Annotated in this window: 41 protein-coding genes and 1 other RNA gene (1 of these 42 cut by a window edge); 21 read left to right on the plus strand and 21 right to left on the minus strand. The window is 63.3% G+C overall.

Features of this window, described 5'->3' with window-relative positions:
• Window positions 1–616, minus strand: partial view of a molecular chaperone DnaK gene (dnaK, locus tag QWY79_RS01550; RefSeq protein ID WP_290269224.1) — the 5' end (the start) only. It extends 1,319 nt beyond the left edge of the window; the window shows 616 of its 1,935 coding nt (coding positions 1–616); its start codon is at window positions 614–616; the stop codon falls past the left edge of the window.
• 124 nt (window positions 617–740) lie between these two features.
• The gene (gene grpE, locus QWY79_RS01555) at window positions 741–1,382 is read right to left on the minus strand and encodes a nucleotide exchange factor GrpE (RefSeq protein WP_290269225.1); all 642 of its coding nucleotides are present in this window, start codon (window positions 1,380–1,382) and stop codon (window positions 741–743) included.
• Window positions 1,383–1,600: 218 nt separating this feature from the next.
• Here grpE and recN point away from each other — a divergent pair, with 218 nt between their 5' ends.
• On the plus strand, window positions 1,601–3,274 hold the full coding sequence (gene recN, locus QWY79_RS01560; protein WP_290269227.1) for a DNA repair protein RecN: 1,674 nt from the start codon (window positions 1,601–1,603) through the stop codon (window positions 3,272–3,274).
• A 137-nt stretch (window positions 3,275–3,411) separates the two neighbouring features.
• Here recN and fur read toward each other — a convergent pair whose 3' ends face one another.
• Complete coding sequence (gene fur, locus QWY79_RS01565) at window positions 3,412–3,831, minus strand: ferric iron uptake transcriptional regulator (RefSeq protein ID WP_141320535.1); 420 nt, start codon at window positions 3,829–3,831, stop codon at window positions 3,412–3,414.
• A 72-nt stretch (window positions 3,832–3,903) separates the two neighbouring features.
• Between fur and QWY79_RS01570 the strand changes: the two genes are divergently transcribed.
• Complete coding sequence (locus tag QWY79_RS01570) at window positions 3,904–4,338, plus strand: outer membrane protein assembly factor BamE (RefSeq protein WP_290269230.1); 435 nt, start codon at window positions 3,904–3,906, stop codon at window positions 4,336–4,338.
• A gap of 7 nt (window positions 4,339–4,345) precedes the next feature.
• Here QWY79_RS01570 and QWY79_RS01575 read toward each other — a convergent pair whose 3' ends face one another.
• The gene (locus QWY79_RS01575; protein ID WP_290269232.1) at window positions 4,346–4,660 is read right to left on the minus strand and encodes an RnfH family protein; all 315 of its coding nucleotides are present in this window, start codon (window positions 4,658–4,660) and stop codon (window positions 4,346–4,348) included.
• Window positions 4,650–5,084 carry a type II toxin-antitoxin system RatA family toxin gene (locus QWY79_RS01580; RefSeq protein WP_290269233.1) on the minus strand — a complete coding sequence of 145 codons (435 nt, stop codon included), beginning with the start codon at window positions 5,082–5,084 and terminating at the stop codon, window positions 4,650–4,652. The genes QWY79_RS01575 and QWY79_RS01580 overlap by 11 nt, the downstream gene beginning before the upstream one ends.
• A 129-nt stretch (window positions 5,085–5,213) precedes the next feature.
• Between QWY79_RS01580 and smpB the strand changes: the two genes are divergently transcribed.
• Window positions 5,214–5,705, plus strand: coding sequence for an SsrA-binding protein SmpB (smpB, locus tag QWY79_RS01585; protein ID WP_141320543.1), 492 nt, complete (start codon window positions 5,214–5,216; stop codon window positions 5,703–5,705).
• Between the two features lie 43 nt (window positions 5,706–5,748).
• Window positions 5,749–6,128, plus strand: a transfer-messenger RNA (tmRNA) gene (ssrA, locus tag QWY79_RS01590).
• 469 nt (window positions 6,129–6,597) lie between these two features.
• On the opposite strand, the gene QWY79_RS01595 is transcribed toward ssrA, so the two are convergent.
• Window positions 6,598–6,846: a hypothetical protein gene (locus QWY79_RS01595; protein ID WP_353960352.1), complete on the minus strand. Its 249-nt coding sequence runs from the start codon at window positions 6,844–6,846 to the stop codon at window positions 6,598–6,600.
• A gap of 483 nt (window positions 6,847–7,329) precedes the next feature.
• Window positions 7,330–7,653, minus strand: coding sequence for a DUF952 domain-containing protein (locus QWY79_RS01600; RefSeq protein ID WP_290269237.1), 324 nt, complete (start codon window positions 7,651–7,653; stop codon window positions 7,330–7,332).
• Window positions 7,654–7,731: 78 nt separating this feature from the next.
• Here QWY79_RS01600 and QWY79_RS01605 point away from each other — a divergent pair, with 78 nt between their 5' ends.
• The 5 genes from QWY79_RS01605 to QWY79_RS01625 all read left to right on the plus strand — a co-directional run bounded on the left by QWY79_RS01605 (window position 7,732) and on the right by QWY79_RS01625 (window position 12,413).
• Window positions 7,732–8,658, plus strand: a complete 927-nt coding sequence (locus QWY79_RS01605) for a LysR family transcriptional regulator (protein ID WP_290269238.1) — start codon at window positions 7,732–7,734, stop codon at window positions 8,656–8,658.
• 120 nt (window positions 8,659–8,778) lie between these two features.
• Window positions 8,779–9,822, plus strand: coding sequence for a TRAP transporter substrate-binding protein (locus QWY79_RS01610; RefSeq protein WP_290269239.1), 1,044 nt, complete (start codon window positions 8,779–8,781; stop codon window positions 9,820–9,822).
• A 125-nt stretch (window positions 9,823–9,947) separates the two neighbouring features.
• Complete coding sequence (locus tag QWY79_RS01615) at window positions 9,948–10,367, plus strand: TRAP transporter small permease (protein ID WP_290269240.1); 420 nt, start codon at window positions 9,948–9,950, stop codon at window positions 10,365–10,367.
• Complete coding sequence (locus QWY79_RS01620; RefSeq protein ID WP_290269300.1) at window positions 10,367–11,644, plus strand: TRAP transporter large permease; 1,278 nt, start codon at window positions 10,367–10,369, stop codon at window positions 11,642–11,644. Before QWY79_RS01615 ends, QWY79_RS01620 begins: the two co-directional genes overlap by 1 nt.
• 4 nt (window positions 11,645–11,648) lie before the next feature.
• The gene (locus QWY79_RS01625) at window positions 11,649–12,413 is read left to right on the plus strand and encodes a M15 family metallopeptidase (RefSeq protein ID WP_290269242.1); all 765 of its coding nucleotides are present in this window, start codon (window positions 11,649–11,651) and stop codon (window positions 12,411–12,413) included.
• A 22-nt stretch (window positions 12,414–12,435) separates the two neighbouring features.
• Here QWY79_RS01625 and QWY79_RS01630 read toward each other — a convergent pair whose 3' ends face one another.
• Window positions 12,436–14,193 (minus strand): formate--tetrahydrofolate ligase, encoded by a 1,758-nt coding sequence (locus QWY79_RS01630; RefSeq protein WP_290269244.1) that lies wholly within the window; start codon window positions 14,191–14,193, stop codon window positions 12,436–12,438.
• Window positions 14,194–14,550: 357 nt separating this feature from the next.
• On the opposite strand from QWY79_RS01630, the gene QWY79_RS01635 reads away from it, so the two are divergent.
• A complete protein-coding gene (locus QWY79_RS01635; RefSeq protein WP_290269245.1) occupies window positions 14,551–15,255 on the plus strand; it encodes an extensin-like domain-containing protein in 705 nt (234 codons plus the stop codon).
• A gap of 24 nt (window positions 15,256–15,279) precedes the next feature.
• Here QWY79_RS01635 and QWY79_RS01640 read toward each other — a convergent pair whose 3' ends face one another.
• Both QWY79_RS01640 and gap read right to left on the minus strand, forming a co-directional pair.
• A complete protein-coding gene (locus tag QWY79_RS01640) occupies window positions 15,280–16,020 on the minus strand; it encodes a sulfite exporter TauE/SafE family protein (RefSeq protein WP_290269246.1) in 741 nt (246 codons plus the stop codon).
• A gap of 79 nt (window positions 16,021–16,099) precedes the next feature.
• Window positions 16,100–17,110, minus strand: a complete 1,011-nt coding sequence (gene gap / locus QWY79_RS01645) for a type I glyceraldehyde-3-phosphate dehydrogenase (RefSeq protein ID WP_290269247.1) — start codon at window positions 17,108–17,110, stop codon at window positions 16,100–16,102.
• 391 nt (window positions 17,111–17,501) lie between these two features.
• On the opposite strand from gap, the gene pyk reads away from it, so the two are divergent.
• The 3 genes from pyk to pgi are packed head-to-tail and all read left to right on the plus strand — an operon-like array spanning window position 17,502 to window position 21,078.
• Window positions 17,502–18,968, plus strand: coding sequence for a pyruvate kinase (pyk, locus tag QWY79_RS01650; protein WP_290269248.1), 1,467 nt, complete (start codon window positions 17,502–17,504; stop codon window positions 18,966–18,968).
• Window positions 18,961–19,437 carry a methylglyoxal synthase gene (locus QWY79_RS01655; RefSeq protein WP_290269249.1) on the plus strand — a complete coding sequence of 159 codons (477 nt, stop codon included), beginning with the start codon at window positions 18,961–18,963 and terminating at the stop codon, window positions 19,435–19,437. The genes pyk and QWY79_RS01655 overlap by 8 nt, the downstream gene beginning before the upstream one ends.
• A gap of 33 nt (window positions 19,438–19,470) precedes the next feature.
• On the plus strand, window positions 19,471–21,078 hold the full coding sequence (gene pgi / locus QWY79_RS01660) for a glucose-6-phosphate isomerase (RefSeq protein ID WP_290269250.1): 1,608 nt from the start codon (window positions 19,471–19,473) through the stop codon (window positions 21,076–21,078).
• 17 nt (window positions 21,079–21,095) lie between these two features.
• On the opposite strand, the gene QWY79_RS01665 is transcribed toward pgi, so the two are convergent.
• Window positions 21,096–21,485 carry a fluoride efflux transporter FluC gene (locus QWY79_RS01665; RefSeq protein WP_290269251.1) on the minus strand — a complete coding sequence of 130 codons (390 nt, stop codon included), beginning with the start codon at window positions 21,483–21,485 and terminating at the stop codon, window positions 21,096–21,098.
• Window positions 21,482–21,868 (minus strand): fluoride efflux transporter CrcB, encoded by a 387-nt coding sequence (crcB, locus tag QWY79_RS01670; protein WP_290269254.1) that lies wholly within the window; start codon window positions 21,866–21,868, stop codon window positions 21,482–21,484. The genes QWY79_RS01665 and crcB overlap by 4 nt, the downstream gene beginning before the upstream one ends.
• Window positions 21,869–22,076: 208 nt before the next feature.
• Here crcB and QWY79_RS01675 point away from each other — a divergent pair, with 208 nt between their 5' ends.
• On the plus strand, window positions 22,077–24,443 hold the full coding sequence (locus tag QWY79_RS01675; protein WP_435389748.1) for a mechanosensitive ion channel domain-containing protein: 2,367 nt from the start codon (window positions 22,077–22,079) through the stop codon (window positions 24,441–24,443).
• Between the two features lie 244 nt (window positions 24,444–24,687).
• Here QWY79_RS01675 and QWY79_RS01680 read toward each other — a convergent pair whose 3' ends face one another.
• From QWY79_RS01680 to hemC, 4 genes are read right to left on the minus strand one after another with little or no spacing between them, the layout of a single operon-like run.
• Complete coding sequence (locus tag QWY79_RS01680; RefSeq protein WP_290269256.1) at window positions 24,688–25,941, minus strand: heme biosynthesis HemY N-terminal domain-containing protein; 1,254 nt, start codon at window positions 25,939–25,941, stop codon at window positions 24,688–24,690.
• Window positions 25,938–27,542 carry a uroporphyrinogen-III C-methyltransferase gene (locus tag QWY79_RS01685; protein WP_290269258.1) on the minus strand — a complete coding sequence of 535 codons (1,605 nt, stop codon included), beginning with the start codon at window positions 27,540–27,542 and terminating at the stop codon, window positions 25,938–25,940. The genes QWY79_RS01680 and QWY79_RS01685 overlap by 4 nt, the downstream gene beginning before the upstream one ends.
• A 6-nt stretch (window positions 27,543–27,548) precedes the next feature.
• Window positions 27,549–28,340: a uroporphyrinogen-III synthase gene (locus QWY79_RS01690; RefSeq protein WP_141321559.1), complete on the minus strand. Its 792-nt coding sequence runs from the start codon at window positions 28,338–28,340 to the stop codon at window positions 27,549–27,551.
• Window positions 28,340–29,272 (minus strand): hydroxymethylbilane synthase, encoded by a 933-nt coding sequence (gene hemC, locus QWY79_RS01695; RefSeq protein ID WP_373862946.1) that lies wholly within the window; start codon window positions 29,270–29,272, stop codon window positions 28,340–28,342. The genes QWY79_RS01690 and hemC overlap by 1 nt, the downstream gene beginning before the upstream one ends.
• Before the next feature lie 268 nt (window positions 29,273–29,540).
• Here hemC and argH point away from each other — a divergent pair, with 268 nt between their 5' ends.
• Genes argH through QWY79_RS01730 form a run of 7 tightly spaced genes read left to right on the plus strand, consistent with a single transcriptional unit; the run spans window position 29,541 to window position 35,664 of the window.
• Entirely contained in the window at window positions 29,541–30,944 is a 1,404-nt protein-coding gene (gene argH, locus QWY79_RS01700; RefSeq protein ID WP_290269269.1) for an argininosuccinate lyase, read from the plus strand.
• Entirely contained in the window at window positions 30,944–31,111 is a 168-nt protein-coding gene (gene lptM, locus QWY79_RS15850; RefSeq protein WP_290269271.1) for an LPS translocon maturation chaperone LptM, read from the plus strand. The genes argH and lptM overlap by 1 nt, the downstream gene beginning before the upstream one ends.
• Before the next feature lie 2 nt (window positions 31,112–31,113).
• Window positions 31,114–32,394, plus strand: coding sequence for a diaminopimelate decarboxylase (lysA, locus tag QWY79_RS01710; RefSeq protein ID WP_290269273.1), 1,281 nt, complete (start codon window positions 31,114–31,116; stop codon window positions 32,392–32,394).
• Entirely contained in the window at window positions 32,394–33,227 is an 834-nt protein-coding gene (gene dapF, locus QWY79_RS01715) for a diaminopimelate epimerase (RefSeq protein WP_290269275.1), read from the plus strand. Before lysA ends, dapF begins: the two co-directional genes overlap by 1 nt.
• 37 nt (window positions 33,228–33,264) lie before the next feature.
• Window positions 33,265–33,981: a DUF484 family protein gene (locus QWY79_RS01720; RefSeq protein ID WP_290269277.1), complete on the plus strand. Its 717-nt coding sequence runs from the start codon at window positions 33,265–33,267 to the stop codon at window positions 33,979–33,981.
• A 4-nt stretch (window positions 33,982–33,985) separates the two neighbouring features.
• Window positions 33,986–34,900 carry a tyrosine recombinase XerC gene (locus tag QWY79_RS01725; RefSeq protein WP_290269279.1) on the plus strand — a complete coding sequence of 305 codons (915 nt, stop codon included), beginning with the start codon at window positions 33,986–33,988 and terminating at the stop codon, window positions 34,898–34,900.
• Window positions 34,897–35,664 carry an HAD family hydrolase gene (locus tag QWY79_RS01730; protein WP_290269282.1) on the plus strand — a complete coding sequence of 256 codons (768 nt, stop codon included), beginning with the start codon at window positions 34,897–34,899 and terminating at the stop codon, window positions 35,662–35,664. The genes QWY79_RS01725 and QWY79_RS01730 overlap by 4 nt, the downstream gene beginning before the upstream one ends.
• 21 nt (window positions 35,665–35,685) lie before the next feature.
• Here the strand turns inward: QWY79_RS01730 and QWY79_RS01735 are convergent, their stop codons facing one another.
• The 5 genes from QWY79_RS01735 to QWY79_RS01755 form a co-directional block, all read right to left on the minus strand.
• Entirely contained in the window at window positions 35,686–36,651 is a 966-nt protein-coding gene (locus tag QWY79_RS01735; RefSeq protein ID WP_290269284.1) for a M48 family metallopeptidase, read from the minus strand.
• Window positions 36,652–36,818: 167 nt separating this feature from the next.
• Window positions 36,819–38,018: a DUF898 family protein gene (locus QWY79_RS01740; RefSeq protein ID WP_290269286.1), complete on the minus strand. Its 1,200-nt coding sequence runs from the start codon at window positions 38,016–38,018 to the stop codon at window positions 36,819–36,821.
• Between the two features lie 990 nt (window positions 38,019–39,008).
• Window positions 39,009–39,278: a hypothetical protein gene (locus QWY79_RS01745; protein WP_290269288.1), complete on the minus strand. Its 270-nt coding sequence runs from the start codon at window positions 39,276–39,278 to the stop codon at window positions 39,009–39,011.
• A 305-nt stretch (window positions 39,279–39,583) separates the two neighbouring features.
• Complete coding sequence (locus tag QWY79_RS01750; protein WP_290269290.1) at window positions 39,584–39,919, minus strand: hypothetical protein; 336 nt, start codon at window positions 39,917–39,919, stop codon at window positions 39,584–39,586.
• A gap of 453 nt (window positions 39,920–40,372) precedes the next feature.
• On the minus strand, window positions 40,373–41,376 hold a 1,004-nt coding region (locus QWY79_RS01755; protein WP_290269291.1), incomplete at its 5' end, for an RHS repeat-associated core domain-containing protein.

The following is a 41,376-nucleotide window of genomic DNA, read 5'->3' on the forward strand; positions in this document are numbered from 1 at the left end:
CGATGATGGAGATATCGAAGGTACCGCCACCCAGGTCATAGACCGCGATGGTCTTGTCGCCACGCGCCTTGTCCATGCCGTAGGCCAGTGCGGCGGCCGTCGGCTCGTTGATGATGCGCTTGACCTCGAGGCCGGCGATGCGACCCGCGTCCTTGGTGGCCTGACGCTGGCTGTCGTTGAAGTAGGCCGGCACGGTGATGACCGCTTCAGTGACCGTCTCGCCCAGGTAGTCCTCGGCGGTCTTCTTCATCTTCTGCAGCACTTCGGCACTGACCTGGGGCGGCGCCAGCTTGTTGCCCTTGACCTCGACCCAGGCATCGCCGTTGTCGGCTTCCGTGATGGTGTAAGGCACCATCTTGATGTCCTTCTGCACGACATCGTCTTCGAAACGACGGCCAATCAAGCGCTTGATGGCATACAGAGTGTTCTGCGGGTTGGTCACCGCCTGGCGCTTGGCCGCCTGACCGACGAGTGTCTCGCCGTCGTCGGTGTAGCCAATGATGGACGGGGTAGTACGAGCGCCTTCGGCGTTCTCGATCACCTTGGCCTGGTCGCCGTCGAGCACGGCAACGCAGGAATTGGTGGTCCCCAGGTCAATACCGATGATGCGTCCCATTAGGAAATCCTCGAAATATCGCTGTTACAAATTCGTTCGTGTGAGGCGGTTACCGCCTTGATGCCATGTATCTGGGGGCCCTCAGCACCTTTTCAAGGGCCCGAAGCGCTTTTTCCGCGCAAAATCATTCGGCGGCCTGACTGACCACGACCATCGCCGGGCGTACCAGGCGGCCGTTGAGCAGATAGCCCTTCTGGATCACTTCCATGACGCTGTTGGGATCCATTTCCGCGTTGGGCACCATGGTCACGGCCTCGTGGTACTGCGGATCGAAGGGTTCACCGGCCGGGTCGACCACCTCGACGCCAAACTTGCCGAGCACATCCAGCTGCAGCTTGAGGGTCATGGAAACCCCCTCGCGATGCACTTCGGTGGCATCCTCGCCCATGGCGTCCAGCGCCTTTTCCAGGCTGTCGACCACCGGCAGCAGTTCCTTGACGAACTTCTCGAGCGCAAACTTGCGTGCCTTCTCGGTCTCCTGCTCGGCACGACGGCGAATGTTCTGCGCCTCGGCCGCCTCGCGCATGGCCTTGTCGTTGGCCTCGGCCAGGCTCTTCTCGAGCTCCTCTACCTTGGCCGCCAGCATCTCGGCCTCGGGGTTGTCGCTGGACTCACCCTCGACCTTCTCCTGTTCAGCGTTCTCGATTGCATCCTCGATGGTATCCTCGAGCTCGCCGTCGACGATTTCCGGCTCCACCTGGGCGTCGGTTTCCGCCTGCTGGCGGGAAAGCTCATCGTCCTGAGGTGTCTGCGGATCTTTGGCCATGTGTGCCTCCTGAATGACAGCTGGCGGGCGGTGCCGCCTGAAGACATGTTGTCGGGTTGAAACGTCGTTGCCAGGTATATGGGGCTGACAGCGCAGAACTCAAGGCACCCCTGCCAACCGATTCGCGGTACGCGTTGTTCGCCGACATGAACTACTGTATAAACACACAAGGCAATGGATGAATAACCAGTGAATTCCAGCGGCACCGGGGAGGCATCATGCTGACAGAGCTTGCCATCAGCGACTTCGCTATCGTCGACCAACTGTCACTCGAATGGGACAGCGGCATGACCGCCATTACCGGCGAGACAGGGGCCGGCAAGTCCATCCTGCTGGGGGCGCTCGGCCTGTGCCTCGGTGAACGAGCGGATACCGGCAGCGTGCGCCATGGCTGCGAACGCGCCGACCTCACCGCCCGCTTCGATGTCTCGGCACTGCCCGGCGCCCGCGCCTGGCTCGAAGCCCGCGAAATGCCCAGTGAGGACTGCCTGCTGCGGCGCGTGGTGACCCGCTCGGGGCGCTCCAAGGCGTGGATCAACGGCCTGCCGGCCACGGTCAGCGACCTCAAGGCACTGGGCAGCCACCTCATCGAGATTCACGGCCAGCATGCCCACCAGGGCCTGATGCGCGAAGACACCCACCTGCAACTGCTCGACGACTTCGCCGGTCACCATGCAGCCATCGCGACACTGGCCGAGACCTATCGCGCCTGGCGTGACGCCCAGCAACGACTCAAGCGCCTCTCGGAGGATGACGACGAGATTCGCGCCCGGCTGCAGCTGTTGCGTTACCAGGTCGAGGAGCTCGACCAGTTGAGCCTGGCCGAGGGCGAGCTGTACGAGCTGGAAACCGAGCAGGAAAACCTGGCCCATGCCGAGGAGCGCCTGCAGGAAGCCCAGTTCGCTGCGCAGTGTTGTGATGGCGACGAGGGCGGCGCTCTGCCGTTGCTGCATCAGGCGGTCAACCGGCTCTCCGCCCTGCCCGGCAGCGAACGCGGCGCCCTGGCCGATGCCCTGAGCATGCTGGGCGACGCCTGCATCCAGGTGGAGGAAGCCGGCCGCGAACTCAACCACTTCGCCTCCAGCGTGGAGCTGGACCCGGAACGCCTGGCCCAGGTCGAACAACGCCTCAGCGAAGTGCACCGCATCGCCCGCAAGCACCAGGTGCCCCCGGAAGAGTTGGTCGCCCTGCACCAGCGTCTATCCGACGAGCTGGCCGAACTCGACGGCGGCGACAACGACCTGGATAGCCTGAGCGCCGAGGTCGAGCGGCTCAAGCAAACCTGGCGGGAGCAGGCCGAAGCCGTCAGCAAGACCCGTCGGAAAGCGGCCAAGCGCTTCGGCAAGGAAGTGCAGGATCAGCTGGCGTTTCTGGCCATGGACAAGGCCAGCTTCGAAGTCGAGCTGACGCCACGTGACACGCCCTCCGCGGAAGGGCTGGAGCGGGCCCGGCTGTTGATCAGTGCCAACCCGGGCCAGCCCGCACGTCCGCTCACCAAGGTGGCCTCGGGCGGCGAGCTGTCACGCATCAGCCTGGCCATTCAGGTGGTGGCCGCGCAGCACTCGACCATTCCCAGCCTGGTCTTCGACGAGGTCGACGTCGGCGTTTCCGGCGCCACCGCGGAAGTCGTCGGCCAGCTGCTGCGGCGGCTGGGCAGCAACGGCCAAGTGATGACCGTCACCCACCTGCCACAGGTCGCCGCCCAGGCTCACCAGCACCTGCATATCGCCAAGCAGGCCGAAGACGACACCACGCTGACGCAGATGGCAGTACTGGATGAAGCCGGCCGCGTCGGCGAACTGGCCCGGATGCTCGGCGGCATGAAGCTCACCGACCAGACCCTGGCCCACGCCCGCGAGATGCTCGACGCCAGCCAGCGCGCGCACCACTGATCCGCCGCGGCCTGCACTCAGGCCCGACTCGACGGCGCTGCCACCAACACGCAGACGCTCCTCAACCCCGGGGATGAGGAGCGTCTCGAGATTACCTGGTGGCTGACGTCGCCCGACGCGGCGGCTGTGTCAGCCGTTCAGCTCTTCGCGTTCTTCGGACGCACGTAAAGCACCAGGGCATGGTCCACCAGCTCGTAGCCATGCTCTTCGGCAATTTCCTGCTGGCGGCGCTCGATGGTGTCATCGAAGAACTCGATGATCTCGCCACTGTCCAGGCACACCATATGATCGTGGTGCTCCTCCTGGGTCAGCTCGAAGACGGCATGCCCGCCATCGAAGTTGTGGCGCGTCACCAGCCCGGCTGTCTCGAACTGCGTCAGCACACGATAGACGGTGGCAAGGCCCACGTCTTCGCCCGCTTCCAGCAGTGTCTTGTAGACATCCTCGGCGCTCAGGTGGTGTTGTCCCGTGGCGTTCTCGAGAATATGTAGTATCTTGACGCGCGGCAGGGTCACTTTCAGACCGGCCTTGCGTAACTCATGGTTTTGGTCGGCCATGTTTGCTCTTCGCAGTATCAGGTAGGGTCGGGTATGATCGACCAAAACCACGATAGTGAAGAACAGGCGCAAATGCAAAAGCTGACCCGAACCGTCACCCTCACCGCCACCCTGACCGTCGCCCTGACATTGATCAGTGGCTGCAGCTACTTTGGCGTGTACAAAAGGGATCTCGCCCAGGGCAACCTGGTGACCTCCGACATGGCCGAGCAATTGCAGCCCGGCATGACGCGCCAGCAGGTGCTCAACGTCATGGGCAGCCCACTGCTCGAAGCTCCGTTCGATGCTCGCCAGTGGGACTACATCTACTACCTGGACAAGGCCTACAGCGGCACCGAGCAACGCCGCCTGACGTTGACCTTCCAGGGCAACCGCGTCGCCGATATCGAACGGCATGGCGACTTCTCCAAGCCACCCTCGGTGGCCGACGAACGCGGCATCGGGCCCACCGAGTCATCCGGTGAGCAAACCGGCAACCTGCTGAACGTGCGCCCCGAGGACAGCTGAGCCAAGTTCAGTCACGCTTGGCGGCGGCGCGGGCAATGCGTGCCGCCTTGGGGTCGAGCTGCAGGGGGCGATAGACCTCCACGCGATCGCCGTCCCGCAGCGCATGCTGCTGCGGGTCTCGCAGGGCCTTGCCAAAGATGCCGAGCGGGGCCTCGTCGAAGGTGGCCGGTGCCACCTCCGGAAAGTGGTGGGGCAGGTCGGCCTGCTGCACCGCTTCACGGGCCGTCGTGCCCTCCGGCAGGCTAAGCTGGATGATGCGTTGCCGGCTCGGCAGTGCAAAGGCGACTTCGACCTGCAGCATGCCCGGGGCCTCAGCGTCCATAGAGCTCATCGGCACGGCGAGTGAAGGCATCGACCAGCTGGCCGGCCACCTGCTGGAACAGCTTGCCGAAGGCCATGCCCAGCAAGCGGTTGGCGAACTCGAATTCCATCTCCAGGCTGACCTTGCAGGTGTCCTCGCCCATCGGCGTGAACAGCCAGCGCCCTGTCAGGCGCTTGAAGGGACCGCTGACCAGCGACAGGTCGATGCGCTCCGGCTCCTGTAGATCATTGCGCGTGGTGAAACTCTGTTCGATGCCGGCACGCCCCAGCGTCATTTCGCCAACCAGGTGTGCCTCATCATGCTCCAGCAGGCGGGCATCGCGACACCCCGGCAGAAACTCCGGGTAACGCTCGAAATCGTTGACCAGGTCGAACATTTGCTTGGGGGTGTGCCGCACCAGGGCGGACCGATTGACCGTTGGCATTGACCTCTCCGCTGACTTCAAAGGGCCCAAGGCGTATCATGAGCAGTGATTTCAAGCCTTGAATGGTATCATGCTTCCCCCCATATCGAAGGGGCAGGCCATTTTCGGCAAGACAGAATATGAGGTTCCATGGCCAACAAGAAAGGCAAGAGCAAGGGTCCAGGCGGTAACACCATCGCCCTGAACAAGAAGGCACGCTTCGAGTATCACATCAACGAAACCTTCGAGGCCGGCCTGTCGCTGGCAGGGTGGGAAGTGAAGAGTCTGCGTGCCGGGAAGGGACAGCTGACCGACACCTACATCCTGATCAAGAACGGCGAAGCCTGGCTGCTGGGCAGCAACATCACGCCGCTCAACACCGCCAGCACGCACGACGTGACCGACCCGTCGCGCACGCGCAAGCTGTTGTTGCACCGCAAGGAGATCGCCCGCATCTTCTCGCGCACCCAGGACAAGGGGCATACCTGCGTCCCGCTCAAGCTGTACTGGAAAGGCAGCAAGGTGAAGTGCGAACTGGCCCTGGTGACAGGCAAGAAGATTCACGACAAGCGAGAGACCGAGAAGGACCGCGACTGGCAGCGGCAGAAGGGCCGGATCATGCGCGAGCAGAACAAGACATAACCCTGTCGCACTGACAGCGATGCTGTTAGAATAGGGACGCAACGGGGGCGACATGGCTTCGACGCCGGCGACAACCCCTGAGGTGCATGCCGAGAGTGTGATGTATCTCGTAAATACAACATCACGACTAAATAGTCGCAAACGACGACAACTACGCTCAGGGCGCGCTGGCAGCGTAACAACTGCTAGCTTCTAGTCCGACCCGGAAGTGATGTGCCCATTCATCACGGAAGGGAACGAGCTCATAGATGATGGGATCGCGATTGGCCCTGTCCTCGTGTCAATCGTTAAACCTAAGAGGAATCGCACTTCTGGATCCTGATCGTCGGAGCCAGCGGTGTTAAACCAAAAGACGGAACTAAGCATGTAGAGCCGATGGGCGAGTGTCGGCGGACGCGGGTTCGATTCCCGCCGCCTCCACCAACACCAGAAGAAAGCCACCTCCACGGGTGGCTTTTTTCATTTGGGTGCCTGCCCGCCGACAACGTGTCGGCGCTCTCTCGAACGACAGGGGCTCGATTCCCGCCACCCCACCAACACCGGAAGAAAGCCACCTCCACGGGTGGCTTTTTCGTTTGGGGGCCTGCCCGCCGACAGCATGTCGGCACTCTCTCGAGCGCAAGGGGGCACATATGGGGGCACCTCGTGGGGCCCGAAGCCCCAATGCCCCCTAGCACCACCTAGAACCACACTTGATGGCGATAGATTGTTGCCGTCCCTTGCTCGACCGACTACCCAGAACGGGTTGCGACGCTTGCGCAACTCCACCTGCCACGGACCCCGGGCAGGCAGGTACCTGAAGCCAAAAGAGCCGAGGCATCAACAGCCTCGGCTCTACGCTTGTCCTGATCCGGTCTCACGGACCGAACGTCCCTGACTCGGCGTGCGACTCTCAATCTTCCTGGACCATGGCCTGCTTCTCTCCTGCCAGAACCTCATCCCAGGCCCAGTCGAGCGTATATCCCTGGCAGGCGTCGATGGTGTCGAGTACCGCGACGGCGTGCTGCAGGGAGTTACCATTGGCGCGCAACGCTACCACTACCTTGGCCAGGTCCTGCTTGCTGAATGTACTGGCGATCTGATCGGCTTGCTCGGCTAACTGGATACCGTTCATGGTGTCATCCTCATGCAAAGTCATCATTATCCCGGGACATCTTCACCCGGGCCGCCATCCGCGATGGCGTTCTGGTGCCTTAGCTACGCATGCCGGGCCTGGTAAGTACCCTGGGCGTACTGCGGGAGGTCGATAGTCTTGCAGAACCTCACTCCTGGCGCCTGGATCGGAAACAACAGGGCACTCAGGTGGTAGCCTTGCGTCAGCGCGATGAATCCAGGTAGCGATTTACCGTCTGACGCCGTGATTTCAATATGGGTCAGCTTGCGGCACCGCACAAAGCATCATTAGGCGTATGCGGTGTTGTTTTTTGACGACTCTGAGCATCTGCAGCATGGATTTCGGTAACCTGACTACATAGGCCATATCACCGAGCCACCAAGTTTCTGTATGCATCGTCGTCCGGTTGGCTGGCGCACCAGAGCCGTACCACGCGGCGATCAGTACGCGCAGACTTTCAAAGGTGTTGCCAGAACGCGCTGCAATATTCACTACTGAGGCGGGCTACAACTAATACTCCAACTCCTCAATACGTCGTACCGCCACTACCGCCTCGACCGGCAGGGCCTGGATACGCGCCAACGGTCTCGGCCAGGGCTCACCCTCGGTCGGCTCGCGCCACTCGATACACTCGGCAAAACCGCTGGGATCCACTTCCAGTACCAGCGGCCGTTCCTCCCTGGCGAAATACCGGCGCGCCGTATAGTCCACCGACGCAGCGACATTCAGGTGCACGCCGCCGGCCCGGTTATCATTCCCGCAACGCGACACCTTGCCGGAACGGCATGCCGCCTCCCAGGTCGCCTCTGGCAACACGCGATATAATGGCTCCATACCCGCCTCCCAGACCCATGGTGTTCGCCTTGAGCGTAGCGGGTGTCGTAACCGTCCACCAACCGTCATGGTGTTCTGATGCTCAACCAGCGGGCCTTGGCCTATCTCGGTGAAGTGATCCGTCGCGGCTCCTTGCGAGGAGCAGCCACACACTTGAATGTGGATGTTTCAGCGATCAGCCGAAGCATCAGGCTGCTCGAGGAAACCCTTGAAGTCACTGTGCTGGAACGGCATGCCGGAGGCATCAAGTCAACAGAGGCAGGCCGCTTGTTGGTCGACCATTACCACGCCCAACGCAATGCCGAAGAAGCCGTCATCTCTCAACTCCACGCTCTGCAGCAACTGGTCAGTGGTGAAGTGCGCATTGCCGTGGGGGAAGGCTTCATCGCCGACCTGATTGATGCGCCACTACAGTCTTTCATGACAGCATATCCTGGCATTGATCTCGCCGTAGAGATGGCAGGCGTTAATGAAGCCATGGCGCTGATCAAGAACCGTGAAGCAGACCTTGCCCTGCTTTATGCGCCTCCCATCGACCCTCAACTGTACTGCCACGTGGAAACTCGCCAGCCGCTGGACTTGATTGTGCCCAGCCACCACCCATTGGTCCATCGCAACACACCAGTGTCGTTGCACGAATTTGCCGAGTGGCCACTGGCGCTCATGGACAAACCCTTCGGCATGCGCCAGATGGTCAATGCCGTCGCCCATCAGGAGCGACTGCACCTACACGCCAGATTGCATACAAACTCGGTGGCCGTGCTGAAAAACTTTGTCCGTTCGGGGACCGGGGTCACTTTCATGCCGGAGCTCACGGTGGCAGAAGAAATCCAGCAGGGTGAGATTGCCGTGTTGCCCTTGGCTCATGACGTCCTCAACGGTACCCGAGCACAGATCGTCAGTCGCGCCGATCGAGAACTCACCGTTGCAGGACGCGCCTGCCTGGAACACCTGCAACAGCGCATGCGGTTTTTCCAGGATGATGCCCCTCGGCTGGTGAGGTAGTGTTGCTATAACCACAACACTCGAGGGTTTGAAGAGTCAACAAGACAACGCCTAGTCTGGTTCCATACTGGTCACTCACCAGTCACAGCAACATCAACAACAACCTTGCTGGAGAATCCAATGCCTACCTTTCGTACTACCGCTTTCCGCCTGAAACACCTGGCCACCGCTTGCCTGATCGGCAGCACCGCCCTGTGTGGCAGCAGTCTGGCCGCTACCACAGTGAACCTCGGCTATAACGGTGCCCCTGACCCCGAGAAAAATGCGGTGCATGTCTTCGCGACCGACCTCAAGAAGCTGGTCAAGGAGAAGACCGACGGCGAGATCGAGCTCAAGCTCTACCCAAACAGCATGCTCGGCGAAGAGCAGGAGCGTATGGAGCAGGTCATGAGCTCTCCCGGGCTCAATATCGCTTCTTTCGCCGGCATGTCACCCGTGGTACCGGAAATCTATGTCAGCGCTATTCCCTTTCTGTTCGAGAGTTTCGACGAAGCTCGAACCTTCTTTGATGAGGGTGAGTACTGGAAGGAAGTTCAGAAGGACCTGAAAGAGCGGGCTGGACTGGAGCTGCTGGCCGTGGTCGAGGAAGGGGGGTTCCTGGCCTTCACCAACAACGAACACCCTATCTCCTCGCCGGAAGACTTCGAGGGCCTGCGCTTCCGCGCCATGGACCCGAGCCAGGTGGCGCTCTACGAAGCCTTCGGCGCCTCCGGGACTCCGATTCCCTGGACGGAAGTCTACATGGCGCTGAAAACGGGCGTGGCTGACGGCCAGATGAACCCACCGATGTACATCATCCTGGGCAGCCTCTATGAAGTGCAGGACTACCTGACCCTGGCGAACATCCAGTATTCGGACCAGTTCCTGGTCGGCAATGCTGCCATGATCGACGGTTGGGATGAAGAAATGCGCACTGCCTTCCAGGAAGCCGTGGCCGAGGCTAACCAGATGGCACGTGAACACAACGAGGCTCGGGTCGACGAGCGCATCACCTATCTGGAAGAACAGGGCATGGAAGTCATCCGCCCAAACGAGGAGCAACTGACCGCATTCCGCAAAAAAGGGCAGCCTGCCTACCTGGACTGGCTGGAAGAACAGGACATAGAGCAACGCTATATCGACATGGCCCTCAAGGATGCCGGACTAAATCCTGAAGCCGAGTAACTCCCACTACGTCCGGGTGTGATATCACCCGGGCGCTGCCCAGGTAATTCACTATGCCTCAGCAAATCTCTCGGCTACCGGATTTTACCCGGCGAGCTGCTCTAGGTGTGGCCGGAACGCTGCTGTTGGTCGACCTACTGGCCATGCTCTATGGCATTTTCATGCGCTACATGGCCGGTGGCGCCCCGATCTGGACAGATGAGCTGGCCCGTTACCTGATTATCGGTGCCGTCATGCTGGCGTCCGGGGCCGTGTGGGTCGAGGGCCGACACATGCGAGTGGCACTGATTGAGCGCCTGCTGCCCTATTCGCTATGTCGCCTCCTCAACATCTATCAATGGTTGCTGACCCTGTCTCTGGCCATTGCGGGTGCCATTTTCAGCTACCAATATGCCCAGTCGGTTTCGATGTTTACCAGCCAGGGGCTCGGCATCAGCCGCACCATCCCTGTGATGGCGTTGCCAACCGGTTTCGCCCTGTTGGCCTGGCAGGCTCTCTGGCATGGACCTGCACCACTGCCGACCCAGGAGGAGCCAGCTTCATGATGACCCTTACCATGTTCCTGGTCTTTCTGACGCATGTGCTATTGGGCCTACCACTTTTTATCGCCCTACTGACAACCGCGGTGGTCGGCTTTCTGTTCGTCGACCCCGCCATGATTCCCCGCATGATGCCACAGCAGTTTTTCGGGGGGATCAATGCCTTCTCGTTGATGGCCATTCCCCTTTTCATTCTGGCCGGCAACCTGATGAACGCCAGCCGCTTAACGGACCGCCTGATGACCCTGGCCCGGCTGCTGGTCGGTCATTTGCGGGGCGGCATGGGACACGTCAACGTGGTCTCGAGCGTCTTCTTCGCCGGCGTTAACGGCTCCGCCGTTGCCGATACTTCCGCACTAGGTTCGCTGCTGGTGCCACCGATGCGCAAGGAGGGCTACTCCACCGCCTTTGCGGCAGGCCTCACGGCCGGCAGCTCACTGATCGGCCCCATCATTCCACCCAGTATCTTCATGATTCTCTACGCCTCTCTGACCAACACCTCGGTCGGCGACCTATTCCTTGCAGGCGTCATTCCCGGCCTTCTGCTGGGCCTTGCTTTCATGACCATGAATGCCTGGTATGCCCGTCGTCGCGGCCTCGTAAAGCGGGGCAGCTGGCCCACTGCCGCGGAGCTGGGCCGCGCCGGCCTTGGGGCGCTGCCAGCACTGATCGCTCCTTTCATTATCGTGGCCGGCATAGTCATGGGGGTCGTCACTCCGACGGAGTCCGGTGCTCTGACCGCGTTCTATGTGGCATTGTATGGCCTGGTCATGGGGACCCTGGGCCCCAGCGGCTTCTGGCGTGCCATCCTGGAGACCACTCGCCTGACGGCCGCGATTTTCATCATCATGGCCGCTTCTGCCACGGTCAGCTGGCTGCTCTCCTATGCCCAGGTACCCAGTCAGTTTGTGGAGCTGCTGGCTCCCTATATCGATCAGCCCATCTTGATTCTATTATTGCTGAGCCTGATCACCTTCATTACCGGCATGTTCATGGAAGAGGTCTCGGCGCTCATGCTGTTGACCCCCATCTTCGCGCCAGTCGCCATGATGGCAGGCATCGATCCCGTTCACCTGGGCGTCATCATCACTCTCAACATAACGATTGCCCTGATTACGCCGCCCATGGGGGCCTGCGTCTTCGTGGCCGCCGCCGTCAGCCAGCTCGAAATTACCGCGCTGTTTCGTACCATCTGGCCATTCGTGGTTACCGCGCTGGTCGTATTGGCCGCGTTGATCCTGTTCCCTCCCCTGACCCTTTGGCTCCCGACGATTCTTGGATAACCCCATGACCCAACCGACCCCTGACACCGCTCACGACGAGATTCCCATTCCACATCGCGCCGAGCCGGACTGGTCGTCGATCGGCCGGCTACCGATTCAGGGAAGTGACGAGCCGTTGGTGCCCATGAGCCTGGCACCGTCGCCGATCAAGGTATTTCCGGCCTACGCCCGCCTGGGTATTCCGGGGGCCATCGATGAGTGCTATGTGCGCGAAGGCGTCTACCGTCGCCTGCTGGCGGTGGCCCGCGGCCTGCCCGAAGGGATGAGCCTGCTGGTGCTGGATGGCTGGCGGCCCTGGCGCGTTCAGCAATACCTGTTCGAGACCCTGCAGGCCACGATCCAGGCCAAGCACCCGTCACTCGATGAGCGGACACTGCTGGAGCGCACGCGAGAGTTCGTCGCCCAGCCGAGTACCGAGCCGACCTCGCCGAGCCCCCATCTGACCGGTGGTGCCGTGGACGTGACGCTGTGCGACGCCGATGGTCTGCCGCTGGACATGGGCACCCTGTTCGACGAGGCCGTGTCGGCATCACATGCTGCCGCGCTGGAAGGCGAGCGGGCGGAAGGCGACAGCCGGTATCAGGCGAGACGCCATCGTCGCCTGCTCTACCACGCCATGCTGGCCCAGGGCTTCACCAACCTGCCCAGCGAATGGTGGCATTTCGATCTAGGCGACCAGCTCTGGGCTCACTACGGCGGTCATGACAGCGCCCATTACGGCCCGGCGGAACTGGACACCATCGAGAGCCGCTGGCGACGCCAACTATAAACCGAACCACACGCCAGGCGGGTCAGGACAAGCCCTCGATCTCGCCGGCTGCGTCGAGCCCCATCCCGGCGCTCGCCGGTCGCTCAGGCATGCCCGGCATGCGCATGATGGTGCCGCACAAGGCCACCACGAAGCCCGCCCCAGCGGCCAGCTCGAGCTCCCGGATGGGCAGCACATGCCCGGCGGCCAGGCCCCCCATCTCCGGGTCGGCGGCAAAGCTGTAAGGCGTCTTGGCGATGCAGACCGGCAGGTGACCGTACCCCAGCGCCTCGTACTCCTCCAGCTGGTGCTGTGCCCGCTCCTCCAGCTGGATATCCGCGGCGCCGTAGTGCTGCGTGGCGATGGCACGCAGCTTGTCCGCCAGGCCGGCATCATCGGCATAGCTCAATTGCGGCTCCGGGGTAGCGCCGTCCAGCAGCGCCATCACGCGCTCGGCCAGCTCCTCGCTGCCCGCCGAGCCCTCCTGCCAGTGGCGGCTCAGCACCACTTCCACCCCCATGGCGTCACAGGCCTCGCGCAGCACGGCATGCTCCTCGCTGGAATCCTGGTCGAACTGATTGATCGCCACCACCAGCGGGACGCCCGCGCCCTGCAGGTTCTCGACATGGCGAGCGAGGTTGGCGGCACCGCGGCGCACGGCCTCGGGATCGGGTTGCCCCAGTGCCTCGCGCGCGATACCACCATGCATCTTGAGGGCGCGCAGCGTGGCCACGACCACCACCGCACTGGGTGACAGGCCGGCCTGCCGGCACTTGATGTTGAAGAACTTCTCGGCGCCCAGATCCGCCCCGAAGCCGGCCTCGGTGACTACCACGTCAGCCAGCGCCAACGCCGAGCGGGTGGCCATGACCGAGTTGCAACCATGCGCGATGTTGGCGAAGGGCCCGCCATGCACGAAGGCCGGGGTGTGCTCGAGCGTCTGTACCAGGTTGGGCGCCAGCGCCTGCTTGAGCAGCACGGCCATGGCGCCCTGGACCTCCAGATCCCGAGCACGCACCGGCGCCCCATCGCGCGTTCGCGCCACCACGATCTCGCCGAGCCGCCATTGCAGGTCGTCCAGATCGCGTGCCAGGCAGAGAATCGCCATGATCTCGGAAGCGGCGGTGATATCAAAGCCATCGCGGCGTGGCACCCCCTGGCCACCCTCGCCGACGATCAACTGGCGCAGCGCCCGGTCATTCATGTCCATCGTGCGCTTCCAGGTAATCCGCTCGGGATCCAGATCCAGGGCGTTGCCCCAGTAGAGGTGGTTGTCGATCTGCGCGGCCAGTAGATTATGCGCACTGCTGATGGCATGAAAATCGCCGGTGAAGTGCAGGTTGATATCCTCCATGGGAATCACCTGCGAGCGGCCGCCTCCGGCCGCGCCGCCCTTCATGCCGAAGCAGGGGCCCAGCGAGGGTTCACGCAGGCAGATGGCGGCTCGCTGGCCGATCCGGCTCAGGCCATCTCCCAGCCCCACGGTAGTCGTGGTCTTGCCCTCACCCGCCGGTGTCGGCGTGATGGCCGTGACCAGCACCAGCTTGCCCTGCGGACGCTCGGCCAGCTCATCAGTAAAGTCATGGGGCAGCTTGGCCTTGTCATGACCGAAGGGCAGCAGCCGAGAAGCCTCGATGCCCAGCCGGGCTGCAACGTCGTGGATCGGCCAGGGACTGACGGCCCGGGCGATGACACTGTCCGGGGACCCGGGCGGCGGCCACTCCGGTGTGGCAGTCGCCTCGCACAGGGTGGCCTCTTCCATCGGGGACTCAGGGGTCTGCCACGGCCGATAATCGTTCATTCCGCCTCCTCAAGAGGCGCCATTCCGCGGCGCCATCACGCTGCTCAGCCCAATGCTCAAAGCAGCGTGGAACGCCTTGCGCATCGCGTGCATTCCCAATACGACGTCGGCATAGCCGAGACGGACATCATCCTCAGGGTGCCACCGCCTCGCCGACGGCCACCAATGCCCGAGGTAGCCCAAGCGGGAGTGGAAATTCCAGAACGACCCGGCCCACGAGTGGGTCGTCAAATCGTGAGCTGCCCGGGCCATCAGGATGTCTTTCCTGCCCCACGACTGTGGGGCTTTTGCGCTTCACAGCCCACGATGAAATAGGCAAGCTGGCCATCCACTGCTTCGAGGGTGCCCAACTCTGCCATGCACCGCACTCGCCGACTGATGCTGCTGCTCGCCGTCGTGGCCATTGGAGTGGCTTTCGAAAAGGGCCTGTGGCAATTACCCCGGGAATGGTCACCATTTCAGCTCCTGCATATCGACGACCCCGTCACGCCCGTGACGCGCTGGAAACTGCAGCGTCTGAGGAACGATCGTGAGGCCTGTCACGCCGTACTCGAGCGAGCTTCATCGCCATCCATCCAGTACACCGTCCTGGACGACTACACGCCGGTCGAGGGCTGTCCGCTGGAGAAGGTGGTGCGTCTGCAGGGCACTGGTGTCAGCTTCAATCGCAGTTTCGTGGCTACCTGCCCACTGGTGGTGGCTTGGGGGCTTTTCGAGCACCACTCCCTGCAACCGGCCGCCCGTGACTTGCTCGGCGAGGAGGTCTCGCACGTAGAGCACTATGGCAGCTTCGCCTGTCGCAATATCTACCATCGTGCCAATGCCCGGCGCAGTGCGCACGCTACCGCCAGCGCCCTCGACGTGGCGGGTTTCACGCTGCACAGCGGCCGCCGGATCAGTCTGCTCGGCGACTGGCAGGGCTCGGGCGCCGAAAGCGACTTTCTGCGCCGGCTCAATGACGAAGCCTGTCGGTTTTTTGGCACGGCATTGGGCCCGGACTATAACGCGGCACACGCCAACCATTTTCACCTGGCCATGCGCGGCGGCGGCATCTGTCGCTGAATCAGGCAAGCCCGGCACGCGGGATCACAGTGCCTTGACGATCAACTGCACACCGACGATGGCCATGGCCAGGATCACCAGCCGATAGAACAGCCGCTCGTTGACGCGACTCTGCAGCCAGAGCCCGCTGCGCACGCCGAACCAGGCGACCGGCACCAGCGCCAGCGAAGCCCAGATGCTGGTCAGGTTGATCTCGCCGAGCCACAGATAGGGCGGCAGCTTCATCAGGTTGACCGCCGCGAAGGCCACCGTGCAGGTGGCGATGAAGGCCTGTTTGGAGAGCCGCCGCGGTACCAGGTAGAGGTTCATTGGCGGCGCGCCGGCATGCGCCAGAAAGCTGGTCACCCCCACACCGATGCCCGCCGGCCAGGCCCACAGGGCATGGATGGGCCGCGATGCCGACGGCTTGATGATCATGTAAACCACGAACAGCAGCGACACCACGCCGAGCAGCAGTCGCACATGGTTCTCGTCGAGTGTACCGATCAGCAGGGTACCGGCGATCACCCCCAGCGCCATGCCCGGCAGCAGGCGGCGGATCTCGGTGGCCACGTGATGGCCCCACCAGGCCTTGACCGCGAACACGTCCATGACCAGCAATAACGGCAGCAACAGGCCAGCCGCTTCGATCGGCCCGATGGCCAGCGCCATCAACGGCACCGAGAGGGTCCCGAAGCCGCCGGCAAAGCCACCCTTGGAGATACCGGTCAGGTAGGTGGAAGCGATGATCAGGGTCCAGGCCAACCAGCCGTAATCGGGAAGCATCGAAGGGTTCCTTGCACACAAAAGCGCCGGAGCGGTCATCACCGCCCCGGCATCGGGTCAGGCGTAGGCGCCGAGCGACTTAGCCGTCGTTGCTCACGGCATGCATGGCCAGGGCGGTATCGAGCATGCGATTGGAGAAGCCCCACTCGTTGTCGTACCAGGCCATCACCTTGACCAGCTTGCCGCTGACGCGCGTATGGTTGGCGTCAAAGGTAGACGAATTGGCATCGTGGTTGAAGTCGATGGAGACCAGCGGCTGAGCATTGACGCTGAGCACCGGCGACTCGGCCGCGGCGGCTTCGACGGCGGCATTGATTTCCTCGATGCTGGTCTCGCGCGAGGCCGTGAAGGTCAGGTCGACCAGCGAGACATTGATCACCGGCACGCGAACCGCCAGACCATCGAGGCGGCCGTCGAGCTCGGGCAGCACCTGGCCGATCGCCGCGGCGGCGCCGGTCTGGGCCGGGATCATGGAGTGCGTGGCACTGCGCGCCCGGAAGGGATCCTTGTGATACACATCGGACAGGTTCTGATCATTGGTGTAGGCATGCACCGTGGTCATCAGGCCGGTCTCGATGCCCACCTTGTCGTTCAGCGCCTTGGCCAGCGGCGCCAGGCAGTTGGTAGTGCAGGAACCGTTGGACACCACGCGATCCTCGGCGGTCAGCTCGCCTTCGTTCACGCCATAGACGATGGTGGCATCGGCATTGGGCGTGGGCGCCGAAACCAGCACCCGGCCGGCGCCGGCGGTGATGTGCTGAGCCGCGGCATCGCGCTTGGTGAACAGGCCGGTGCACTCCATGACCAGATCGACACCCAGATCCTTCCAGGGCAGCTGTGACGGATCGCGCTCGGACAGCATGTGGATGCGCTGGCCATCGACACTGAGGCTCTCGTCGTCATGCGTCACCTCGAAGCCGAAATGCCCATGCACGGTGTCGTGACGCAGCAGGTGAGCATTGAGCGAGGGGTCGCCCAGATCATTGATGGCCACGACGCTGACCCGGTCGCGATACCCGCCTTCATAGAGTGCGCGCAACACGTTGCGACCGATACGACCAAAGCCATTGATGGCGATCTTGAGTGTCATGGTGTCGTCCTCTCGATTGAGTACCGTCCTGCGGAAGTGGCTGAGCCGTCGGTGAAGCAGGGCGGCGCATCGCGATGCATGCATCCCGCGCCCTGGCGCCAACCTGCGCTGGCCGGCACGACGACTCCAATGCCCCACAATGTGAATGACCATCGCGCCGGACACAAGCCATTTTTAGTAACTTTACAACACAAAAACGCCACCCAAAACCGCCAGAATTGCCATAAAGCTCGCACCATCAAAGCGTTATGCCGCCAAGTGACACACCCTGGGGCAAAGGGTAGACCTTGGTCGAAAGCACTATACTTAGTAAAAAAACCACGCATGCGCTAAGGTGACAGGATTCACCCCATCAAGGCCCAAGCTTCACCCGGCCCACAGGAGTTCCGGCATGCCCTATTCCGACCTACCCGCTCGCCGCACCAAGATTGTTGCCACCCTCGGCCCGGCCAGCGACCGGCCCGGCGTGCTCGAGCGCATGATCGCCGCCGGCGTCGACGTGGTACGCCTCAACTTCTCCCATGGTGCGCCCGAGGATCATCGCCGCCGCCTCACCGAGGTACGCGAGGCGGCCGCTCGACTGGGGCGCAGCGTCGCCGTGCTGGGCGACCTGCAGGGCCCCAAGATTCGCATCGCGCGCTTTCGCGACGGCCCGGTGGAGCTCGAGGATGGCCAGACCTTCGTGATCGACGTGGCTCTGGACAGCGAGGCCGGCGACGCCAACCGGGTGGGCTGTGACTACAAGGCGCTGGCCGATGACGTGGTGGCCGGGGACCGCCTGCTGCTCGACGACGGCCGGCTGGTGCTGGACGTGGCGCGCGTGGACGGCACGCAGATCCACACCACCGTGGAACAGGGCGGCAAGCTGTCCAACAACAAGGGCATCAACAAGCAGGGCGGCGGCCTCTCCGCCCCGGCCCTGACCGACAAGGACAAGACCGATCTGAAGACCGCCATGGAGATCGGCGTCGACTACCTGGCGGTGTCCTTCCCGCGCAGCGCCGCCGACATGCACGAGGCCCGCGAACTGCTCGGCGAGGCCGGTGCCGACATCGGCCTGGTGGCCAAGCTGGAGCGCGCCGAGGCGGTGGCCGATGATGACACGCTGGACGGCATCATCGAGGCCAGCCAGGCGGTGATGGTGGCCCGCGGCGATCTGGGCGTGGAAATCGGCGACGAACAGCTGATCGGCACTCAGAAGCGCATCATCAAGCACGCGCGCACCCTGAACCGGGCGGTGATCACCGCTACCCAGATGATGGAGTCGATGATCGAGTCGCCGCTGCCCACCCGAGCCGAGGTGTTCGACGTGGCCAATGCGGTGCTGGACGCCACCGACGCGGTGATGCTGTCCGCCGAGACCGCCGCCGGCGACTATCCGGTGGAAACCATCGAGGCCATGGCGCGTGTCTGTGTCGGCGCCGAAAGAGAGCGTATCGCCCAGGAGTCCGGCCACCGCATCCATGAAGGCTTCTCGCGGGTCGACGAGACCATCGCCCTGTCGGCCATGTATGCCGCCAACCATCTGGCCGGCGTGGCCGCCATCGTCTGCATGACCGCCTCCGGCTACACTCCCTTGATTGCCTCGCGGATTCGCTCGAAACTGCCTATCGTGGGCATGGCTCACAACCCGGTCGCCCAGCGGCGCATGGCGCTCTACCGGGGCGTGGTGTCGCTGCCCTTCGATACCAGCGAGATGGCCGCCGATGAACTCAACGACCAGGCCCTGCAGCGCCTGGTGGCCCAAGGCATTGCCGCGCCGGGCGACCACGTCATCCTGACACGCGGTGACCACATGAATGCTCATGGCGGTACCGATACCCTGAAGATTCTGGCCGTGGAGGCTCGCCATGCCTGATGCCCGACCACAACGCAATGTGCGCCGCACCCTGCCGGCCCGCAAGCGCATCGCCCTGATTGCCCACGACGGCAAGAAGGCAGAGCTGCTGGAGTGGGCCGAGCGCTGGCGCGATAGCCTGGCCGGTCACGAGCTGATCGGCACCGGCACCACGGCCACCCGCGTCTCGAGCCAGCTGGGGCTGACAGTCGAGCCCCTGATGAGCGGCCCCCTGGGCGGCGACCAGCAGATCGGCGCACGCATCGCCGAGCAGCAGCTCGACCTGCTGATCTTCTTCTGGGACCCCTTCTCGCCCCAGCCGCATGACCCGGACGTCAAGGCCCTGCTGCGCCTGGCCGCCCTGTGGAACATCCCGGTTGCCTGCAATGCCGCCAGTGCCGACTTCCTGATCAGCTCACCCAGGCTGAACGAGGATTACGAGATGAATGTGCCCGACGCCGGCAGCTGGGTCTCCACCCGCACGCCCTGACGACAACACCCCCACCTTCCGAGGACAACGCGCATGTTTCAGCTCACCCGCAGCGTCACCTGGCAAGCGTTGAAGCGACTCCAGGCCGAGACCGCCGGTGACCGCATCACCGATTACTTCAATGCCGATCCGCAACGCTTCGAACGCATGAGCCTCCGCGTCGGCGGCCTGTTTCTCGACTATTCCAAGCACCACATTTCCGATACCGTGCTCGGCACCCTGCTCGAGCTGGCCGACCACTCCGCGCTGGTGCAGCGTCGTGCCCAGATGTTCTCCGGCGACATCATCAACGTCACCGAAAACCGGCCGGTGCTGCACACGGCGCTGCGCAACCTGGGCGACGAACCCCTGATGGTCGACGGCAAGGACGTGATGCCGGAGATTCACAGCACCCGGGAGCAGATCAAGCGCTTCTCCGAGGAAGTGCGCAGCGGCGAGTGGAAGGGCTACAACGGCCAGCGCATTCGCGACGTGGTCAATATCGGCATCGGCGGTTCCGACCTCGGTCCCAACATGGCCTGCCGCGCCCTGCTCAAGCAGCGCCATGCGGAGATCAACTTCCACTTCGTGTCCAACGTCGATGGCACCCACATCCAGAAGGTGCTCTCGCGCCTGGATCCGGCGACCACCCTGTTCATCGTCTCGACCAAGACCTTCTCCACCCAGGAAACCCTGCTCAATGCCAAGACGGCGCGCCGCTGGTTCCTGGAAAACGCCGGCGAGGATGCCGACGTGGGCGCCCACTTCGTCGCCGCCTCGACCAACCGCAAGGCAGCCATGGAGTTCGGCATTCGCGAAGAGAACGTCTTCGAGTTCTGGGCCTGGGTCGGCGGGCGCTATTCCATGTGGTCATCGATCGGCCTGCCCATCGCCCTGTCCATCGGCTACGAGGGCTTCATGGAGATGCTCGAAGGTGCCCACGAGATGGACCAGCACTTTCTCAATGCGCCCAACGAGGCCAACATGCCGGTGCTGATGGCCCTGATCGGCATCTGGTACATCAACTTCCAGGGCGCCGAGACCCAGGCCATCGTGCCCTACGACCAGGCGCTGCATCAGCTGCCGGCCTTTCTGCAGCAGCTCGACATGGAGTCCAACGGCAAGTCGGTGGACATCTTCGGTCACCCGGTGGACTACAAGACCGGCCCCATCGTCTGGGGGCAGACCGGCTCCAATGGCCAGCATGCCTTTTTCCAGCTGCTGCACCAGGGCACCCGCTATGTGCCCATCGACTTCATTGCCTCACTGGAGCCGGAACCAGGGGTGGAGGACCATCACTTCGCGCTGCTGACCAACATGCTGGCCCAGGCCAACGCCTTCATGGAGGGCAGCCAGACCAGCCGCGACCTGGACCCCTACAGCTGCCCCGGCAACCGCCCCTCCAGCACCCTGCTGCTGGATGAGCTGACGCCGCGCAACCTGGGCGCACTGATCGCCCTCTACGAGCACAAGGTGTTCGTCCAGGGTGTGATCTGGAACATCAACTCCTTCGATCAATGGGGTGTGCAGCTGGGCAAGCGCATCGCCGGCGAGATCAGCGAGCGCATCGACGAGCAGAGCCAGGACTTCGATGGCTCGACCCAGGGCCTGCTCAAGCTGGTGCGTGAACGCTTCCCGCACCACCGCGGCACCGCCGACTGAACCTGCGGGCCGGCCCCTCAGCGTGGTGTGGTGCCGGCCCGCTGGCCCAGCCAGGCGACTGCCAGCCACAATGGCACGCTGCCGGCGCCATACAGCAGCGCCAGCCAGGGCCGGCCGCTCTGCAGCAGATAGAAGGTTTCCAGGCCGAACAGCGAGAAGGTGGTAAAACCGCCACACAAGCCGGCCACCAGCAACGGCTGCCAGCGCGCGGCATGCCCTTCGGGGCGGTGCCGGGCGCGCGCCGCGCAGGCCGCGATCAGCCAGGAGCCGAGCAGGTTGACGATCAGGGTGCCCCACACGAAGGCACTGCCCCACAACCACCAGGCGCCCTGTGCCACCAGCAGCCGCAGCCCGGCCCCCAGACCGCTCCCCAGCCCTACCGACAGATAGCCGCGCCAGTCGCTCATGCGCCACCTCCCAGCAGCCACCAGCCCAGACCCACTGCAGCCACTCCCGGCACCAGGGTGCCCAGGGTGTTGCCGCCGGCCGCCAGCCAGCGCCGCTGCTGCAACAGCGTCAGGGTCTGCAGGCTGAAGGAGGACACCGTGGTAAAGCCGCCCAGCACGCCGGCGGCCAGGAACAGCCAGCCGCTGCCGCTCGAGTGCGGCCAGTCGACAACCGCAGCCAGGGCACCGATGCCCAGCGCCCCGCTCAGGTTGACGACCAGGGTGCCCCAGGGGAACCGCGACCCCCATCGATCGGCGGCCCACTCGGTCACGGCCAGGCGCGCCATCCCGCCCAGGCCACCACCCAGCACCACCAGCAACCAATCCAGGGGTTCTTGAAACATGCTCGCCTCCTCTTGCGTAACTGGCATGCTAGCGACAGCGCCAGGGCGATGAAAGTCGCCGGCAAAGCGGCGAACCCCGGCACGACCATAGCGTCGCAAGGGGGCGGTTCGCGCAACGTCAGGCATGCCGCGAGCAAACCGGCATATGTTACGCTATGCCATCTTCCCTACATTGCCATTCATCGTTCCAGACATCGGAGGCTCCCGCGTGAGCAAGCCACGATTCCTCCCCATGCTCCTCGGCTGGCTGCTGATCGCCCTGGTGGCGTTCGCCGGACCCGCCCTGGCGCAATCAACGGACCCGGGGGCCAGCGCGCCGGCCAATGCGACGCTGGCCGACATGCTCGAGAACCCGGACACTCGCCAGCAGCTGATCGACCAGTTGCGTGGCATGGCCGAGGCGCAGGAGACGCAGGAGGCCTCGCCGGAAAGCGAGCAGGCCAGCAACGGCACGGCGCCGCCGGTCGAGAAACCCTCGCTGCCTCGCCAGCTGGCCGAGATGACCAGCGGCATCGCCGGCAACATCGGCCAGCAGGTCGGCTCGCTCTATGCCAGCCTGGTCGGTCTGTTCGCCGCTGGCTCGGATGCCGCCTCGATCGACTTTGGCCTGGTGCTCAGTGCCAGCCTCAACCTGGGGCTGGTGATCCTCGCCACCTTCGCGCTCTTCCTGCTGATTCGGCGCCTGGGCCGGCCGCTCTTCGCCCGCCTGAGCCTGTGGTCGATGCATGGCCCGGCCCTGCAGCCCATGCTGCGGCTGGTCATCTGCGTCGCCCTGGCGGCCCTGGTGGACATCCTGGTCGTCGCCCTGGCCTATGTCGGCGGCAACATGGTGGCCACCTTCGTGGTCGGCGCGAGTGGCGAGCTGACCACGCGCGCCTCGCTGTTCCTCAATGCCTTCCTGGTCATCGAGCTGCTCAAGGCCGGCGTACGGATGCTCTTTGCCTCGCGCTATGAAGGCCTGCGCCTGCTGCCGATTGCCGCCCCGGATGCCTCCTACTGGAACCGCTGGATCGCGCGCCTGATCGGCCTGGCCGGCTACGGGCTGATGGTCGTGGTGCCGCTGGCCAGCGCCTATCTGTCGCCGGCGCTGGGGCAGAGCCTGGGCACCCTGATCATGATCGGTGCCTTCATCTACGCCGTGGCCGTGGTCCTGCGCAACCGCCGCAAGCTGGCCGATGCCCTGCAGCGGCAGGCCGCCCGGAGCAGCCTGCCGGTCACTCGTGTGGGGCTCACGCTGTTGGCGCGCATCTGGCACCTGCTGGCCATCGCCTACTTCTTCATGGTGCTGGTGCTGACACTCACGCGGCCCGCCGATGCCCTGCCTTTCGTGCTCATCGCCACCCTGCAGACGCTGGCCACGGTGCTGGTGGGCCTGGGTGTCTCCAAGCTGCTGAATCAGACCATCGGCCGGCGTATCTCGCTGTCGGATGAGCTGCGTCGCAAGCTGCCGCTCCTCGAGGTGCGTCTCAACGCCTATGTGCCCAAGGCTCTCAAGGTCATCCGTACCATCCTGCTGATCGTGGTGGTGATGGTCGTGCTGAATGCCTGGCAGGTCTTCGACATGGCCGCCTGGTACGCGTCAGAGGCCGGCCGCGGCCTGGTCGCCAAGCTGTTCAGCGTCGCCGTCATCCTGCTGGTGGCACTGGCCGCCTGGCTGGCACTGGCCAGCATGATCGAGCACAAGCTCAATCCGGCCACCGGCGGCGGCGAGCCTTCCAGTCGCGCCCAGACACTGCTGTCGCTGTTCCGCAATGCCCTGGCCATCACCCTGCTGACCGTGACCATCATGGTGGTGCTGGCGGAGATCGGCATCAATATCGGGCCCTTGATTGCCGGCGCCGGTGTCCTGGGCCTGGCCATCGGCTTCGGTGCCCAGAAGATGGTGCAGGACATCATCACCGGCGTCTTCATCCAGATCGAGAACGCCCTGAATGTCGGCGACGTGGTCACCGTGGGCGGCGTCACCGGTACCGCCGAACGCCTGAGCATCCGCTCGGTGGGGCTGCGCGACCTGAGCGGCACCTATCACATCGTGCCCTTCTCCAGTGTCGACACCGTCTCCAACTACATGCGCGAGTTCGCCTTCCATGTGGGTGAATACGGTATCGCCTATCGCGAGAACATCGATGAGGCCATCGAGGCCCTGCAGACGGCCTTCAACGACCTGAGCGAGGACAACGACTTCAAGCTCGAGTTGCTGGAACCGCTGGAAGTCGCCGGCGTCATCGCCCTGGCCGACAGCTCGGTGAACATCCGCGTGCGCATCAAGACCACGCCCGGCATGCAGTGGGCCGTGGGCCGTGCCTACAATCGCCTGGTCAAGTATCGCTTCGACGAAGCCGGTATCGAGATTCCCTTCCCGCATACCACGCTTTACTTCGGCGCGGACAAGGACGGCGACGCCGCCCCCGCCAATCTGCGCATCATGCAGGGCGAGTTCACCTCCGACGGCAGCCCCGCGGGCCAGCCGCGCGACGCGGAAGCGCCGGAACCGGATGACACGAACGCGCGCCGCGAGGTGCACAACCAGGATGGCGATGGCGGGGTCGACACCCCGGGCGGTGGCAGCAACTAAGCCGCTCGCCACGCCGCTGCGGCGGCGTGGTCCTGCCATTCCTGCAACCGATCAGAGCCGCCCACGGGCGGCTCTTTTCATGTCGGGAAGGGTGAGGTGTGAGGTGTGAGGTGTGAGGTGTGAGGTGTGAGGTGTGAAGAGCCTGAGGTACGGGGACGACGCTGCCAACGAAAACGGGGTGACCCTGAGGCCACCCCGCTGAGGTGTGATGCGTGCCGGGCGCCTTGCCCGGCAGCGCCGCGAATCAGGACGCCTTGCGCTTGCTGCGCGACAGCCTGTCTTCCGGCTCGGTGGGTTGCGGCAGGGAGGGCAGCGACTTGTCGAGCAGGTCGACGCTCTGCCGATAGTAGAGCTGGCTCTTGTTGTGCTCGCCGAGGCTGGCATAGAGGCGCGCCAGTTCGGCACATACCACGCCGCTGGGGCGCTGGCGGTGACTGGACTCGAAGTACTCCTGCGCCTTGCCCCAGTAGGCATTGCGCAGCGACAGCCGCCCCAGGGTGAGCAGCAGGTCGGGGTCGTTGGGCCGCTCCTGCAGCCACTTCTCGGCCACCACCAGCTGGCGCGCCGCTTCCACGTCGAGCAAGCCGTAACGCAGTACCAGCCGACTGTCCCAGTGCTCCTTGAGCGCCTGGCGCAGGAGGCGTTCGGCCATGGCCTGCTCGTTGCCACGCACCAGGGCTTCGGCGTAGAGCACTACCAGGTCGACATTGCTGCGCAGATGGTCCGGCATATCGGCCCACAGGGTGCGCACCTGCTCGATCTCGCCACCCTCGCGGGTCTGCTGGGCGATCAGCTCGCGGTAGGCCTGCAGCTCAAGCTGGTCACGCTCTTCGCGGGAGATCAACTGCTGGGCCCCCAGGCGAGGCATCAGGCGACGCAGGCCATCCCAGTCGCTGATGCTGATGTAGACCTGCTTGAGCTGCTTGAGCACCTGCGGGTGGTTGGGCAGGTGGCGGTCCAGGCGCGTCAGGATGGCCAGGGCCTCTTCGTACTGCTGCCGGTCCAGCATCAACTGGGCCTGCATCATGCCCACGGCGGTGTCCGCTCCCTCGGTACTCAGGTGCGCGCGCTTGAGCAGGGTGTCGGCCTGTTCGTAGCGGCCCTGATAATGGGCCGCCAGGGCGGCGGAGAGATAGTTGACCAGCGGGGTGCTGGAGTCATCCGCCGCCTTGACCAGCGACTTCTCGGCCCGCTTCCAGCGCCCCTCGGCCAGGGCCACCAGGCCACGCACCGTGCGACGCATGGCGCTGCGATTGCGCGACCGGCTGCTCCAGCCCTTGAGGCGACTGACCGGGCGCGACAGGCGCATGAACAGGCGCAGCAGAAAATGCAGCACCACGAAGACGCCCAGCAGCAACACCAGGCCGAACCAGAAGGTCGTCTGGTAGGACGTATCGCCGACCCGCACCAGCCAGTAGCCGGGGACCGACATCATCAGCTGGCCGAGCAGCGCCCCGAGCGCGAGGCCGACGACAATGATCAGAATCAGCTTTCTCATGCCTCGCCTCCCTGACTGCTGCTGGCCTGACCGTTGTCACCCTGGCCACCGCGGCTCGATTCGAAGCGGTTCTGGATAAACTCCTGCAAGGCCTGCTGGGAGCCGCTGATGTCCGGCAGCTGGGGACGAATGCTGCGTCCCTGAAGCTCCTCGAGCTCCGAGACCACGCCCTGCACACCGCTGTCGTCGGTATCATAGTAGCCGTTGATCAGCTTGAGGAGCTTGTCCAGCGTGGCATCGAAGAGCTGCTGGTCTTCCTTGAGCAGCGCCAGCTGCACCTGCTCGAGCACCAGGCGCACGCTCTGGCGCAGATAGGACTCCTGCTCCGGCGAGATCAACGCTTCCAGCGCCTCGTCATGCTTGCGCACCGTGACCAGGTCCTTGAGCTCCTGGCCCACGGTCGACAGCTGATCCTTCCAGCCGCCCTCGGGCGCGTCCTCGATCGAGGCATCGCCGGTGACTTCCTCGACATCCTGTGCCAGCGGACGGCCGGCGATCTGTTCCTGGAGTGCATTCAGGGTCAGGAACAGGCCGGTACGGTCGACGCTGGGCACCGAACGCAGCGCGGCCAGTTCGGAGGCGATCTCGCGACGCACCGGCATCAGCGCCGGGTTGGAGGCCTCCTTGAGGCGTTGGTCGGCCGTGCGCAGCAGGGCCGCGGCGCCTTCCACATCACGCTCCAGTTGCAGACGCTGGTTGGCCAGGCGCAGCAGGTAGGCGGCCTCGGCATGCAGCCACTCACGCTCATCGGTGTCCTGCTGCTGCGACAGCTGCTGGAGCACCTGATCGAGATTGGCGTTCACGTCACTGCGATAGGACTCGAATTCCTCGCGCAGCGACGCCACCGTCGACTCGCGATCGCTCTGCACGCCCTGCAGCTGGCCGGAAAGCTCATCCACCTGGGCCTGGGTCGCGGGTTGTGCGGGCATCTCGGCGAGACTCTGCTGCTGGGACTGCAGGCGTTGCCAGCCCAGCCAGCCGAACACCGCGACCGCAATGGCCAGCACGATCACCAGCACCAGCGCCAGCGCACCGGCCTTGCCGCCCTTGCTGTTCCCGCCTTGCTGGCCGGAGCCGGAGCCGCCGCCACTGCCACCGGACTGGCCGGCGGTTTTGCCACTGGCAGCCTGGCTGCTGCCGGGCTTCTTGCCGCCGGAGGATGTCGCCTTGCCGGCCTCCTTGCCACTGGCGGCAGAACCAGCGGAGCTCTTGCCGGCCTGCCCCTTGCTGTCCTGAGCCTTGCTGCCCTGGGCCTTGCTGTCCTGAGCCTTGTTGCTCTGGGTCTTGCTGTCCTGGGCCTTCTCGACGTCCGACGCCGCACGGGACGCCTCGGCCTTTCGGCCTCCATCAGACGCGACGGTGTCCTGGCTTTCGCTGCCCTGCCCGGCCGTCGTCACGGCCTCGCCGGTCGGCGCGCTGTCAGCCTGGGGCTGGGCGTTGCTGGAACCGCCCTTGCCGCGCCGACGCGAGCGCCGTGACGCTGAACTACTGGCCTTGCCGGCATCATCCGACTGAGGTTGCGCAGTCCCTGCATCGGCACCGCCCTGGGCGTCGCCGGAGGGCGCCTGCTGTTCATCCTGATCCTGTGATTGCTTGCTCATCTGTCGCTAGCCCTTTTCGAGATCGTCATGATCGACATCGGCTTCCTCCGGGTCCCGGGCCCGTTCCACAGCGGCCGCGAGAGCGGCGGGTGTGGCGCCCGATGCCACGACGGGAACACGAAACCCCAGTTTGCCGGCCAGTGTAGCCAACCTGTGACTGGATACGATTAACGGTTGGTCCAAGGCGGTAGGCGAACACCATCTTGCCAGATGTTGGAGAATTTCTCCGCTACTCACCACCAAGGCATGAAAATTCCCCTCTCGCAACCGCCGCTGAAAGGCCGCGGACGGTTCGAGCAGTCGGCGCCGGTACACGGCCAGGTGCGTCAACCGGGCACCGCGCTCGGCCAGGGTATCGGCCAGCAGGGTACGCCCGCCCTGTCCGGTCACCAGCAGAATACGTTGTGCCTGGAGATCCTGCAGCGTTGACAGCGTCAGCAGCGCCTCGCTGGAATGCTCGCGCGCGGCAGTCGGCACATGCACCCGGACACCCAGCGCCTCATACAGGGCCGCGGCCGTGCTCGGCCCCACCGCGTAATAGGTAACACCGACCGGCAGCTGTGGCCAGTAGTGCTCGATGGACTCGGCCAGGCATTGCGCCGCGAAAGGGCTGGTGACGACCACACGCTCGAACTGGTCGAGGTCCAGCCAGGCATTGCGCATCGCCTGGGTTTCCGGCAACGCCTCCAGCGCCATGACCTCGCCGTGTTCGACGTCATGTCCCAGCCCGCCGATCGCCTCGGCCAGGGGGGCGGCCCGCGTGCCCGGGCGACAGATCAACACCGGCGCCCTATCCATCAGCCAGCGCCATATACCTCGGCGAGAATGTCGCCGGCGCCCTGGTCGAGGAGTTCCTCGGCCACGCGAATGCCCAGCGCTTCCGGCTCGTGGACCGATCCCCGACCCTCGGAGCGCAGCACCTCGGTCCCCTCGGGGTTGCCGACCAGGGCGCGCAGCCAGAGTGTCTGTCCATCCTGGTCGAAGACGGCATGGCCGGCGATGGGCACCTGGCAGCCGCCCTCGAGGCGCGTGTTCATGGCACGTTCGGCGCGCACCCGCGTCGCCGTATCGGGGTCATCGAGCGGCGCCAGCAGGTTGATCAGCTCGGCATCGTGCATGCGGCACTCGATGCCCAGGGCGCCCTGGCCGCAGGCCGGCAGGCAGATCTCGGGCGGCAGCTCCTGGGTGATGCGCTCGCCCAGCCCCAGCCGCTTGAGGCCCGAGGTGGCCAGCAGGATGGCGTCAAAGTCGCCGGCATCGAGCTTGCCGAGCCGCGTCTGCACATTGCCGCGCAGGCTGAGGATCTCCAGGTCGGGGCGCCGCTCGCGCATCTGCAAGCCGCGACGCAGGCTGGAGGTACCGACCCGTGCCCCTTCCGGCAGGTCATCCAGCGTCGCGTAGTGCCGGGAGATGAAGGCATCCGTGGGCTCGGCCCCGGCCAGAATCACCGACAGGCCGAGGCTCTCGGGAAACTGCATGGGCACGTCCTTCATGGAGTGCACGGCGATGTCGGCCCGGCCGTCCAGCATGGCTTCCTCGAGCTCCTTGACGAACAACCCCTTGCCGCCCACCTTGGCCAGCGGCGTATCCAGGATCTGATCGCCACGCGTCGACAGGGGCACGAGTTCCACCTGCAGCTCCGGATGGACCTCCATCAAGCGGTCACGAACATATTCGGCCTGCCACATGGCCAACTGACTCTTGCGAGTGGCAATACGCAGCGTCTGCATGGCTTGCACCTGGTTCCCCTGTACCGGTTTGCGGGTCGCGGCGAGACCACGATCGTGTCCGGTGGTGATGAGATGATTTCCTGCATCATAAAGTACCGCAAGGATCAGGAAAAATCGCCGCCCACTCGACCGGGCAGTTGCGCGCGCCCCTCGCCTGTCCCACCGACTCTGGTACACTTTCGCCATAGTCCCAATGTCCAGTCATCCAGGGGCGGCCGCGGGATCGCCGACGGCGCCACTTCCGAACAGTCAGCAGGATGTCAGCCCGATGAGCCACACCACCAATCAATCCTGGGGCGGCCGCTTCAGCGAGCCCACCGATGCCTTCGTCGCCCGCTTCACCGCCTCGGTCGATTTTGACCGCCAACTGGCCCTGCACGACATCCAGGGCTCGCGTGCCCACGCCACCATGCTGGCTCGCGTCGGCGTGCTCAGCGAGGACGAGCGCGACACCATCCTCGGCGGGCTGGATGACGTGGCGGCCGATATCGAGGCCGGCACCTTCGAATGGTCGGTAGAGCTCGAGGACGTGCACATGAACGTCGAGGCGAGCCTAACCGAGAAAATCGGCATCACCGGCAAGAAGCTGCACACCGGCCGCTCGCGCAACGACCAGGTTGCGACCGACATCCGCCTCTTCATGCGCGACGCGATCGATAATGTTGCCGCCGAACTGGCGCGCCTGCGCGAAGGCCTGATCGACCTTGCCGACCGCGAGGCCGAGACCATCATGCCCGGCTTCACCCACCTGCAGTCCGCCCAGCCGGTGACCTTCGGCCATCACCTGCTGGCCTGGCAGGAAATGCTGGCCCGCGATCACGAACGGCTGCTCGACTGCCGCCGCCGCGTCAATGTGCTGCCGCTGGGCGCCGCCGCCCTGGCCGGCACCACCTACCCCATCGACCGCCATGTGACCGCCGAGCTGCTGGGCTTCGAGCGCCCCGCCGAGAATAGCCTGGATGCCGTCAGCGACCGCGACTTCGCCATCGAATTCACCAGCTTCGCCAGCCTGCTGCTGATGCACCTGTCGCGCATGAGCGAGGAGCTGGTGCTGTGGACCAGCGCCCAGTTCGACTTCATCGACCTGCCGGACCGCTTCTGCACCGGCTCGTCGATCATGCCGCAGAAGAAGAACCCGGACGTGCCGGAACTGGTGCGCGGCAAGTCCGGCCGCGTCTACGGCCACCTGATGAGCCTGCTGACACTGATGAAGTCGCAGCCGCTGGCCTACAACAAGGACAACCAGGAAGACAAGGAGCCGCTGTTCGATACCGTCAGGACGGTGCAGGACTGCCTCAAGGCGTTCGCCGACATGGTGCCAGCCATCGAGGCCAAGTCGGCCAACATGTTCGAGGCGGCCCGCCAGGGCTTCTCCACGGCCACCGACCTGGCCGACTACCTGGTGCGCAAGGGCGTGGCCTTCCGCGATGCCCACGAGATCGTCGGCCAGTCCGTGGCCCACGGCCTGCGCGAGGGCCGCGACCTGTCGGAGATGAGCCTCGAGGAGCTGCAGCGCTTTTCCGACACCATCGAGCCGGATGTCTTCGAGGTGCTGACCCTGGAAGGCTCGGTGGCCGCCCGCAACCACATCGGCGGCACCGCCCCCGATCAGGTGCGTGCCGCTGCCCAGCGAGCGCGTGACGGCCTGGCCGCCTCGGGGAGCACGGGCTGATGGCACGACTCCTACCCCTTGCCCTGTTGATGATGCTTGCCCTGAGCGCCTGCGGCCAGAAGGGCCCCCTCTACATGCCCGAGGAACAGGCCGCCGGCGAGCACCAGCCGGACACCGCATCCGACGCAACCACGCCCGACGAGACCGCCGACGAAGAAGGCCGCTAGACATGGATCATTTCGAGTACCGCAACGGCGTGCTGCACGGCGAAGACGTCGACCTCGGCCAGGTCGCCGAGGCCTACGGCACGCCCTGCTACGTCTACTCGCGCGCGACCCTGACGCGCCACTTTCGTGCCTATACCGAAGCACTGGGCGGCCACCCGCACCTGATCTGCTACGCCATCAAGGCCAACTCCAACCTGGCCGTGCTCGACCTGCTGGCTCGCCTCGGCGCCGGCTTCGACATCGTCTCGGTGGGCGAGCTGGAGCGCGTGCTGGCCGCCGGTGGCGACCCGGCCAGGGTGGTCTTCTCCGGCGTCGCCAAGCAGGAAAACGAAATGGCCCGCGCCCTCGAGGTGGGCATCAAGTGCTTCAACGTCGAATCCCGCGCCGAGCTGGATCGCCTCAACGCCGTGGCCCGTGGCCTCGGCCGGGTGGCGCCGGTCTCGCTGCGCGTCAACCCGGATGTCGACGCTGGCACGCACCCCTATATTTCCACCGGCCTGAAGGACAACAAGTTCGGCATCCCGGTGGACGAGGCCTTCGAGGTCTACCAACATGCCGCCGGTCTGGAGCACGTCCAGGTCGCCGGCCTGGATTGCCACATCGGCTCCCAGCTGACCGAGGTCGCGCCCTTCCTGGACGCCCTGGATCGCCTGCTGACCCTGCTCGAGCGCCTTCGCGAGGTGGGCATCGAGGTGGATCACCTGGATCTCGGCGGCGGCCTGGGCGTGCCCTATCAGGACGAGAATCCCCCGCAGCCGTTCGACTATGCCAGCGCCCTGCTCGAGCGCCTGTCGCGCTGGCCGGGCAGCGAGCGCCTGACACTGCTGTTCGAGCCGGGCCGCTCGATCGCCGCCAATGCCGGCGTGATGCTGACCCGCGTGGAGTTCCTGAAGCCGGGCGAGACCCGCAACTTCGCCATCGTCGACGCCGCCATGAACGACCTGATCCGCCCCTCGCTGTATCAGGCCTGGCAGGCCATCCTGCCGGTGGATACCCGCCAGGCCCGCGACACCCGGACCTATGACGTGGTCGGCCCGGTGTGCGAGACCGGCGACTTCCTCGGCAAGGACCGCCAGCTGGCGATCGCCCCCGGCGACCTGCTGGCCGTACGCTCCGCCGGCGCCTACGGCTTCGTCATGGCCTCCAACTACAACAGCCGGCCCCGGCCACCCGAGGTGATGGTGGACGGCGAGCAGATGCACCTGGTGCGCCGCCGCGAACGCCTGGAGGAACTCTGGGCCGGCGAGGCGACGCTGCCAGCCGAGGGAGGAGACGCCAGCTGATGTTGCTGCAGTTCACCAAGATGCACGGCCTGGGCAACGACTTCATGGTGGTCGACCTGGTCACCCAGCGCGCCCGCCTGCGTGACGAGCAGATCCGCGAGCTGGCCGACCGGCGCTTCGGCATCGGCTTCGACCAGTTGCTGGTGGTCGAGCCGCCCCATGACCCGGACATGGATTTCCGCTACCGCATCTACAATGCCGATGGCAGCGAGGTGGAAAACTGCGGCAACGGCGCGCGCTGCTTCGCCCGCTTCGTGCTCGACCAGCGCCTGACCCACAAGCGCGAGGTTCGCGTCGAGACCGCCGGCGGACCGCTGACGCTGGTGGTTCAGGACGACGAACGAGTGCGCGTCGACATGGGCCGGCCGCGCTTCGAGCCTCGCGACGTGCCCTTCGAGGCCGACCGTGACCGCCTGCAGCATGATCTGGATGTCGATGGACAGCGCCTGCAGGTCGGCGTCGCCTCGCTGGGCAACCCGCACGCCGTGCTGCGTGTCGATGACATTCAGCGCGCGCCGGTGGCGACCCTGGGGCCGGCCATCGAGGCCCATGCGCGCTTTCCCAGGCGCGTGAACGCCGGCTTCATGCAGATGGTAACGCCCCACGAGATCCGCCTGCGGGTCCACGAGCGCGGCGCCGGCGAGACCCTGGCCTGCGGCACCGGCGCCTGTGCCGCCGTGGCCTGCGGCATTCGCCAGGGGCTGCTGGAAAGCCCGGTGACGGTGCACCTGCCCGGCGGGTCGCTGACGGTCGAGTGGCCGGACCCGGACGCCCACCTCGTCATGACCGGCCCTGCCGAGCGGGTCTATGAAGGGCGCGTGCCCATCAGTTGAACGCTATGCTGGAATTATCACTCAGGAGAGCCCCGCCATGACCCGAGCCGCCCCAGAGCCGCGCAAGACCCTGGACCCGGATGTGGTCGCCCAGTGGCTGGCCCGCCATCCCGACTTCTTCGTCGGCCGCGAGGGCCTGCTGCAACAGCTGCGCGTTCCCCACCCCGAGGCCCGCGGCGCCACCTCGCTGCTCGAGCGCCTGGTCGCCGACCTGCGCGGCCGCGCCGAACATGCCGAAGGCCGTCTCGAGCAACTGCTGGATTCCGCCCGCCACAACGAGACCCAGTACCGGCGCACCCGCGAACTCATCCTGGCGCTGCTCGAAGCCGAGGACACCGACGCCCTCGGCCAGGCCCTGGCCACCCAGCTCAACGAACATTTCCAGACGCCGGCCGTGGCGCTGTGGTGCTCGCCTGCCCTGACCGACGCCGAGCCCCAGCCGCCGCAACCACCGCGCCATGTGCTGGATGACCACACCGGCCAGCGTCTCGCTGCCCTGCTCGAGGATCGCTCCAGCCGCTGCGCGCGACTGACGCGCTCCGACTGGCAGCGTCTGCTGCCGCACGTCCCGGTCCCCGAGAAAAGCGGTTCCTGCGCCATCACGCGCCTCACGGTCGGCGAATCCTGGGGCTACATGGTGCTCGCCAGCCCGACCCAGGACCACTTCCGCGCCAGCATGGACACCCTGTTCACCGAGTACGTCGGCGACGTGGTGGCCAGGCGACTGGTCCAGCTCACGCCGGGGCACCGCTAGGCTCATGGCGGCAGCAGCGAACGTCTCGCAGGAAGTCGAGACCTTTATCGCCCAACTCGGCCAGCACCTCAGCCCGGCCACCGTGGAGGCCTATCAGCGCGACCTGACCGCCCTGCTGGACTTTCTCGATCACCACCGGATCGGTGATCCCGGTGCGCTGGATGCCGCCCTGATACGCCGCTTTCTCGGCGGCGAACGCAGCCGCGGACTGGCGCCGCGCAGCCTGGCAAGACGCCGCGCCGCCCTGTCGCGCTTCGCCGAACACCTGATGACCCAGGGCCACCTGGATCACAACCCGGTGGCGCTGGTGCGCACGCCGCGCGTGGCACGCGACCTGCCCCGCCCGGTGGATGTCGATGCCCTGGCACAGTTTCTCGACACACCGCATGACGGCTCGCCACTGGCCTGCCGTGATCAGGCCATGCTGGAACTCTTCTACTCCAGCGGCCTGCGGCTCGCCGAGCTGGCCGCCCTCGACCTGGACGACCTGCACGCCCAGCGCGTGCGCGTCCTCGGCAAGGGCCGCAAGCCCCGTCAGGTGCCCGTGGGCCGGCGTGCCGATCAGGCCCTGACCACCTGGCTCTCGCTGCGCAGCGCCCTGGCCGCCGAAGGCGAGCGCGCCCTCTTCGTCGGCGCCCGCGGCAATCGCCTGGGGCACCGCGCTATTCAGCAACGCCTGCGCCGGCTCGCCGTCACCCGCGGGCTCAGCGAGCACCTGCACCCGCATCGCCTGCGCCACTCCTTCGCCAGCCACCTGCTGGAGTCCAGCCAGGACCTGCGCGCCGTTCAGGAGCTGCTCGGCCATGCCAACCTCTCGACGACCCAGGTCTATACCCGACTCGACTGGCAGCACCTGGCCGCCGGCTATGATGCCGCCCACCCGCGCGCCCGACGCCGACGCGACAACGACGAATCATGATGCCAACCACACCCCGCCTGCGCGCCCTGACCTTCGACCTGGACGACACCCTCTGGGACAACCAGGGGGTCATGAGCCGCACCGAAGCGGGCCACTACGCCTGGCTCGACGACCAGCTGGCCGCCTGGCTGGCGCAACATCCCGGCGAGCACCGGCGCTTCTCCGATGTCATCTCCATCGAGCGCTACCAGGCCCACCGCCAGCAGCTCGCCCGCCAGAACCCACTGCGCCGCGGCGACTTTACCTGGATTCGCGAACGCGCCCTGGTCGAGCTGCTGGAAGCCTACGGCCTGTCACGCGCCTCGGCCTGGCTCTGGGCCGCGCTGACCATGCCGCGTTTTCATGCCTGGCGGCTGCAGGTCTCGCCCTACCCGGAAGTCGAACCGCTGCTGCAATCGCTGACACGCCAATATCGCCTGGCCGCCATCACCAACGGCAACCTGGCCTTCCACCGGCTGGACCTGTCGCGCCACTTCGAAGTGATCATCGCCGCCGGCGAGATGCCCGCACCCAAGCCGGACGCCCGGCCCTTCCTGGCGACACTCGGCCGCCTCGGCGCCAGGCCCGCCGAAGCCCTGCACGTGGGCGACTCCTGGAAGGAAGACGTGCTGCCCGCCATCCGCCTCGGCATGCACGCCGCCTGGATCGCCCCGCACGCCGAGCCCGACCCCACGCTGCCCGAAGGCGTACACCAACTGAGCCATGTGCGCGAGTTACCGGCACTGCTGGAACGCCTGGAGGGGCAAGCCGCCCACAACGGTTGACGGCGGAGGGAAGAGCGAGGCCTATTCCAACGCCTCGGCACCCTCTTCACACATCGCTTGCAAGGCCTGCCACTCTGACGGCGTCAGCACCTTCCTGGTCTCCCCCTGATGGGCCGCAACCCGGCTGGCACGCGATGCACGCTGCTCGACCCCGGGATGTGTCGACAGCACACCCGGAACGGCTGACTCGCTGCTATCTTCCGCCGTTCGCTGTGCGAAGAAGTGTTCGAACCCCGCGACATCAACATTCGCCGCGCTCAGCATCTCCAGCGCGAAACGGTCGGCCCGAGCCTCGGCATCACGGCTGTAGGACGCCGACAGCATGTGCTCGCCAAGCAGGGCAATGCCTGAATAATCGCCGAAGACCATGAACAGCAGGCCCGCCGAGCCGATGGACCTCAGTGCATGCCGTGTCGGGTCGCGATGCTCCACATGACCAATTTCATGGGCCAGCCCCCCCGCCACTTCCTCAGGCGTTGCCGCGCTTTCCAGCAAGCCCTCCATGACAATCACCTGTCCGCCGGGCGCTGCGAAAGCATTGACCATGGAATGGTTGAAGACCCGGATATCAATCTCGTACTCCAGAGCGCGGCCGGCGGTCAGCCTTTCGAGCAGGGTATCCAGGGAGGCTCGCCCTTCCGCTGACGTGCAGGCCTGCAAGTCGGTCTCCGAATCTTCCAGGGCGGATATCATCTGGCGAGTCACCGCCTGACCGAACGCGACCTCGCGTTCAATGGGAATCACTCTGGACAGGGTGTCCGCCATCCCCGGCAGGATGACAAACAGCATCAGCAAGATGGCGGCCAAGGCACCGGCTCCCCAGATGCCGACACGCAGCCAGACCCCCTTGTGGACATCACGCTTGAAGAGCTCGGGCCGGGTGTTGCGCAACCACTGGATGAAATCCGGCTCATCCACGACGAGACGAGCCAGATCTCTGGGGGCGGCGTCACGCCCTCCTCGCGAGTCGTAACGCGTCAGGGTCAATCGCGCAGGATCAGCCGAGTCGCAAACCGCACGCAGGTCCTCAAGCTCCCACTCCACAGGGGTAGAAAGAGATTCTGCGCGGATCTCCAGCGACCTCTCGTCCCGGGACAGGGACACCCAGGCATCATGCCGCCAGGATGTCTCACCGTCGAAAAACTGCCCCCTCATCAAATGGCGCCACCCACATCCAGCGCCTCGGCAAACCCTTCGTTATCCGTCTCCCCGGCAGCCTGGCGCTGCTGAATATGGTGCAGCCTCTCCGGATGGCGGATGCTGAACGTGTTCATGAGGTGAGCGAATTTGGGCTGCGTCAGCATCACCATCGTCAGGGAGTTCACCAGCACGAACAACAGGATATAACCCAGGACAGTACCTACAGCCAAAATGCCCGGACTGTTGAGGGCAGATTCCACCCCCAAAAACACCGCGTCCAGGACAAAAGCCAATACTACCAACAGCAGGCCAATCCCTAAGTATGTCTGGACGTACAGGCGCAGAATTTCACCCGTACGTGCCTCTGATTGAAACTCGACTTCACCACCCAGTACCTTGTGACTGGTCAAGTAGGCAAAACTGCGAACCCGGTAGTAAAGCCACCCGATCGTCATCCAGAAACCACCCAACAGCCACGTCATCAACGACAACTGGGTCTGCCCCACCAGGCCCAGCAGGCCACCCAGCAGGAAGATCAAAGCGGCAATCATCATGTGCTTCATGGCCGGGTACAAATGGGTCCAACGCCCTCGCTGCTCGAGGCGCGTATCACCATAGTAGCTACGCTCGGCCATGTACTGCTCAAGCTTGAAGGTGAACAGGGGCATCAGCAGGCCCAGAGAAAGAAGATTCAGCAAGCCATAACCGATGGCACGGGCCACATAACCCCATGCGCCCTTGTCCATGCCAAGGCGTATGCCACGCCACCGAGTGCGCGACATCATGTAGCGGCGGCGTTGATAAAACGCATAAGCCATCAGGGGTATGACGGCGAAGACGTTGAGATAGAACACCCCAGCGTAACCCGCGAGGGCCGCCGGACCCGAAGTGGGAGTATAACCAAAGGCGGAAAGCCCAAAGTAGAACAACACCATCTGCATGATGCCGAGGTAAACCGCCAGGACAACGACCGCCACCAGAAAGCCCAGAAACTTCTCCAAGCCTGTGCCAGTGTATTCAAGAGCATCCTCATTGGCACTGGTGGAGGACCAGAGATACTGACGAACCCGGGTCGTTTGCCAGAAGCGATATATCCCCAATGTAATAACGGTCAGCAACCCCGTCTTGAACATCAGTGAGAACAGGCGGTTGGTGTCCAGGTGATGCTTTACCTCCAGGTCAGAGGCTTCGAGTGTGGCGTCTTGAGCTTCCATGCTATAGAAATCCATCGAAGGTTTAATAAGTGGCTGGGTCTTTCGGAGAGAAATATACCTGCGCTGCAGCGAATCATAAAGAGGAAAAAAACATTTGTGAACGGCCTCTGGAAAAGCCACGTCGAGAAAAATGGATTACACAGAGGAGGGTTAAAATCTTACATGAAACTAGGAAAATTTTGATTGGCAGATTCTCGCAGGGTTGGTGCGGTTAAGTGGTTATTCAATATTAATAGCGCATTAAAATCCCTAGCCACTGATTGGGCGATAGACCTCGCTGCAGAGGCGGTCAAACGATAGGTAAGCACTCAGCGGCAGTAATTCGTACTTAATCTGCCATACATATACCAGAGCTTGGCTTAACTCTCCCTGCTTGAAAAATAGGCGCATCCCAGTGTAAGAGATATAAAAATATGGTTAATCGAAGCCATGGATTTTACTAACGGAACCGATACGTAATAACCTCCTACAACCCCTTCAACAACCCATAGAAGCATGCTAAAAAGCAGAACATTCCGAAAAAACAAATAATTAAAAAACATCCCCACGACACCCAGCAGCTCAAGACAAATGTTTATTATAATTAAATTTCTGAGGCCTTCATAATTAAACAATGAGAAGTAACCCTGCCATTCAAGCAGTTCAACATGCTTTTCCGGCATATAGCTAGCCATATTATAAGAAAAGTAATTGAACAACAAAGTGCTCGCTAGAGAAGCAAGCAGCAAAGATTTAAAAAACACACTCCCAGCCATGATATCCCCCTTTAACTATTTTTCGCAGAAAAATTCAGCATTTAAAATAACCCCTTCAGAATTCAGAGATCGATAAGCCACTTCGAGATCAGAAACCAGAGACTTATCTAACTTATCCTCGTAATCTAACAAGATATTTCGCTTCTCATTATAAGCCATTTTGGACAAAAAAGGTTCCAATAAAGCCATGTTTGATATAAAAACCAACAAAAAAACAAGGATTACTACAACTACGTTAAGAGCCTTCATACCCCCACCTTCCTTCTTCTCGCTCCTGGGCTTTATCAAGCTCATTTTCTATTAGCTTTTTTGCAGAATCCGGCCTGTTTGGCAGCAGACCCTTTATCTCTCTACATATTTCTTCACGCCTATTTTCATCACTCTCCTCAATTCCTTTTCTATACTCATCAAGAAACCCCTCTTCACTAAAAGCTGTTGAGAAATACAGCAACCCGCTTGATAGAATTAGCGCTACCAACGACGGATAAAAAATAATTTTTATCATCCTTGCGATAACCTCCTATTTGTGTCGTTCTCTATAAAGCTGATATTTGTGCGGGCGAACCACACTCTTGGGACAGATCAAACCTTCTGGCATATCACCTGGAACTGGTGGGTAGGGTTACATTCCCCATCATCGCGCCATATTCTGGACTGAATACACAGCCTCGCAAAGCACTGGTCTGGCACAAGCCACTGGAAGTTTACGCCGAGGTTCTCAAGAAATCGGTCGCTGGTCCGAGCACTTTTCAATAGCGTTTCGCTTGGAACTTGAGATCGCCAACTCTATTTTCTGACATTTACCCAAAATCAGACAAACCCTAGAGCATGGCGACTTTCCCACAGCACAAGGGAAAACATAATTAGCAACAAAACAATGTAAGCCACAAAAAACCAAAGCATGAAAGCACCCAGATTCGAGACTTCACTATCTCCTAACCCTCTCCACTCCTTCTTGAACAAAAACTTAATTAGCTTAATGGTTTCCGACATATCGTTATCACGAAACAGCTTGGGGCTTCCCATCTCTTTATATTTTTCCGGAAATCTTTTCTTTAAGGCTTCAAACAGTCGGAGGCACATAACAAACCATGCCGCGGCCATAACCGCCAACCCTGCAAAACACACCAACATAACTTCTTGCATGTCAAACCCCATTTTTCCATAGTCTATAGCAACTTCTCAATTACTTACCGAACCCTTTATGGCAAGGAATGCAAAAGCTAATACCAGAAAAGAAATATAAGAAAGATAAATATACATGACAATTAGATAAAGGCGAACGAAAAATAGAATATCTACATCAAGATCATCATTCCACCTTGTTATCGAAAGCATATTTTTTTGTATCCAGGTTTTGCTTGATCACCAAAAAAATCTCCATAAGATAGACCCTTTCTTTTAAAGCTATACCTCATCCCCCAATATGAGGCGGACACCAGGATCAGCAAAAAATAAAAAACATTGACTACCATAATACATCGCCTCTCTTTTCTTACGGAGTACAATCCAAAATTTGAACTTCCACCTGGAGTCCTGATACAGCTGCGACGCCAGCTCGAACGCTCTTACTATTAACAGCGCCTTCAACGCTACCAGTCAGTCCGTCCCAGTTGACAAAGTCGCTTCTCCCCCTGCCAAACTGTAACCACCAACAATGGAAGCGAAGCCACGAACATCCATACGGCCATGGCCAGACGGTCGACCTATATTCGCACTTTCTCCCACTGAAGCTGACATGGCGGCGCCCCCACCAGCTCCAATTCCAAAAATGGTGGAAACCCCATCAGCGGATGCTTTAACTGTGCCCTTGACGGCAACTCCCTTTCCCCCCGCAGCAGTTAACATAACCTCTTTATCGCCTAAATGGCTCAAAGCAGGACACATAGATTGCAAAGGATTCCTAGGTGCTGTGGGTGTGCCATTTGCTCCGCTTGCCGCAGCCCTTTCCGCTGGACCAATAGCCCGACTCATATTATCGAGCCCAGACGTATTGAATAACCCTCGAGGATCCACCATTCCCGTCGGGTTGGTGACGTAGCCATACAGGTCCAGCCCGCCGTGCAGCCCGATCGGGTCCTGGGTGAGGTAGCGCCCGATGTCGGGGTCGTAGTAGCGGTGGCGGTTGTAGTAGAGGCCGCTTTCGTCGTCGTGCCATTGGCCCTGGAAGCGGATGGATTGCGTTGTGGTGCCGCGTTGGTCTTTTACCGCTGCCCAGTCGTCGGGCTGGGCGTGCCAGCGCGGTGTGCCGTCGGGCCCGAGCAGTTGCAGCGGGGTGCCCAGGGCGTCGGTAACGTAGGCGCTGAGCTGGGTGTCGTCGCTGTCGGTGCGTTGGTCAATTCTGACCATGGGTACGAAGCTGCCCGGCTCATAGATCACGGTGGTGCGCTGGGTGTCGCGTTCTTCGCTGACGAGGCGGTCGCCGTCCCAGCCGTAGCGGGTGGTGGCGGTGCTGCCATCGGGGTGGTGCACGGTCTTGTGAAGGCGCCGCCCCAGGGCGTCGTAGGCGTAATGGGCCCGGGTGGTCTGGCTCTCGGGCGTGGTGCGGGTGAGCTGCACCAGGCGGTTGGCGCCGTCGTAGCCCAGCGTGAGTTGGCTGCCGT

It is taken from the genome of Halomonas sabkhae (assembly GCF_030409265.1).
GTDB classification, from domain to species: Bacteria; Pseudomonadota; Gammaproteobacteria; order Pseudomonadales; family Halomonadaceae; genus Halomonas; species Halomonas halmophila.

Coding starts and splice junctions, on each gene's coding strand:
- QWY79_RS01620 (WP_290269300.1), top strand. CDS start 10,367: ATGACCCTTACCATGTTCCTGGTCTTTCTGACGCATGTGCTATTGGGC.
- QWY79_RS01570 (WP_290269230.1), top strand. CDS start 3,904: ATGCAAAAGCTGACCCGAACCGTCACCCTCACCGCCACCCTGACCGTC.
- lysA (WP_290269273.1), top strand. CDS start 31,114: ATGGATCATTTCGAGTACCGCAACGGCGTGCTGCACGGCGAAGACGTC.
- smpB (WP_141320543.1), top strand. CDS start 5,214: ATGGCCAACAAGAAAGGCAAGAGCAAGGGTCCAGGCGGTAACACCATC.
- QWY79_RS01685 (WP_290269258.1), bottom strand. CDS start 27,542: ATGAGCAAGCAATCACAGGATCAGGATGAACAGCAGGCGCCCTCCGGC.
- dapF (WP_290269275.1), top strand. CDS start 32,394: ATGTTGCTGCAGTTCACCAAGATGCACGGCCTGGGCAACGACTTCATG.
- recN (WP_290269227.1), top strand. CDS start 1,601: ATGCTGACAGAGCTTGCCATCAGCGACTTCGCTATCGTCGACCAACTG.
- QWY79_RS01630 (WP_290269244.1), bottom strand. CDS start 14,193: ATGAACGATTATCGGCCGTGGCAGACCCCTGAGTCCCCGATGGAAGAG.
- pyk (WP_290269248.1), top strand. CDS start 17,502: ATGCCCTATTCCGACCTACCCGCTCGCCGCACCAAGATTGTTGCCACC.
- QWY79_RS01575 (WP_290269232.1), bottom strand. CDS start 4,660: ATGGACGCTGAGGCCCCGGGCATGCTGCAGGTCGAAGTCGCCTTTGCA.
- QWY79_RS01665 (WP_290269251.1), bottom strand. CDS start 21,485: ATGAGCGACTGGCGCGGCTATCTGTCGGTAGGGCTGGGGAGCGGTCTG.
- QWY79_RS01740 (WP_290269286.1), bottom strand. CDS start 38,018: ATGGAAGCTCAAGACGCCACACTCGAAGCCTCTGACCTGGAGGTAAAG.
- lptM (WP_290269271.1), top strand. CDS start 30,944: ATGGCACGACTCCTACCCCTTGCCCTGTTGATGATGCTTGCCCTGAGC.
- crcB (WP_290269254.1), bottom strand. CDS start 21,868: ATGTTTCAAGAACCCCTGGATTGGTTGCTGGTGGTGCTGGGTGGTGGC.
- QWY79_RS01640 (WP_290269246.1), bottom strand. CDS start 16,020: ATGCTTCCCGATTACGGCTGGTTGGCCTGGACCCTGATCATCGCTTCC.
- QWY79_RS01730 (WP_290269282.1), top strand. CDS start 34,897: ATGATGCCAACCACACCCCGCCTGCGCGCCCTGACCTTCGACCTGGAC.
- QWY79_RS01600 (WP_290269237.1), bottom strand. CDS start 7,653: ATGGAGCCATTATATCGCGTGTTGCCAGAGGCGACCTGGGAGGCGGCA.
- gap (WP_290269247.1), bottom strand. CDS start 17,110: ATGACACTCAAGATCGCCATCAATGGCTTTGGTCGTATCGGTCGCAAC.
- QWY79_RS01750 (WP_290269290.1), bottom strand. CDS start 39,919: ATGCAAGAAGTTATGTTGGTGTGTTTTGCAGGGTTGGCGGTTATGGCC.
- pgi (WP_290269250.1), top strand. CDS start 19,471: ATGTTTCAGCTCACCCGCAGCGTCACCTGGCAAGCGTTGAAGCGACTC.
- QWY79_RS01690 (WP_141321559.1), bottom strand. CDS start 28,340: ATGGATAGGGCGCCGGTGTTGATCTGTCGCCCGGGCACGCGGGCCGCC.
- QWY79_RS01745 (WP_290269288.1), bottom strand. CDS start 39,278: ATGATAAAAATTATTTTTTATCCGTCGTTGGTAGCGCTAATTCTATCA.
- argH (WP_290269269.1), top strand. CDS start 29,541: ATGAGCCACACCACCAATCAATCCTGGGGCGGCCGCTTCAGCGAGCCC.
- QWY79_RS01610 (WP_290269239.1), top strand. CDS start 8,779: ATGCCTACCTTTCGTACTACCGCTTTCCGCCTGAAACACCTGGCCACC.
- hemC (WP_373862946.1), bottom strand. CDS start 29,272: ATGCAGACGCTGCGTATTGCCACTCGCAAGAGTCAGTTGGCCATGTGG.
- QWY79_RS01605 (WP_290269238.1), top strand. CDS start 7,732: ATGCTCAACCAGCGGGCCTTGGCCTATCTCGGTGAAGTGATCCGTCGC.
- QWY79_RS01580 (WP_290269233.1), bottom strand. CDS start 5,084: ATGCCAACGGTCAATCGGTCCGCCCTGGTGCGGCACACCCCCAAGCAA.
- QWY79_RS01720 (WP_290269277.1), top strand. CDS start 33,265: ATGACCCGAGCCGCCCCAGAGCCGCGCAAGACCCTGGACCCGGATGTG.
- grpE (WP_290269225.1), bottom strand. CDS start 1,382: ATGGCCAAAGATCCGCAGACACCTCAGGACGATGAGCTTTCCCGCCAG.
- QWY79_RS01595 (WP_353960352.1), bottom strand. CDS start 6,846: ATGATGACTTTGCATGAGGATGACACCATGAACGGTATCCAGTTAGCC.
- QWY79_RS01680 (WP_290269256.1), bottom strand. CDS start 25,941: ATGAGAAAGCTGATTCTGATCATTGTCGTCGGCCTCGCGCTCGGGGCG.
- QWY79_RS01635 (WP_290269245.1), top strand. CDS start 14,551: ATGCACCGCACTCGCCGACTGATGCTGCTGCTCGCCGTCGTGGCCATT.
- QWY79_RS01655 (WP_290269249.1), top strand. CDS start 18,961: ATGCCTGATGCCCGACCACAACGCAATGTGCGCCGCACCCTGCCGGCC.
- QWY79_RS01625 (WP_290269242.1), top strand. CDS start 11,649: ATGACCCAACCGACCCCTGACACCGCTCACGACGAGATTCCCATTCCA.
- fur (WP_141320535.1), bottom strand. CDS start 3,831: ATGGCCGACCAAAACCATGAGTTACGCAAGGCCGGTCTGAAAGTGACC.
- QWY79_RS01725 (WP_290269279.1), top strand. CDS start 33,986: ATGGCGGCAGCAGCGAACGTCTCGCAGGAAGTCGAGACCTTTATCGCC.